This window comes from Paracoccus sp. MC1862 (genome assembly GCF_016617715.1).
In the GTDB taxonomy this organism is placed as follows: Bacteria; Pseudomonadota; Alphaproteobacteria; order Rhodobacterales; family Rhodobacteraceae; genus Paracoccus.
This window is the reverse complement of the sequence record NZ_CP067225.1, coordinates 3165425-3220643: the sequence shown is the minus strand read 5'-3', so window position 1 is coordinate 3220643 and position 55219 is coordinate 3165425. Positions and strand designations below refer to the sequence as shown.

Sequence of the window (55219 nt, the reverse complement as noted above, 5' to 3'; positions counted from 1 at the left end):
TGGAGAGGTTCATGGCTGCGCCCCCGCGGGCGCCGCCGTTCCTGCCTCGGCGTCAGGTGCGACGGCCACGGCCAGCGCCACGCTGGGCGGCGCATCGAGACTGTCGGTCGTGACATTCACCCGGTCGCCGGTGGTGAAGAAGGCGCCTGCGCGGGCGATCACCGTTTCGCCGGCCGCAACGCCCGCGCGGATCTCGCGCCTGTCCTGCCACAGAAGGCCCGCGTCGATGGCGCGGGTTTCCACGGTCCCGTCGGTGACGACCTGAACCCGCTCGCCCGAGGCATCGGCAAGGATGGCCGAGGCAGGCACCGTCACCGCCTCGCGCCGTTCGGTGATGATGTCGCCGCTGGCGAAAAGGCCGGTCAGCAGCCGGTCGTCATAATCCAGCCCCACCCGGACAAGGCCCAGCCGCGTTGTCGCATCGACCGCTGCCGGCAACTGGCGCACCCGGCCCTCGACGCGGCCCACGCCCGCGACCTCAAGCTCGACCGGCTGGCCGGGTTGCAGCAAGGGCAGGTCGGTTTCGATCACCTCGCCCTGAAACTCGATCGAGCCATCCGCGATCAGGATGAACATCGGCCCCGCCGCCGCCGAGGCGATGGTGCCCAGTTCGGCGTTGCGGCTGGCCACCCGGCCCTCGACGGGCGAGGTGATGCGGGTGCGGTCCAGGTTCAACTGTGCGATCTCGCGCGCAGCCCGCGCCTGCGCCTCGACCGCCTGCGCAACGGCCAGACCTTCGCGGACGCTCGCCGCCGCCGCGCGGGCCGAAGCTTCCGCCACCACTGCCTGATCCAGAGAGGCCTGCGTGCCGCTGCCGCTTTGCCGCAGCGATTGCGCGCGTTCCAGCGCAGTCACCGCCTGCGTCAGCGCCGCCTCGGCCGAGGAAATCTGGCTTTGCGCTTGGGCGACGCTGGCCACCGCCCGCTGCAATTCGGCGTCGGCCTGCGCCAGTTGCGCCCGCAGGGTAGTGTCGGACAGCCGAACGAGTTCCTGCCCGGCCTCGACCCGGTCGCCCGGCTCGGCGCCGAGCGCGACGATTTCCAGCCCCTCGACCTGCGGATAGACCTGCACCTGCGCCCGCGCGACCAGGGTGCCGGACAGCGGCACCCGGCGCTGCACCTCGGCCGGGGCCGCCGCCGCGATCGTCACCGTCGGCAATGCAGCCTGCACCTGGCCCGCAGCGGGCTGTTCGGGCGGCGCGCCCCCCATCGGCAAGGCTGCGGCAGGAGCCAGCAGGAACAGGGCTGCGATAAGGGAAAGGCGCCGCATGGGTGATGTCTCTCTGGTGCCGGTGGCACATAGGCGCGAGCATATCCTGCGGCAATGGCGGCGTCTGCGGCTGCGGGGGGCAGTGTCTAGATGTTGACCTTGACGCCGGGCAGCCGCAGTTCCGTCAGCAGGTCGCGCAGTTCCTGCCTGGCGGCGATGTTCGACATCGACAGGGCTTGGGTTCCGACGTCGCGCAGATCCAGCAGTGTCAGCCCGCGCGGGAACAGTTCGCGGAAAATCACCCGCTCGGCAAAACCCGCGGCGACGCGGAAGCCGATGCGGCGCGACAGCCGGGTCAGCGCCTCGCCGACCTTGCGCTTGTTGTGCATTTCCGTGGTGCCGAGGCGGTTGCGCAGCACCACCCAGTCGATCGCCCCCGCCCCCGCCTGCCCGCGCAACTGGCGCGCGGACCAGACCATCTCGGCATAGATCGACGGTCCCAGCACCTCGCCCTGCGGCGAGATGCGGGCCAGCAGATCGAAGTCGATGAAGCTGTCGTTCATCGGCGTGACCAGCGTGTCGGCCAGCGTATGCGCCATCTGGCTCAGCTTCGTATGCGAGCCGGGGCAGTCGATCACGATGAAATCATGCTCGGCGTCCAGAGCGGCCACGGCCGGGGAGAGCGGGTCCGTGCCCTCGTCGCGCGACAACTCGCCCAGCATAGGGCCGGGCAGGTCCAACCCCTCGCCTTCGACAAAGGCCCTGCGGTTTTCCAGATAGCGGGCGAAGCTGCGCTGGCGAACGTCAAGATCCAGCGCGCCGACCCGATGCCCCATCCGCGCCAGCGCGGTTGCGACATGCATCGAGGTCGTGGACTTGCCCGAACCGCCCTTCTCGTTGCCTACGACGATGATATGCGCCACGAATCGCCCCGCTTCAAACCAGCCGCAAGGTAACGGGAGAGCCGCCGCAAGTCATGGTGGCTGGCAGGGGCGGCAGAGCCCGGCCCCCCAAGTCAGCAGCGCACCGCCCATCGGATGAGCCAACGAAACAAATGCAGCCTTGACGGGAACGCCTTTGTGACACGAAGGTTAATAACCGGTTAACGATTTGTGTTTGCGAGTAAGCCGATGTTGCAATCCGTCAAGAACAAGGTTTCTGCACAGTACTGTTCTGTCGCAGCGGTTTCGCTGGGCAGCGGTGGCACTGTCCAGGGCAGGATCGTCGCCGTCTCGCCGGATGGGCGGGTGACACTGGACACGCCGCAGGGCAGCGTGACGGGCCGTCCGGTGGTCCCCGAGACGACGCGGGGCCAAGGGCTTCTTGCCACGATCTTCCGTCTCTGACCTGCGAACGAGAACGCCGCCCCTCGGGGCGGCGTTTTCGTCATTCCGACACGCGGGATCAGAAGCCCAGGCCGGCGTATTTGTTCTTGAACCGGGACACGCGCCCCCCGGTGTCCATCAGCTTGGCCGAGCCGCCGGTCCACGCGGGATGCGAGGTCGGGTCGATGTCCAGGGACATCGTGTCGCCCTCTTTCCCCCAGGTGGAACGGGTCTGGTAGGTCGTGCCATCCGTCATCTTGACGGTGATCATGTGGTATTCGGGATGGGTATCGGCTTTCATGGCGCGCGACCTCAGACGTTCTGGTTGGCGTCGGCCTTGGCGGCCTTCGGCTTGTAGTTGGAGACTTCGGCGATGCGGGCGGATTTGCCGCGGCGATCGCGCAGGTAATACAGCTTGGCGCGGCGGACGCGGCCACGGCGCACGACCTCGATCGAATCGACGTTGGTCGAATACAGCGGGAAGACGCGCTCGACGCCCTCGCCGAAGGAGATCTTGCGGACGGTGAAGGACGCGGCCAGCGTGTCGCCGCCCCTGCGGCTGATGCAGACGCCTTCGTACATCTGCACGCGGGTGCGGGTGCCTTCCGTCACCTTGTAGCCGACGCGGACGGTGTCGCCGGCCTTGAAGTCGGGAATGGTCTTGGCCAGAGCGGCGATCTGCTCGGCTTCCAGTTGGGCGATCAGGTTCATCGCGGGTTCCTTGTCATGGCTCGCGGTGGTCCCGCGATTGGTCTGATGCGCCCGAGAGCTGCGTCCTTTGGTCCGGGTCCATACCGTCACGGTATGCCCGCCACAGGTCGGGGCGGCGTTGCTTTGTCAGCCTTTCGGCCTCGTCCTGCCGCCAACGCGAAATTGCCGCGTGATTTCCCGACAGAAGAACATCTGGAATCGCACGGGCTTCCCATTCGGCGGGCTTCGTATACTGCGGATGCTCAAGCAGGCCGTGGGAAAAGGACTCCTCGGCCAGAGATTCCTGATTCCCCAGCACGCGGGGTATAAGGCGGATCGTCGCGTCGATCAAGACCTGAGCGGCGATCTCTCCGCCGGTCAGGACGTAATCGCCGATGCTGATTTCCGTGACGTCGAAGGCGTCCAGAACGCGCTGGTCCACGCCCTCGAAGCGCCCGCAGATGAGGGTGACGCCGGGGCCTTGCGCCAGACGGCGAGCGATAGCCTGGGTCAGCGGGCGGCCTCGGGGGGAAAGATAGACCACCGGCAGATCAGGAGCGGCGGCCCTGGCCTCGCGCAGCGCGGCGGCCATGACATCGGCGCGAATGACCATGCCTGCGCCGCCGCCCGCCGGCGTGTCGTCCACGTTGCGGTGCCGCCCGATGCCATGGTCGCGCAACTGGATCGTGCGCAGCGACCACAAGCCCTCGGTCAGCGCGCGGCCGGTCAGCGACAGGCCCAGCGTGCCGGGGAAGGCCTCGGGGAACAGGGTGATGACCTGCGCGGTCCAGGCGCCCGCGAGTTCGGGCGGCGCCATCAGGTCGCGCGGCCGCAGCGAGGGGCGCACCGCGACCCGGCCGTGGGAGCGGGAGGGTGGCTCAGCCATCGCCGCCTCTGACCGGGAACCAGCCGGTTCCCGCCAGCACCGCGCCCGCGGCCGACAACGCCAGAGGGCCGAGGCCGCCCCAGTTGCCCGACCAGCCGAGGCTGCGGCTGACGGCATCGGCGCCGACATACAAAGCCACGCAGCCCAAGGCGGCCAGCGCCGTGACCGCTGCGAGATGAAAGGGCGAGCGCCAGCTTTCCGCAGGCGCGGCCAGCACCAGCCCAAAGACGGCGAGCAGCGCGAACAGCCCCACCGTCCAGCCTCCTCGACTACCCAAACCCGCCAGCACCGGCCCGGTGACGATCAGCGCCCGGCCGATCCACAGACGCAACGAGGCCCTATTCATCCGAACCCGGCGGGTCCGCGACAATGCGCCTTGCGGCCAGATCGACGGTCGGCACCGCCGCTTGCGTGAATGGAATCAGCAGCACGCCCGAGGGGCCGTAAACCTCAAGGATGTCGCCCGCACCGTGGTCGTAGATGGCGCGGACGCGGCCGAGGCTCGCGCCGCCCGTGTCCATCACCTCCAGCCCGATCAGGTCGGCGTGGTAGAACTCGTCGTCCGGCAGCGAGGGCAGCGCCGCGCGGTCAGCCCAGAGCGTCACGCCCTTCAGCGCGTCGGCCTGCTCCTTGGTTTCCACCCCTGACAGACGCGCGCCCAGCCCGCCATTGACAGGCCGGGTCAGCTTGACCGTGAAGCGGCGCCCGCCGTCCTCGCTGGTCAATTCGCCATAGGTGGCGATGTCCTCGGCGACAGTGCAGAAGCTTTTCAGCCGCACCTCGCCGCGCACGCCGAAGGCGCCGGCGATGGCGCCGACGCAGATGCGGTTGGACGGTTCAGCCATGCGGGTGCCCCTTGCCGAACGTCGGACGGGCGGGCGCAAACGCGCGCCCGCCGGTGATCCGTGGATCAGGGCGACTCGGTGCCGCTGGTCGATTCCGAGGCGTCCAGCGCGGTCTCGTCGGTCGCGGCGGGCGCATTTGCAGCCTCGGCGGCGGCGGCTTCGCGGGCGGCGCGCTTCTCGGCGCGGTCCTTGGCGGCCTTGCCCGGCTCGCCCTTCTTGAGGTTGGCGCGCTCGGTCTTTTCCTTCACGCCGGCGGCTTCCAGGAAGCGGGCCACGCGGTCGGTCGGCTGGGCGCCCTGGGACAGCCAGTGCTGCACGCGCTCGACATCCATCTTGATCCGGTCTTCCGAATCCTTGGGCAGCAGCGGGTTGTAGGTGCCCAGCTTCTCCAGGAAGCGGCCGTCGCGCGGCATGCGCGAGTCGGTGGCGACGATGGCATAATGGGGACGCTTCTTGGACCCGCCGCGGGCGAGCCGGATCTTCATGGCCATAGGTTCATCTCCTTGATATGGCGTTTTATTTCTGGAACTGCTCGTGATGCCGGATGACCTCCGAGATCACGAAATTGAGGAACTTGCGGGCGAAGGCGGGGTCCAGATCCGCCTCGGCCGCCAGCCGTTCGAGCCGGGCGATCTGGGCGGCCTCGCGCGCGGGGTCCGAGGGCGGCAGGTCGTGCTGCGCCTTCAGCCGCCCGACGGACTGGGTGTGCTTGAACCGCTCGGCCAGGGTGAAGACCAGCACGGCGTCCAGCCGGTCGATGCTGGCGCGATGGTCGGCCAGCAGCTCGGCGGCGCGGGCGGAAAGGTCGGTCATGGGGCAAAACCGGGCAGTGCATCCGATGCACGGACCATGCACAGGCGATGCACGGACGGTATGAACCGCCCGGTCCCAGTCACCGGGATGCCGGTCAGCGCCGTCATTTCTTGCCGAACAGCCCCGAAAGCCCGCCGGGCAGGTTCATCCCGCCCAACTGGCCGCCAAGGCCCTTCTGGTCCTGCAGCATCTTCGTGGCCTCGGCCATCTTGGCCGGATCGACGTCGCCCAGATCGGGCAGCCCGCCGCCCTTGCCGGACATGGCGCGCATGGCCTGCTTCATCATCGCGCCCTTGCCCATCTTGCTGACCTTCTTCATCGTGTCGGCCATCTGGCGCTGCATCTTCAGCAGCTTGTTCAGTTCCGCCACCTCCATCCCCGCGCCCGCGGCGATCCGCTTCTTGCGGCTGGCCTGCAGCAGATCGGGGTTGGCGCGTTCCTTCTTGGTCATCGAATTGATCAGCGCGACCTGGCGGCGCAGCATGGTGTCGTCGATGCCCGCGGTTTCGGCCTGCTTCGCCATCTTCCCCATGCCCGGCATCATGCCCATGATGGACTGCATCCCGCCCATCTTCTGCATCTGCTCAAGCTGGTTCCTCAGGTCGTTCATGTTGAACAGGCCCTTGGCAAAGCGCTTCATCATGCGCTCTGCCTGCTCGACCTCCAGCACCTGCTGGGCCTTCTCGACCAGGGCCACGATGTCGCCCATGCCGAGGATGCGGCCCGCGACACGTTCCGCGTCGAAGCTTTCCAGCGCGTCCATCTTTTCGCCGACGCCGACGAAGCGGATGGGCTTGCCGGTGATCTGGCGCATCGACAGCGCAGCACCGCCGCGCCCGTCGCCGTCCATCCGGGTCAGGACCACGCCCGAGACGCCGAGCTTGGCGTCGAACTCGGTCGCGACGTTCACGGCGTCCTGGCCGGTCAGGCCATCGACGACCAGCAGCGTCTCGCGCGGGTTCGCCACGTCGCGGACGGCCTGCACCTCGTCCATCAGCACGTCGTCGATGTGCAGGCGGCCCGCGGTGTCGAGCATGTAGACGTCATAGCCGCCCAGCGTCGCCTGCTGTTTCGCGCGCTTGGCGATCTGGACCGCGTTCTCGCCCTTGATGATCGGCAGGGTATCGACGCCGACCTGGCTGCCGAGGATCGCCAACTGCTCCATCGCCGCGGGTCGGTTGGTGTCCAGCGAAGCCATCAGGACGCGCTTCTTCTCGCGGTCCTTGAGCCGTTTCGCCAGCTTGGCAGTGGTGGTGGTCTTGCCGGACCCCTGCAAGCCGACCATCAGGATCGGCGCAGGGGGCACGTCGATCTTCAGCGTCTCGGGCGCATCCTCGCCCTGCAGGGTGCGGATCAGCTCGTCATGGACGATCTTGACGACCTGCTGGCCGGGGCTGACCGACTTGGTGACATTGGCGCCCGTGGCCTTCTGCGTGACAGCGCGGACGAAGCTGCGCACCACCGGCAGCGAGACGTCGGCGTCCAGCAGCGCCTGGCGTACCTCGCGCATGGCGGCGGTGACGTCATCCTCGGACAGCGCGCCCTGCCTGGTCAGGCGGTCGAAGACTCCGCCGAGGCGGTCTGACAGGCTCTCGAACATCGGCGGCCTCCGTGGCAGCGACGAAAACAGGACGGCCCCCGTGGGCGCAACGCGCTGACGGGGGTCGATCCCCGCGCAAGATCGGGGACCGGAAGGCAGAGCTTCCGGGTGTGGAACCCCGTTACGCCAGACAAGCGCCCGAGTCAACCGCCGGGCTGGAAAGCCGACCGGCAGCACCTTGCCGATGCGGCGCTTCCTCGTGCGACAGAATCATGACAATCTGTTAACGATAAAATGTTTGTTCTGTTAACGATGGGATCGGGTTTGCACATGGCGTGGCCGAATGTGACTGTGAATGGCGCGGCGGCTTGGGGGGCCGGTTCGTCGCGGCTCCATGCGCCCCTGCTGACGGCGGCCTATGGGATCTGGGCGGTGCTTCTGTGCCTGCACCTGCTGCAGACGCTGTCCGGACCCTGGCCTGCGCCCCTGCCCCGCCTTCTGGACCCGAACGAGGAAAGCAGCCTTTACACCTGGTTCTCGGTGCTGGCGCTGGGGGTTGCGGGGCTTCTGATGCTGGACCTCGGGCTTCGCACCCCGCCGTCCGACCGCATCCTGCGCTGGGGCTGGATCGGCGTCGGGCTGGCGGTGCTGGCGGTGTCGGCCGACGAGCTGCTGATGATCCACGAGGCCGTCGCCGTGCGGCTGCATGACCATTTCCAATGGGGCGGTTTTCTCAGGTTCGCCTGGGTGGTCCCGGCGATCGCGGTGGTCGCGCTGGGCGGGTTGCTGGTGCTGCCGTTCCTTGGACGGCTGCCCGCATCGACCCGCCGGTGGATGATCGCCGCAGGCGTCGTCTTTGTCGCGGGCGCGGTCGGGATCGAGATGATCGGCGGCAAGCTGTGGGACGACGGGCTTGAGGACAGCATCTCCTACGCGCTGGTCAGCGGCGCCGAGGAGGCTTTCGAGGGTCTGGGCGTCCTGATCCTGCTGGGCGGGATTCTGCGATATCGGCAGATGACCGGGGTCTCCTGACCCGCGGCTTTTGCCGAAGGGGGCGGTCATGGTAAGCCCGGACGAACATCAAGGGACCGACCATGACCCAAGCCATCAGCCGCTTCGACATTCCCAACCTGCGCAGCCTTCCGCCCGACATTCAGGAGATGATCCGCGCCGTGCAGGAGAAGTCGGGCTTCGTGCCCAACATCTTCCTTGCGCTGGCCCATCGCCCGGCCGAGTTCCGCGCCTTCTTCGCCTATCACGACGCGCTGATGGAAAAGGACGAGGGGCTGTCGAAGGCCGAGCGCGAGATGATCGTGGTTGCCACCTCGGGGCTGAACCGCTGCCAGTATTGCGTGGTGGCCCATGGGGCGATCCTGCGCATCCGGGCGCGTGACCCGATGATCGCGGACAAGGTTGCGATCAACTGGCGCAAGGCGGGCCTGAGCGAGCGGCACTATGCCATGCTGTATTACGCTGAACTTGTGGCGACGGATGCCGACAATATCACCCAGGACGATTACGAGGACATGATCGAGGCGGGCTTCACCCCCGACGAGATCTGGGACATCGGCGCGATCACCGCCTTCTTCGGGATGTCGAACCGGCTGGTGAACATGGCCGACATCCCCCCGAACGACGAGTTCTTCCTGCTGGGGCGGCTGCCGAAGCAGGGCTGAATCTTACGGCTTCAGCGCCAGCCCGCGCGCGGCCGCATCGCGGATCGCGGTGGCATAGGTGGTGACGTCGATGGCGGTCGCGACAAAGCGGGCGCCGTCGGCCACGGCGTTCCGCGCATTCGCCTCGTCGGTCCAGAGGATGCCGGGCGCCTTGCCCGAAGCAGCGATCACCCGGAGCGCGGCGCGGACCGCCTGCTGCACCTCGGGGTGGTCCAACTGGCCCGGAAAGCCCATGTCGGCGGCAAGGTCCGAGGGGCCGATAAAGACGCCGTCCACGCCCTCGACTGTCAGGATCCCGTCCAGGGCGGCAAGGCCCGCGCGGGTTTCCACCTGCACCCCCAGCCAGATCTGCGCATCCGCCGTGGCAAGGTAGTCCGGGATCGCGGAAAAGCCCGAGGCCCGCGCCAGCGCCGCCCCCACCCCGCGGTTGCCGTTCGGCGCATAACGGGTGGCGCGGACCAGTTGCACGGCCTGCGCGGCGCTTTCGACCATGGGGATCAGCAGCGACTGAGCGCCGATGTCGAGCGCCTGCTTGATCGCCCAGGTCTCTCCCATCGGCAGGCGCACCACGGGGGCGCTGCCGGACGCCTCGACCACCCGCAGTTGCGCGAGGATCGAGCGGAGGTCGTTCGGCGCGTGTTCCCCGTCGATCAGCAGCCAGTCGAAGCCGGCGGTGGCGGTGATCTCGGCGGCATAGGCGTCGGCCAGCCCGACCCAGGCGCCGATCAGGGTCTCTCCGGCCGCAAGGCGGGATTTGAAGCGGTTCTCGGGGGCGGGCATGTGCAGGCTCCGGTCTGTGCGGGGGCAGAGTGGGGAAGGCGCGGCGCTTGTGCAAGCGGGTGGCCGGGGCGGCCGGGCGGCGCGGGGTTCACGCGCAAGTGATGGCAACAAATGTGAGCGTGCAGAGTTGGTCGGCACTATCCTGTAACACCTGTAACAATCCATCCCAGGAGACAGCCCGATGACCTTCGCAAGAACTTCCGCCGCTGCCGCCCTTTTCGCCCTTGGTGCAAGCGTGGCCTTTGCCCAGACCGCCCCGGCGACCGTTGTCGATGTCGCGGTAGGGTCGCCCGATCACACCACGCTGGTGCAGGCCGTGACCGCTGCCGGACTTGCCGAGACGCTGCAGGGCGCCGGTCCCTTCACCGTCTTCGCGCCGACGAACGCGGCCTTCGCGGCGCTGCCCGCGGGCGCGCTGGATGACCTGCTCAAGCCCGAGAACAAGGACCAGCTTGTTGCCGTGCTGGGCTGCCACGTCGTCGAGGCCAAGGCCATGGCCGCCGACGTGGCGCAGATGATCGCCAACGGGAACGGCACGGCCACGGTCCCCGCGCTGGGCGGCTGCAGCCTGACGGCCACGGAATCGGGCGGCACCGTGACGATTGCCAGCCCCGGCGGCACTTCGGCCACCGTGGCGACGGCCGACCTTGAGGCCGGGAACGGCGTCGTCCATGTCATCGACGGGGTGCTGCTGCCGGCCTCGTGACCGGAACTTCCGCTGTCCGGGAAGCCTGCCGACCCGGCAACTCAGGGGGCGCCTCTCGCGCCCCCTTTTTTCATGGCGGTCAGGCCGCCTGCGCCTCAGGGTCGACCAGCGCGACCAGGTCCATCATGATCCGGTTCAGCTCGAAGTCCTTGGGGGTGTAGACGCGGGTCACGCCCATCTCGGCCAGCCGCTTGGCGTCGTCGTCGGGGATGATGCCGCCGACGATCACCGGGATGTGGCCCAGACCCGCCGCCCGCATCCGGTCCATCACGTCGCGGACCAGCGGCAGGTGGCTGCCCGAGAGGATCGAGAGGCCGACCACATGGGCGTCCTGTTCGCGGGCGGCGGCCACGATCTGTTCCGGCGTCAGGCGGATGCCGTCATAGGTGATGTCGATGCCGCAGTCCCTTGCACGGAAGGCGATCTGCTCGGCCCCGTTGGAATGGCCGTCGAGACCGGGCTTGCCGACCACGAACTTCATCCGGCGTCCGAGGCGGGTGCTGACGGCGTCCACCGCCTCGCGGATCGGCTCCAGCCCCTCGGTGCGGTTGGAGGGGTTCGGGGATACGCCGGTCGGGCCGCGGTATTCGCCGTGGACCTGCCGCATGACGCCTGCCCATTCGCCGGTTGTCGCGCCTGCCTTCGCCGCGGCGATGGAGGCGGGCATGACGTTGCGGCCGGCCTGCGCGTCTTCGCGCAGGCGCGACAGGGCGGCCTCGACGGCCGCAGTGTCGCGATCCTGCCGCCATTGGTTCAGCCGGGCGATCTGGTCCTGTTCCACCGCCGGATCGACGACCATGATGCCGCCGTCGCCTGCGGTCAGCGGCGAGGGCTCGCCCTGCTGCCAGCGGTTCACGCCGACCACGACCGTCTCGCCGTCCTCGACCCGGTTCAGCCGCGCGGCGTTCGATTCGACCAGCCGCCCCTTCATGTAGTCGATGGCGGCGATGGCGCCGCCCATTTCGTCCAGCAGCTTCAGTTCCGCGCGGGCTCCGTCCTTGAGTTCCTCGACCTTGGCCGCGACGGCCGGATTGCCGTCGAAGAGATCGCCGTATTCCAGCAGGTCGGTTTCATAGGCCATGATCTGCTGCATCCTCAGCGACCATTGCTGGTCCCAGGGGCGCGGCAGGCCCAGCGCCTCGTTCCACGCCGGAAGCTGGACCGCGCGGGCGCGGGCGTTCTTGGACAGCGTGACGGCCAGCATCTCGATCAGGATGCGGTAGACGTTGTTTTCCGGCTGCTGTTCCGTCAGGCCGAGGCTATTCACCTGCACGCCATAGCGGAAGCGGCGGTATTTCTCCTCCTCGATGCCGTAGCGGTCGCGGCAGATCTCGTCCCAAAGCTCGGTGAAGGCGCGCATCTTGCAGAGTTCGGTGACAAAGCGGATGCCCGCGTTCACGAAGAAGCTGATGCGGCCGACCATCGCCGGGAAATCCGCGGGCGCGACCTTGCCCTTGAGGTCGTCCAGCACCGCGATCCCCGTCGCCAGCGCATAGGCGAGTTCCTGTTCCGGCGTCGCCCCGGCTTCCTGCAGGTGATAGGAACAGACGTTCATCGGGTTCCACTTGGGCAGGTGCTGCGCCGTATAGGCCGCAACATCCGTGATCATCCGCAGCGACGGCTTGGGCGGGCAGATATAGGTGCCGCGCGACAGGTATTCCTTGATGATGTCGTTCTGGACGGTCCCCTGAAGCTTGGACACGTCCGCCCCCTGTTCCTCGGCAACCGCGACATAGAGCGACAGCAGCCACGGGGCGGTGGCGTTGATCGTCATCGAGGTGTTCATCTGTTCCAGCGGAATGGCGTCGAACAGCGCCCGCATGTCCCCCAGATGGCCGACGGGGACGCCGACCTTGCCGACCTCGCCCCGCGCCAGCACGTGGTCGCTGTCATAGCCCGTCTGGGTGGGCAGGTCGAAGGCCACCGACAGGCCGGTCTGCCCCTTGGACAGGTTGTTGCGGTATAGCTCGTTCGACTTGGCGGCGGTGGAATGGCCGGCATAGGTGCGGAACAGCCAGGGTTTGTCCTTCTGGGCCATGCGGCGCCCCTTATGAAAGAATCTGTCGCTTGGGGCGAGTTAAGGGACAGGATGCTGCGCCGTCAACTCGCCGCAGTGCGGCACAAGGCCAACGCAGGCCCTGAAAGATTGTTTCGCCTGCCAGACATATTGTTGCGTCACTTTCCGCTGCATCTATTGCAATGTTGCTTGGCCGCGCATAGCACTCGACTCGCAAGCCCGGCTTCTGCGCTGCGGCATGAACGCGAGGAGATCATGATGGCCCTGGACGCCCCGTCCGCGATCGCCCCCTACGACGCGCCGATCAAGGACCTGTACGAAATCGGCGAGATGCCGCCCCTCGGCCATGCGCCGAAACAGATGTATGCCTGGGCGATCCGTCGCGAACGCCAGGGCGAACCAGACCAGGCCATGCAGCTTGAGGTCGTCGACACCCCCACCATCGACAGCAACGAGGTGCTGGTCCTGGTGATGGCGGCAGGCGTCAACTACAACGGCATCTGGGCTGGTCTTGGCGTTCCGATCAGCATGTTCGACGTCCACAAGCAGCCTTATCACATCGCGGGGTCCGACGCCTCGGGGATCGTCTGGGCGGTCGGCGACAAGGTCCGCAACTGGAAGGTGGGCGACGAGGTCGTCATCCATTGCAACCAGGACGACGGCAACGACGAGGAATGCAACGGCGGCGACCCGATGTATTCCCCCACCCAGCGCATCTGGGGCTACGAGACGCCGGACGGCAGCTTCGCCCAGTTCACCCGCGTCCAGGCCCAGCAACTGATGCCGCGCCCCAAGCACCTGACCTGGGAGGAATCGGCCTGCTACACCCTGACGCTGGCCACGGCCTACCGGATGCTGTTCGGGCACGAGCCGCATGAGTTGAAGCCCGGCATGAACGTGCTGGTCTGGGGGGCTTCGGGCGGCCTCGGGTCCTATGCGATCCAGTTGATCAACGCAGCGGGGGCGAATGCCATCGGCGTGATCTCGGACGAGGACAAGCGCGAGTTCGTCATGGGCCTCGGGGCCAAGGGCGTCCTGAATCGCAAGGACTTCAACTGCTGGGGGGCGCTGCCGAAGGTCGGATCCGACGAATACAAGGACTGGTTCAACGAGGTCCGCAAGTTCGGCAAGGCCATCTGGGACATCACCGGCAAGGGCCAGAACGTCGACATCGTCTTTGAACATCCCGGCGAATCGACCTTCCCGGTGTCGGTCTTCGTCTGCAAGAAGGGCGGCATGGTGGTGATCTGCGCCGGCACCACCGGCTTCAACTGCACCTTCGACGTGCGCTACATGTGGATGCACCAGAAGCGCCTGCAGGGATCGCACTTCGCCCATCTGAAGCAGGCGGCGGCGGCCAACAGGCTGATGCTGGAACGCCGGCTCGACCCCTGCATGTCCGAGGTCTTCCCCTGGGCCGAGATCCCGCAGGCGCATGTGAAGATGCTGCGCAACGAACACAAGCCGGGCAACATGGCGGTGCTGGTGCAGGCCCCGCGCACGGGCCTGCGGACCTTCGAGGACGCGCTGGAAGCAAGGGAAAATGGTTGACTCCGAAACGGTCCCCAAGGGCCGGCAGATCAGCAGCGTTGGCGACCTTATCGCTTGGGTCAAGGACGTGAAAGGCTGTCCCCTGTTTGAAAAGGCAGGGGAGGTTTGCTATCGCGGCCATGAGGACGCCGCATTTTCGCTGCTGCCGTCCGTCCAGCGCAGCCTGCGCGCTGACGCGGAACAGAACATCATCAGCGAACTGCTGCTGTATTCAAGCGATGCGTTCCTGTCGGACCGCACCATGTTCGAAAAACTGGTACGTGCGCAGCATTACGCGCTGCCGACACGATTGCTGGATGTGACCATGAATCCGCTTGTCGGGGCCTATTTCAGCCTTGGGACCGACGACCGGACGGATGGCCAATTGTATATGTTCGGCTTCGCCCCGGACAGGATCAAATATCCCGACAGCGACTCGGTTGCGCTGATCTGCAACATCGCCCGTCTCACCAGCAAGGAACGAGAGGATCTGCGCAATGCCTGTAGTCAGGTCAAAAGCGACGATCCGGCGGAGGTAGAGAAGTTCCGCAGTCACAAGTCCATGCGCCGGCTGCTTCATTTCGTGCGCGATGAAAAGCCGGCGTTTGAGGATCGCGTCGAACCAAAGGATCTGACGACCTATTACTTGGTCAGGGCCAAGCAGAGCAATCGCCGCATCATTGCACAAAGCGGGGCGTTCATCGCGTCGGGGCTCAATTCCTACCAAAGGGTCGGCGGCAGTTCGACATTCCCAAGGGCCGAAGCCATCATCTCAAAGGAGGCCAAGCCGGACCTTCGCCGCGAACTAGAACTGTTTGCCATAAACCACCGGACCATGTTCCCTGACCTAGAAGACGTGGCTAGGCATATCGCGCGCAAGTGGAAGGTCGAAAGCATCTGATCCGATAACCGCAAGATAAGGATCGGCGCCAGCGAATCTTGGCGCCGATCTTGGGCATTGCAGCCTTCTCCCGTGAAGGATTACTGGCCGGGCTGGTAGCTCTGCGGCGGCTGCGCGGTGTCGGTCAGTTGCGACACGTCGAGGCCCGTTTCAGCCAGCGCCGCCTCGGCCTGCTGGCGGGTCTCGGCGTCGATCTGCGGCTCACGCGCGAGAATCCAGCCGATCGGGCCTTCGGGCGACTGGACGGCCGCCCATTGGTATTGCCCGTCCTCGATGTCGCTGGCGGCGGCCACGACATAGTTCACGCCCTGGCTTTCCTCACCGACCGAGAACGAGACGTTCAGGGTGTTGAAGTTGTTGTTCACCACCTCGGCCTCGCCGGTGATGCCCTGAGTCTCGCCACCCTCGGCATCACAGCGGTTCGTGACCTTGACGGTGGCCTCATCGATCAGCTCGTAGGTCGCGGTCACGCCGCCCGCGCACATCTCTTGGAAGGGGGCGGGGGTGCGGGCGATCTCGTACCATGTGCCGACATAGGCCTGCGGGTCGATCTCGGTCGCGGCGGTGGTGCCGGCGTCCTGCGCGAAGGCGGGTGCGGTCATCAGCAGCGATGCGGCAAGGCCGAGGGTGAATCTCATCTGGGATCTCCTGTGTGGTGTGGCGGGACAACGCGGGCAGTCCCGCATCGTTCAGACACGCGGTCTCACGATCAGTAGTTGCCGGGCGGGTCGCTGGCGGGGAAGGATTCGTCCGCCTGCTCGTCCACGCGGTCCCAGCCGCGGCGCGGGCGGTCGCGCATCGATTCTGGTCCCGCATCGCGGACGAATCCGGGGGCGCAGAGTTCATCGGTGCCTTCCGCCACCTTGGGGTGGATGGCCGCCATGCCATCGGGGACGCGCCTGGACGACGAACTGCGCGGCCGGGTGTCGCGCAGGAACGAGAACGCCAGCGCGGCGATCCCCGCCAGCGCCAGCAGCGGCAGCAGCGGGTCGGGGCGGTGATGATGCCGGTATCTCATGGAATATCCTTTCCTGTTGGTGGCGGCGCGCGGGGGCGTCTTCAGCCGCTCAACGCCCTGACCCGGCGCTGGGTCCGTCGCGGCGAAAATTGCCGCCGGGCGTGGCGGTGCGCCGCCGGTGCCGCTAGGATGCGGCATGGAACTTTCCCCGGCCTCCCCCACCCTGCCCGCCTTCTCGCCTGATCAGGCTGAGGCATGGGATGCGCTGTCCGGGGCGCTGACGAGCGCGGGCATCGACCTTCTGTCCGAGGAACTGGCGCCCGCTCAGGGGGGCAAGGGCCGGGTGATGGCGGTGCTGGGCAAGGCGGGATCGGGCAAGACGCTGCTGCTGGCGGAGCTGACCCGCGCGCTGGCGGCGCTGGGCGTGCAGATAGTCAGCGGGGATTACGAGGGCAAGCGGAAGAAGGACGCCCGCACCGTCGCAGTGCTGGCGCCGACGAACAAGGCGGCCTTCGTGCTGCGCACGCGCGGGGTGCCCGCGACGACGATCCACCGCATCCTTTACACGCCCGTCTATGACCCGGAATACGAGCGGCTGGCCGAGTGGCTGACCGGCACCGGCGAGCGTCCCCGGATCGAGGGGCTGACCGACGAGGCGCTGGACCGGGCGCTGCTGTTCTTCCAGCAGCACGGGTCCATCCCCGGCGCTCTGGCGACGGCGGGTCTGCGCGGGTCGGATTTCATCCAGGGCTGGAAGCGGCGCGAGGACCCGCTGGACGTCGGGCTGATCGACGAGGCGTCCATGCTGGACGAGCGCCAGTTCGACGACCTGCGCGAAATCTTTCCCCTGCTGGTCCTGTTCGGGGACCCGGCGCAGTTGGCCCCGGTGGGCCAGTCGGGCGAGATGGTGTTCGACCGGCTGGCGGCGTCGCAGAAGCTGGTGCTGCACCGCATCCACCGGCAGGCGGACGACAGCCCGATCCTTGATCTGGCACACGCGCTGTCCGATCCAGCCGTCGATTTCCCGGCCTTCGAGCGGCTGGTGCGCGAGGCTGCCGCCAGCGATCCGCGCGTGGTCTGGGCGGAACGGATGGACGCCGACCTGATGGCCCGCAGCCCGGCGCTGGTCTGGCGCAACGCGACGCGGGTGCGGCTGATCACCGCCTTCCGCGCCGCCCACGGCGCGCCCGGCGATCTGCTGCTGCCGGGGGAACCCCTGGTCTGTGACGGGCTTGAACTGCCGCTGAAGCACCGCAAGAAGCGCATCGACCTTGAGGCGCGCGGCCTCATCAAGGGCGCGCAGGTGATCTATCTGGGACCGGGCAAGAAGCCCGGCTTTTCGCGCCTGCACGTCATCGGCACGCCCGAGCCGCGGCTTTCGGCGGCCAGCATCGTCAAGATCGAGACGCCGGATGTCGAGGAGCCCTTCATCCCCTTCGCCGCCCGCATGGGCGCGACCTTCCTGCATGGCGCGGCGGTGACGATCCACAAGGCGCAGGGGTCGCAATGGCCCGAGGTGCAGGTCTTCGGCCCCGATCTCTCCGCCGCCGCCTGGTCGAACCGGATCGAGGCCGGGCTGCCGCTGTGGAAGCGGCTGGCCTATGTGGCGATCACGCGGGCGCAGGAGCGGCTGTTCTGGGTCACGCGGGCGGCCTTGGCGCGTCCCAGGGTGGGGCTGTCGGTGGATGACCTGACGGTCGAGGCGGCGCCTTTGGAACTGGCGGCCCCAGAGTCCGAGGCGGAGTGAAGGGTTGCACCGCCGGAGCCTCCGGTGGGGATATTTAGGGCCGAAAGATGCGGCTTGGCGTCAGGCCTTGCGGGTCTTGGCGCCCCGGTCTGCCTGAAGCTGCTCGATGCGGTCGCGCAAACGCTCGGTCAGCGCCTCGCGGGGCAGGCCGGTTTCCTGCGCAAGACGCAGGACGCCGAAATGGACGCGGGCCACTTCCTGATAGTAGCCGGCGAAGGCGAAGTTGATCGAGGCGCCGGCCATTGCGCCGAAGACGGGCGTGGCCTGCGCCGCGAGCTTCTGGCCGAGCACCAGCGACAGGCGCGGCGCGATGCGGGCGATGAGGCCCTGCACGGTCTGGCCGGTGATCGAGAGCTTGGCGGCCAGCAGGCCGAGGTCGGTGCCGTCGTCCTCGGACATGGGACCGGCGGCGGCGAAGACGCGCAGCGCCTCCATCCGCACCTCGTCGCTGTCGGGATCGAGGCCATGCTCGGCGGCGATCTCGAGGATCGCGCGCAAGAGCATCGTCACCGTCAGCGGCAGTTCGACCACCGCGCCCGGCAGGCCCGCCATGCCGCCCGCTGCCCCCGAGACGGTCGAGGCCAGCCGGTTGAACCAGTCGCCCCGGTCGCGGACATAGCGGCGCGATTGCGTGGCCGCGTCAAAGGCGCGGTTCAGCGCCGCCAGCGTGATCCGGTCCATCCGCTTGCGGACAAAGCCCGGCAGCCGGTCGATCAGTCCCTGCGCGCTGCCCCCGACCGAGGCGAGCATCTCCATGACCAAGCCGCCCGCCTCGACATAGCGGCGAGCGAGCTTGTCGATCTGGACATGGACGGACGGATCATCGATCGGCGGCAGAATGGCTTGGCGCGAGGTGATGCTGGTCGCGGGCATGGGGATCGTCCTTCGTAACCTCAACCTCGGAACAGGAGGAGAGCAGATCGGGGTCGTCGATTTCGGCAAGGCCGGCCAGCACCTCGGGCCGGGTCTCGCGCGTCACCGCGCCCCGCACACCAACCCATGCGCCGGGGCGGAGTTCCAGACCCAGCACCCGGTCGGGGTTGGTGGGGGGCGGCATTTCCACATGATCGAGTTTCGAGAAGCCGAAGCGGCCGTAATAGGGCGCGTCGCCGACCAGCATCGCGCGTTCCCAGCCCATGGCAGCGGCGCGGGACAGGCTTTCACGCATCAGGAACGCGCCCAGCCCCTCGCCCTGCGCGGTCGGATGGACGGCGACGGGGCCGAGCAGCAGGACGGGGCGGCCGCCTACTCGGACGGGCCAGTAGCGGATGGCGGCGACCATCGATTCGTCCGGGTCGCCTGCCCGCATGGTCAGGCAAAGCTCGGGCACCGGGGGCACGCCGTCGCGCAGTCGGTAGGAGGACAGCGCCGTGCGGCCGGGCCCAAAACACAGGTCCAGCAGCGTCTCGACCTCGGGGGTGTCGGCGGCGGTTTCGGGGCACAGCGTGTACATCGGACCTCATCGCCGCCAGTCGCCGCGGCCTTAGCATCGACCCACGGGGGGTGAAAGAAACAAAGCCGTGCAAGCGGTTGCCCATGGCGGCGGGCGTGTTCATATGGCCGCGCCACAGCAGCAAGGGCCCGGCCATGTTCTATCGACCCGAGGCGGGCCACGGCCTGCCGCACAACCCCTTCAACGCCATCATCGCGCCGCGGCCCATCGGCTGGATTTCAACCCGCGGGCGGCAGGGGGATAACCTCGCGCCCTATTCCTTCTTCAACGCCACGGCCTACGTTCCGCCGCAGGTGATGTTCGCCTCGACCGGCGCCAAGGGGGACCGACCCGGCACCAAGGACAGCGTGGCGCAGATCGCCGAAAGCCGCGTCTTCTGCGTCAACATCGCCGACGCGCCGCTGAAAGAAGCGATGAACGCGAGTTCGGCCCACCTGCCCGCCGGGACAAGCGAGTTCAAGGCGGCGGGCCTGACCGCCGTCCCCTGCGAGACCATCGAGTGCCCGCGCGTGGCGGAAGCGGCGGCGAGCCTTGAATGCCGGGCGACCCGGATCATCCGGCTGGCGGGCGAGTCGAACCACATGGTGCTGGGCGTCGTCACCGGCATCCACCTGCGCGACGACTGCCTGGTGGACGGGCGGTTCGACCTGACCCGCTCGGGCTGGCTTTCGCGAATGGGCTACCGCGATTACGCGGTCGTCACCGAGTTGTTCGAGATGGAGCGTCCGGCATGAACCGGCAGAAAAGCGTCAAGGATTACATCCGCACCATCGTGGATTTCCCGCACGAGGGGATCCTGTTCCGCGACGTGACGACGCTGTTCGCCGACGCCCGCGGCTTCCGCATCTGCGTGGACCAGTTGCTGTCCCCTTACGCGGGCATCCCCATCGACAAGGTCGTGGGGCTTGAGGCGCGCGGCTTCATCCTCGGCGGGGCGGTGGCGCATCAACTGACCACCGGCTTCGTGCCGATCAGGAAAAAGGGCAAGCTGCCCGGCGCGGTCATCAGCCAGGCCTATGCGCTGGAATACGGCGAGGCGGTGATGGAGATCCACGACGACGCGCTGCGTGCAGGCGAGCGGGTGCTGATCGTGGACGACCTGCTGGCCACCGGCGGCACCGCCAGCGCCGCCATCGAGCTGTGCCGCCGCTTAGGGGCCGAGGTCGTGGGTGCGGCCTTCGTCATCGACCTGCCCGAATTGGGCGGACGGCAGGTGATCGAGGCCATGGGCGTCGAGGTTCACGCTCTTTGCGAGTTCGAGGGGGTCTGAGCCGCGCGCATCTCGGGCAAGGGGAAGATCCGGTCATAGGCCCAGTTGAAGGCGTAGCCGTAGATCAGGTAGAAGATCACGATCCCGATGTCGAACAGGAATGCCTGCCACAGCGTCCCCCCCAGCATCCAGGCGATGAAGGGCAGCAGGATGACCAGCAGGCCCAGTTCAAACAGCAGCGCGTGCAGCGCCCGGATCGGATGGGTCTTCACCACGCTGCCGCGCAGCCGCAGCATCGCGCGGTCGAACATCCAGTTGTAGACGAAGACCCAAGCCGTCGCCACCAGCGACGAGACAACGCCGATCACGCCAAGGGCCTGGACGTCGAAGCCGGTCAGCAGCGCGCCGCCTCCGATCAGAAAGATGAGGCCGATCACTTCGAACAGGATGGCGTGGCGGATACGGTCGGCGGTGGTGCGCATGGGGATCGGTTCCTTTGCGGGCCGTCCCGAGCGCTGCCCATGATGGGGAAGGTCGTCCTTCGCCGTCCGATATAGGCCGGGCGGTGATGGGGATCAACTCAGCACCGCGCCGGGGTTCATGATGCCCTGCGGGTCCAGCGCGGCCTTGATCGCCCGCATGGACGACAGCTTCACCGGGTCGCCCCAGCGTTCGAGATCCGCGACCTTCAGCCGCCCGACCCCGTGTTCCGCCGAGAAGGAGCCGCCGCGTTCCACGACCATCCCGTAGATCGCCTCGGGCAGCCGGAAGCGCAGGTCGGCGTAATCGGCGCGGGTGCGGCCGGGACCGGGGAAGACGTTGTAATGCAGGTTGCCGTCGCCCAGGTGCCCGAAGCAGTTGATCCTGAGATCGCCCATCCCCGCGATCATCGCGCCCGCGTCCGCGATGAAGCGCGGGATTTCCGACAGGGGCAGGCTGATGTCATGCGAGGAAATCGCGCCGATGCGGCGGTTCGCCTCGGGCAAATGCTCGCGCAGGTTCCAGAACTCGGCGGCCTGCTGGCCGGACTGGGCAATGGCGCCGTCAAGGACAAGGCCTTCCTCCATCGCCCGGCCCAGCAGGTCTTCCACCGCCGCCTCGGGGTCCATTCCCTTGGGAAGCGACAGTTCCAGCAGCACCGACCAGGGGGCGCCGGGCAGGGGCTGGCGGATTTCGGGCAGCGTCTCGGCCACGAAGGCGAGGCTCTGACCCGAGATCAGTTCAAAGGTGGTCACGCAGCCCGCCATCATCTCCTGCGCCAGCGACAGCAGTTGCAGCGCGGCCTGCGGGTCGGGCACTTCCAGCATCGCGGTCGCCATCGCCGCCGGACGCGGCGCGAGCTTCAGCGCCGCCGCCGTGATGATCCCCAGCGTGCCCTCGGCCCCGATCAGCAGATCCCGCAGGGAATAGCCGGTGTTGTCCTTCCGCAGCCGCTTGAGGTCGCGCAGGATGGACCCGTCCGGCATCACCGCCTCGATCCCGAGGCAGAGCGCACGCGCATTGCCCCAGCGCAGGACACCCGTGCCGCCTGCGTTCGCGGCCAACACGCCGCCGATCTGCGCCGTGCCCTGGCTTGCCAGCGACAGCGGGAACTGACGGCCCGCAGCCGCTGCGGCCTCCTGCACCTGCTGCAGAGTGACGCCCGCCTCCGCCACCAGCGCATCCTCGTCCGGCCAGACATCGCGGATCGTGGTCATGCGTTCCAGCGACAAAACCAGCGGTGGAACCCCGTCGGGCATCACCGCGCCCGCGACCAGCCCGGTCCCGCCCCCGCGCGGCAGCACCGCCACCCGTGCCTCCGCGCAGGCGCGGACGATGGCCGCGACCTCCTCGACGGTGCGCGGCGCCGCCAGCAGCCCGCCCTGCCCGGCGAAATAGCCGCGCGGCTCGTCCAGATGCCGCGGCTCCAGCGGGCGGACGACGCCTGCCGGCAGGGCGGCGACCAGGCGATCATCGGCGGGGTTCAGCATGCAGTTCTCCTTTGCCCAAATATCCCGGGGGGTGAATGGGGGTGGGGCCCCATTCACACTCGCAGAGTGGCGGGGGCAGCGCCCCCATGCGCCCTATCCCGCCTCGGTCCGCCCGCGCCGGTCGGGGCGCAGATAGGAATAAAGGACGTGGTTCCGCCAGCGCCCGTTGATCTGCAGATAGGACTGCGCGACCCCTTCATACTTGAAGCCGCATTGCTCCAGCACGCCCCGGCTGGCGGTGTTCTCGGGCAGGCAGGCGGCCTCGATCCGGCTGAGGTCCATCGAACTGAAGGCATGGCCGACGACCGCCCCGATCGCCTCGCGCATGTAGCCCTGCCGGGCAAAGGGGGCGCCGATCCAATAGCCCAGCGTTCCCATCTGCGCCGGGCCGCGGCGGATGCCGTCCAGCGTGATCGCGCCCAGCAGTTCCCCGTCGTCGCGGCGCGTCAGGAACAGCGGCACCGAGGTGCCGCTGCGGCTTGCCCGCGCGGCCCAATAGACGCGGTTGGTGAAGGCGCGGCGCGACAGGTGGTCGGCGTGCCAGACGGGCTCCCACGGGGTCAGGAAGGCGCGGCTTTCGGCCCGCAGGCCGGTCCAGGCGGAGAAATCGCCATGCGCCGGCAGGCGCAGCACCATGCGCTCGGTTTCCAGCCGGGGCGCATGGCGCCGCCAGAACATCAGGCGGCGAGCCGAAGGGCCAAGGCCTCTCGCGCGGGGGCCTTGCGGACGGGACCATACAGCGCCAGCGCCGGCTGCGCCCGCGCGATCATCCGCTGCGCGTGGTCGCGCACGTCACCGGCGGTCACGGCGTCGATGCGCCGTGCGACCTCCTCGGCATCGGGCACCCGGCCCCAGATCGACAGTGCCCGGGCAATGCGTTCCGCCTGCCCCGAGGGGCTTTCCAGACCCATCAGCAGCCCGGCCTTGAGCTGCGCCTTGGCGCGCGCGACCTCGGCTTCGCCCAGATCCCCGGCGGAGCGGCGGATCTCGTCCACCGTCAGATGCGCAAGGTCAGCCACCTGATCGCCCGAGGTGCCCGCATAGATCGTCACCATCCCGGTGTCGTCGTGGAAGCCCGACTGCGCGAAGATGGAATAACACAGCCCCCGCTCCTCGCGGATCTTCTGGAACAGGCGCGAGGACATCCCGCCCCCCAGCGCATTGGTCCAAATCTGCGCGGCGTAGAAGTCGGGGTCCCGGAAGCCCGGCCCCTCGAAGGCCAGGGCGAAATGCGCCTGTTCCAGCTTCTTGACGCGGCGGGCCTCGCTGCCCTGCCAGACAGCGCCTTCGCGGGTGACGCCGACAAGCGGCTTGAGATGACCGAAGATGTCCTCGGCCTGCCGCACCAGCGCCTCGTGATCGACCGCGCCGGCAGCGGCCACGATCATCTGGCCGGGACCGTAATGCTCGCCCACGAAGCCCGCGAGGTCGTCGCGGGAGAAGGCCGAGACACGCTCGGCAGGACCAAGGATCGTGCGGCCCATGGGCTGGGCCGGATAGGCCGCTTCCTGTAGCCAGTCGAAGATCACGTCGTCGGGCGTATCGAGGCTTTGGCCGATTTCTGACAGGATCACGCCACGCTCGACCTCGATCTCGCGCGGGTCGAAGGTCGGGTTCAGAACGATGTCGCCGATCACGTCCAAGGCCAAGCCCACGTCGCCCGACAGCACGCGGGCGTAATAGGCGGTCACGTCGCGCGAGGTATAGGCGTTGATATAGCCGCCCACGTCCTCAATGGCCTCGGCGATCTGCAGGGCCGACCGGCGGGCAGTGCCCTTGAAGGCCATGTGTTCCAAGAAATGCGCGATGCCGTTCTGCTCGGCGCGTTCGTCGCGCCCGCCGGCGTTGACCCAGATGCCGACGCTGGCGGAATGCAGGCCCGGCATCAGGCGGGTGGCGACCCGCAGGCCGTTCGGAAGGGTGGTGATCTGGACGTCGTTCAAGCCATTCTCCGTTCTAGGATCAAGGACTTAAGCGCCTCGTTGTCGTTTTCAACCCGAGTGACACGCTCGGGCAGGTCGAAGAGGCGGGCCATGTGCGGCGGCAGCGGGGGCCGGATGCCGACGGCCTGTTCCACGGCATCGGGGAACTTGGCCGGATGGGCGGTCGCCAGCGTGATCATCGGGACGCCGGGCTTGCGGTGGTCATCCGCGACCCTGATGCCGACGGCGGTGTGGGGGCAGACGACCTCGCCCGTCTCGGCGCGGACGCGGGCGATGGTGGCGAGCGTCTCGGGTTCCGACACCCGGCCCGAGTTGTAGATCTCGCGCAGGTGCTGCAGCGCGCCCTGGGGGATGCCGAAGGAGCCGCCCTTCAGTTCCTGCATCAGTTGGGCCACGGCTGCACCATCGCCATTCAGCGCATAGAACAGCGCGCGCTCGAAGTTGGAACTCACCTGAATGTCCATCGAGGGCGACACGGACGGCTCGACCCGGCCGACCTCGTAGATGCCGCTCCGCATGGCGCGGTCGAGGATGTCGTTCTGGTTGGTGGCGATCACCAGCCGGTCCAGCGGCAGGCCCATCGCCTTGGCGATGGTGCCCGCGAAGATGTCACCGAAGTTGCCGGTCGGAACGGTGAAGCTGACCGGGCGGTGCGGCGCCCCCAGGCTGACCGCGCTGGTGAAGAAATAGACCACCTGCGCCAGCACCCGCGCCCAGTTGATCGAGTTGACGCCCGCCAGCCCCACGCCGTCGCGGAAGTCGTGGTCGTTGAACAGGTCCTTCAACCGCGCCTGCGCGTCGTCGAAGGTGCCGTCGATCGCCAGCGCATGGACATTGGCCTCGTCGGGCGTGGTCATCTGACGCCGCTGCACCTCGCTGACCCGGCCATGCGGGTAGAGGATGAAGACATCCACGTTGAGCAGGCCACGGAACGCCTCGATGGCGGCCGAGCCGGTGTCGCCAGAGGTCGCGCCGACGATGGTGATGCGGCGGCCTTCGCGGGCCAGCGCGATCTGGAACAACTGCCCGATCAACTGCATGGCGAAGTCCTTGAAGGCCAGCGTAGGCCCGTGGAACAGTTCCAGCAGGTGATGGCCCGGCGCAAGCTGGACCAGCGGCGCGCGGGCGGCGTGGCCAAAGCCCTGATAGGCGCGGCGAATGGCCTGGCGCAACTCGTCCTCGGAAAAGCTTTCCGCCACGAAGGGCCGCATGACGCGGAAGGCGGCTTCCTCGTAGCTGACCCCTTCCAGCGCCTTGATCTCCGCCGCGTCCATCTGCGGGATGGTCTCGGGGACATACAGCCCGCCGTCACGGGCGAGGCCGGTCATCATCGCCTCGGCAAAGGGCAGCACGGGCGCCTGCCCGCGGGTCGAGATATAGCGCATCGTCTTCCCTTCAGTCGGTCCGTCGCCGGATACGCCAGGCCAGCGCCATTGTCATCCCGAAGCAGATCAGGGCGAACAGAAACCACTGCACCGCATAGGAGAGGTGGTTGTTCGGGATGCCGCCGATGTCGAGCGGGATCGGCATTACTCCCTGCGCGTCGCCCTGCACGGCGCTGGCGACGACCAGCACCGGCTCGGTCCCCAGATGCGCGGCCATCCGCGGCACTTCGCGGGCGAACCAGATGTTGGCGGCAACGTCGGGTTCGGGAGTCGATCCGCCTTTCTCGTCCGGCCAGTGCAGGTTGCCTGCGACCGTCAACGGCACAGGCGGGCGTGCGGCATGGCGGTCGTCCTGCGGAACATAGCCACGGTCCACCATGATCCGGCGGCCGTCCGCGGTCTCGAAGGCCGAGACGATGTTGTAGCCCCCGCCTTGCTCTTTCGTGTGCGAAAGGACGAGGATCTCCTCGCCAGTGGTGCGGCCCTCTACCACCACCGGCAGGTAGCGCAGCGACGGGTCAATGGTGGCAGGCAAAGGAACCGGCGGCTGCTCGATCCCGGTCTGGATGGCGGCGAGCTGCTGGGCCTTCCATTCCATCCGCTGCAACTGCCAGACGCCCAGCGAGGCCAGCACGGCGGTCAGGGCGATCCCCGGAATCAGCAGCAGAAGCAGGCGGCGCAGCATCGAAGGTGCCCTGAGCGGATGGGGCATCAGCCCCCTGAACGGCAAAGGCGCGCGGGACCTGCCCGCGCGCCTGCTTGGCTGTGAATGGGGATCAGCGGCCCCAGACGTAGATGGCGGCGAACAGGAACAACCAGACCACGTCAACGAAGTGCCAGTACCAGGCGGCAGCCTCGAAGCCGACATGCTGGTGCTGGGTCATGTCGCCGCGGATGAAGCGGATCAGGCAGACGAAGAGGAAGATCGTCCCGATGACGACGTGGAAGCCGTGGAAGCCGGTCGCCATGTAGAAGACGCCGCCATAGGCCGTGTCCGCCAGGCCGAAGGCCGCATGGCTGTATTCATAGGCCTGCAGGGCGGTGAAGGCGACGCCCAGGATCACCGCCACGATCAGGCCTCGGATCACCGTCTTGCGGTCGTTGTCATGGACCAGCGCATGGTGCGCCCAGGTCACGGCGCAGCCCGACAGCAGCAGGATCAGCGTGTTGATGAAGGGCAGATGCCAGGGGTCGAAGGTCTGGATGCCTTCGGGCGGCCAGACGCCGTCCACAATCGGGCTCATCTCGCCCATCGGGTAAAGCGCGTGCTTGAAGAAGGCCCAGAACCAAGCGACGAAGAACATCACCTCGGAGATGATGAACAGGATGATGCCGTAGCGCAGGCCGATCTGCACGACGGGGGTATGGTCGCCGGTGTTGCCCTCATGCGTGACGTCCGCCCACCAGCCGTACATGGTGTAGATCACCAGCAGGAAGCCGACGGCGAAGACCGCCCATTCGGGCAGGCCCAGCACGCCCATGCCCTTCATCCAGAAGACGCCGCCGGTCAGCATGATGAACGCGCCGACCGCGGACAGGAACGGCCACAGGGATGGCGGCAGGATGTGATAATCGTGGTTCTTGGCGTGGGCCATGATGGCGGGCTCTCTCTGCGTCGTCATGTGCGGTCAGTTCAGGGCGGTCGCCAAGGCGCCGGTCTCGGCCCGGGCCGATTTCTGCGCGTCCTGGCGGAAGAAGGTGTAGCTGAGCGTGATGTCGCGGATATGGGCCGCGTCGCGGTTGTCCAGCATGTCGGGGCTGACGAAGAAGGTCAGCGGCATCTCGATCCGCTCGCCGGGGGCAAGCGTCTGCTCGGTGAAGCAGAAGCATTCGATCTTCTCGAAGTAGTATCCGGCGTCCGAGGGGGCGACGTTGTAGGTGGCGCTGCCCGTGACGGTTTCGTCCGAGGTGTTGACGGCCTCGTAATAGGCCATGGCCGTCTCGCCCAGACGCACCGTCATCTCGGTCTGCATCGGGCGGAAGGTCCAGCCGAGGTCCGACATGACATTGGCGTCGAAGCGCACGCGGATGGTGCGGTCCAGCACCCGGTCGGATTCCTGCGTGGCCACCTGCGTGGTGCCGGCGAAGCCCGTCACCTGGCAGAACCAGGAATAGAACGGCACCGCCACCCAGGCCAGCGCACCCATGGTCACGACGACCGCCAGCAGCCGCCAGACCACCCGCTTGTTGGCGTCGGGATGCGTGCTCATGGCCGCACCGGCGCGGGTTGCGCGTTAGGCAGGTCCGCCCCCGGCGTGCCGGGCACGGCAACGGGGTTCGCGGCAGGTCCGGGCAGCGAGGTCGGCGCAGGTGCAGCGGGGCGATGGTCGAAGCCCTGGATCATGCCGCCCTGCTGCACCTTGACGATGGACAGGGCAAAAACCAGCGTCACGAACAGCACCAGCACGATGCCAAGGCCAAGATTGCGCCCGCTGCGGCGGCGGTGCAGTTCATGTTCCGCACGAATTCCCATCACCATGTCCCCACCGTGGCCTGCAGCGCCAGCGCGGCGAAATGCAGTGCAAGATAGTACAGCGACAGCCGGAAGAAGCTCTTCTCGACGCGATAGCCGTCGGCCTGCGCCCTTTCCTCGCTCCGGCGCAGGATCTGCCAGCCGCCGTGGATGAACAGGGCGTTCAGCACCAGCGCCACCGCCATGTAGACCGGCCCGCCGATGGAGGTCAGCCCCAGCGCGACGGCGAAGGGCGCCAGCACCAGCGTATAGCCGAAGATGTGGCGGCGCGTGGCCGCGCGGCCATGCGTCACTGTCAGCATCGGCACGCCGGCCTTGTGGTAGTCCTCCTTCATGAACAGCGCCAGCGCCCAGAAATGCGGCGGTGTCCAGAAGAAGATCAGCGCGAACATCAGAACCGATTCGACCGCGATCCCGCCCGTGGCGCAGGCCCAGCCGATCATCGGCGGGAAGGCCCCCGCCGCACCGCCGATCACGATGTTCTGCGGCGTCGAGCGCTTGAGGAACACCGTGTAGATCACGGCATAGAAGAAGATCGTGAAGGCCAGGAAGGCGGCCGCGAACCAGTTGGCCGCAAGCCCCAGCATCAGCACCGCAAGGCCCGACAGGAACAGCCCGAGGCTCAACGCCTCGCCCGCCGTCACGCGGCCCGCGGGGACCGGGCGCTTGCGGGTGCGGTTCATCACCGCGTCGATGTCGGCGTCATACCACATGTTCAGCGCGCCGGACGCGCCGCCCCCCAGCGCGATGAACAGGATCGAGGCGAAAGCCACGACCGGGTTCACCGACACCGGCGCCACGTAAAGCCCGACAAAGGCGGTGAAGACCACCAGCGACATGACGCGGGGCTTCAGCAGGGCGACATAGTCGCCGAACTCGCCCTCGCCCCCTGCGGACAGGCCATGGGCCTCGTATGAACGGATGTCCGTCACGCCGATCAGTTCGCCGAAGCCAGCCGCACCGGCGCGGCAGGCAGGTGGTCAGAGGCATCGGCGGCAAAGGTCGTCTGCGCCTCGGCCAGCCAGGCGTCATAGGTTTCCTGGCTCACCGCCTTGACCACGATGGGCATGTAGGCGTGGTTGATGCCGCAGAGTTCCGAGCACTGGCCGAAATAGACGCCTTCCTGCGTCGCCTCGAACCACAGTTGCGCGATGCGGCCGGGCACGGCGTCCTGCTTCACGGCAAAGGCGGGGATGGTCCAGGAATGGATCACGTCGGTCGCCGTCACCTGCATCAGCACCGTGGCGCCGACCGGGACCACCACGGCGGTATCGGTGGCCAGCAGGTATTCATCCTCGGAATAGCCGTAATCCGCCAGTTCCTCGCGCGTCAGCATCAGCGAATCGAAGGCGATGCCGTCGTTCGGATATTCATAGGACCAGTACCACTGATGACCGACGGCCTTGATGACCACATCGGGGTCCGCCGGCATTTCCTGCGACCGGAACAGCGCCGGAAGCGAGAAGATGCCGATGGTCAGCAGAATCAGCACCGGAATCACGGTCCACAGCACCTCGACCGGGGTGTTGTGGGTGAAGCGCGCCGGCACCGGGTTCGCGCGCCGGTTGAATCGGACGATGCACCACAGAATCAGCAGGCAGACGATGGCCGTGATCACCGCGATGATCCACAGCACGAAATGATCCAGCCATTGCTGATCGGCCGCCAGCGGGCTGGAGGCCGGCTGGAAGCCGATTCCGCCCGGCTCGGGCTTGCCGATCACCGGCAGTTCGCCCAGCACGTCCTGCGCCATCGCCGCACCGCTTGCCACCAGGTTCGTTGCGGCAAAACCCGCCGCCATCAGCCCTGCCGTCATGCGGCCCCTTGCCCAGTTCGCCATTCGTCGTTTCCCGTCTTGGTCCCTGCGTCTTCCGTGGGGGTCCGGTTCATGCAACCGCGGGCGGCACCCCTTGCCGCCCCGTCGCGTCATCTTGTCACAACCACATCTACCGCCACCCGGCAAGCCATTGCTATCGACTTCATCCTAAAAAACCCCTATCTCCCGGCTGTCATGACCGATCGCTTCGACCCTTTCGCCGCCCTGATCGACCCCGACCGCGCCCTTGCCATCCTGCGCGAGGCGGTCTCGGGCGCCGACGATGGCGAGCTTTTCCTGGAACGCGCCCGCAGCGAGAGCCTCGTCTTCGACGACGGGCGGCTGCGCAGCGCGGGCTATGACGCCTCGCAGGGCTTCGGCCTGCGCGCGGTCCGGGGCGAGGTCACGGGTTACGGCCATTCCACCGACATCACCGAACCCGCCCTGCGCGACGCCGCCGCCATGGCGCGGCTTGCGGTCGGCAACGGCGGCGGCGTAATGGCGCCGCCCCCCGCCGGTCCCGGACCGCGGCTTTACACCGACGCCGATCCCGTCGGCGGGATCGAGTTCGCCGCCCGCATCGCCACCCTGCGCGACATCGACGCCTTCGCCCGCGACCTCGACCCCCGGGTGGTGCAGGTGACGGCCTCGATGGCGACCTCGTTGCAGGAGGTCGTGATCCTGCGCCCCGAGGGCGGCATCGTCACCGACACGCGCCCGATGGCGCGGCTGAACGTCTCGGTCATCGTGGAATCGAACGCCCGGCGGGAAACCGGCACGGCTGGCGGCGGCGGGCGATTCGGGCTGGCGGCGCTGATGCAGCCCGACCACTGGCAGGGGCTGGTGCGCGAGGCGCTGCGGATCGCCCAGGTCAACCTGCGATCGGTCCCCGCGCCTGCGGGCGTCATGGACGTGGTGCTGGGGCCGGGCTGGCCGGGAATCCTTCTGCACGAGGCAGTGGGCCATGGGCTGGAAGGCGACTTCAACCGCAAGAAGGCCTCGGCCTTTTCGGGACTGATGGGCCAGCGGATCGCCGCGCCCGGCGTGACTGTGGTGGACGACGGCACCCTGCCCGACCGGCGCGGGTCCATCACCGTGGATGACGAGGGCACCCCGCCCCAGCGCAACGTTCTGATCGAGGACGGGATCCTCGTGGGCTACCTGCAGGACCGGCAGAACGCCCGGCTGATGGGCGTCGCGCCGACCGGCAACGGCAGGCGGGAAAGCCATGCCCATGCGCCGATGCCGCGGATGACCAACACCATGATGGACCCTGGCAGCGATGACCCTGCCACGATCCTGTCGGGCCTGAAGGACGGCATCCATGCCGTGGGCTTCGGCGGCGGGCAGGTGGACATCACCAACGGCAAGTTCGTCTTTTCCTGCACCGAGGCCTATCGCGTCAGGAACGGCGAGGTGGGCGAACCCATCCGCGGCGCCACCCTGATCGGCGACGGGGCGACCGCCCTGCGCCAGATCCGGGCGGTCGGCAACGATCTCGCGCTTGATCCCGGCGTCGGCAACTGCGGCAAGCAGGGCCAGTGGGTGCCGGTGGGCGTGGGCCAGCCCACGCTGCTGATCGGCGGGCTGACGGTCGGCGGCTCGGCCGCCTGACGTTAACGCTTTCTTAACACCCCCATGCGATGAGTTCCCTGCGGATGAGGCAGGGACCGGTATTGCAGGCGCAATCGCTTTCTTTCAGCAACTCCTTTTCTCCGCGCGCCGCTCGGGACGATGACCTGACGGTTCTTCGCCTCATCCGTTCCCGCCGCGTCGGACCGGCGACATTCCACCGGCTTCTGGCCGAACACGGCAGCGCCGCCGCGGCGCTTGACGCCCTGCCCCGGATCGCTGCCGAGGCCGGGATCGAGGGCTACGAGATCTGCCCCGCGGGCGTGGCCCATGGCGAGCTTGTGGCGGGTGCCCGCGCGGGCGCACGGCTGATCCGCTTCGACGATCCGCTTTATCCCGCACTTCTTGCCACGATTCCCGATGCGCCGCCCGTCCTGTGGCTGAAGGGCCGTACCGAGGCGCTGGATCGCGCCTCCATCGCCGTCATCGGCGCCCGCAACGCCTCGTCGCTGGGCCTGCGGATGGCGCGCGGACTTGCGCGCGGGCTGGCCGAGGCGGGACTGACAGTGGCCGCCGGCCTGGCCCGGGGCATCGACACCGCCGCCCATGAGGCAAGCTGCGAGGCCGGCACCCTGGCCGTCATGGCGGGCGGCATCGACGTCATCTACCCGGCCGAGAATCGCGCCCTTGCCGACCGCATCCGCGAGAACGGCTGCCTGCTGACCGAGCAGCCGCCGGGGGTCGAGCCGGTCGCCCGCCATTTCCCGGCCCGCAACCGCATCGTCTCGGGCCTGTCGGCGGGCGTGGTGGTGATCGAGGCCGCGCATCGGTCTGGCAGCCTCATCACCGCCCGCTGCGGGGCCGAGCAGGGGCGCGAGATCATGGCCGTTCCGGGCCATCCGCTCGACGCCCGCGCGGCGGGTTGCAACGCCCTGATCCGCGACGGCGCGACACTGGTGCGCAATTCCGACGACGTGCTCGCGGCCCTGGCGGGCGCGGGCGGGCTGGCGGGGCTTTCCTGCGGTAAGCCGGAAGATGCAGATGGCCCTGTGCGTCGGAAAGGTCGCGCGGGGTCCGAAGGGCAAGCGCGCCGGATGGCGGGTGAGAGCGGCAGCCCTGATCAGGCAGTGGTCCGTGACGGGCCTGACCAGGGTGGCAGGGCGAATGTCACGTCCGACAGCGGCGACATTCCGCCTCGTGCCAAATCTCTGCGGAAGCCGGAAGGTAACGACTCGGATGTGGTGCAAGGTCCATCCGGGATGGCGTCCAGCGATGCTGATCGGTCATCGGACCTGCGCCATCGGCTGCTGACCCTTCTCGGCCCTTCTCCATCCGACGAGGACAGCGTCATCCGGGACATCGGCGTTTCGCCGGCGCATCTCGCCCCCACGATCCTCGACCTGGAACTGGAGGGCCGCGTCATCCGCCTGCCCGGTGGCCGCATCGCGCTGGCGACGTAAGTCTGTTGACGGAAGCCGGCCATGAATCCTGTCACCCGCGCAGTCTGACAACCGCCCGGCACGGCACGGCACGGCACGGCACGGCACGGATGAATGCCGCTTCGGTGAATAGTGGCGCAATTCACTCCCGCCTGTGGGACTCAGGGCAGCCTTCATGCGCGGTCTCGGTAGTGAGCCTGTCCCGACATTCTGTGTCCCGCGACGGGTCTTCGGGCCGGGTGTCCAAGTCGGTTATCTCGGGTGGGTGCGAATGAACAGCGCCGGATGAAGAGAACGCGCACGCGGCCCGAACAATGGTCGGGCGAGATCGGCCCGGATGGTTTTCCGGTCAGACAAGGACTGTTCGGCGATCCTTGAAAAAACCGAAAAGGAGAAGCAGCAAGTCCGCCGCAGCGGTCGCAATCCCCCGATCCCATGATCCCGGCCGGCAGCAACGACAGGATGTTTCCGGCATTCTGCCAAACCTGAAGACATTTGAATTCTCGCATTCCCCCCAGCATGAAAGCACCTGAAGCAGGAGCGTGCGAACGCTCCTGATTACTCCTGCTGACCCAAGTGCACCGGGGAACGCGGTGGCGCCAGACCCGTGCGCCGACAGCGTGGGACGGATCAGCCGGCTTTCAGGGGCAGCGATGCCATGTCGCCGTGCCGGAACTCGTCGGGCGCGTCCAGGTCGGCGATCGGCGGCTCACCAGCATCCCGGTGGATCGGCCCGGTCAATGCGCCGGCACCCTGATCCCTGGCGGCTGGTTCGGGGACGGCCGGTTTCTCTGCATCGCGTGTCAGGCGCAGGGCGTGTCGGCCTGCAAGCTCGCCCAGCTTGCCGCGGAACAGCACCTGGCCCGTTGCCGTCTCAAGACTGGCATTCGCCAGCACATGCGGCGGCAGGGCGATCATGTCGCCCGGCATCAGCCCTCGCAGTTCCCCCAGCGAGATCATGCGGCGGCAGAGAATCCCCGCAAGGTCGATCGGAGCCGCGCGGACCGCCTCGGACAAGGTCGCCGCGGCGGAAGCTCCTGCGGGGGCCAGTGCGGGTTTGTCCACTGCCATGGCAGTCGCGGGACGCGCGGCGGGTTCTGGCCGCGCCGGCAGCGCGATGAGGATGCGGCCGTCGCGCTGGCCGGTCTCGCCGGCGCGAAGCCGGGCCTGCACAAGATGGAAGCTGCCGTCCTCCAGCATCAACTCAAGCGGGCGGGGGTCCTCAAGGAAGCTCGCGTAGCGGAAACCGCGCAGTCCCTCTCCATCGGGCGGCAGGACAAGTTCCTCGCCCAGTTCGGAAAGACAGGCGTTGATGAGATCGGCGCAGATCAGGCCATCGGCCCGTGTCGGCCGCCGCACCGAGGGCGCACGGGCCGAGATGCGGCCTGTGGCCTGCATCTCGATCACCGCGCCGAGAAGGCCGGGGCAGATTGCGACGACCCCCAGGGCTTCGCCCGGCCCCTCGACGACAGAAATCAGCGCCCGTTCGGGGAAAAGCTCGGCCAGTTCGGCCAGGGCGGCCCGGTCATAGTCCAGCCGATCGAAGAACAGGCGCAGTCCGTGGACCCGATCCGCCGCCCGACCGATCGCCCCGGCGACGATCCGGTCCAGCCCGCGTCCCGTGGAAATTGGCAGGGCGGCCGCTTCGGATGCGGCACCTGCAGCGGCCCGGCGCGCCCCCGCGGCCGCAACATGGCGGCGCAGAGCCGATCCGCCCGCCGGCGCTTTCCCGTTTTCTGCCGCGGCCTGCATCGCCTGCCCGAATCGCCAATGTCCTGCGGCGAATCTGGCGGAAAATCCTTTCCGGCAGGTTAGCGTCGCCCCGTCAGAACCTAAAAATCGGCTTGCACCGGAAAGACAGGCAAAGCCCCCGGCTTAGAGCGACAGCCCCCTGCGCCCCGCCAGATCGGTGAAGAATTGCCAGGCAACCCGGCCAGAGCGCGCCCCGCGCGTGGCCTGCCACTCGATGGCCTCCGCCCGCAGGGTGGCGGGATCGACCTTGAGCCCGTAGGCGGCGCAATAGCCCTGGATCATCGCCAGGTATTCGTCCTGCCCGCAGGTGTGGAACCCAAGCCACAGGCCGAAGCGGTCGGACAGCGAGACTTTTTCCTCGACCGCCTCGCCGGGGTGGATGGCGGTCGCGCGTTCATTGTCGATCATGTCGCGCGGCATCAGGTGACGCCGGTTCGAGGTCGCATAAAGCACCACGTTCGGCGGGCGCCCGGCAAGGCCGCCATCCAGCACCGCCTTCAGGGACTTGTATTGCGCGTCGTCGCCGGAAAACGACAGGTCATCCGCAAACAGGACGAAACGCCGGTCGCTGTCGGCCAGGATCGCCAGCAGCCGCCCGACCGAATCGAGGTCGTCGCGGGCGATTTCCACCAGCACCAGCGGCAGGCCCTGCGCCACCGCCTCGGCATGGACGGCCTTGACCAGCGAGGATTTTCCCATCCCCCGCGCACCCCACAGAAGCGCGTTGTTCGCCGCATGGCCGCGGGCGAATTGCAGCGTGTTGGCCAGAAGGGTGTCGCGGGCGCGGTCAATGCCGACCAGTTGATCCAGCGGCACCCGGTTCACGCGGCGAACGGGGTCAAGCCGGTCAGGGCCGGTGTGCCAGACATAGGCCTCGGCCTCGGTGAAGCTGGGGGACGGTGCAGGCGGCGGCGACAGGCGGTCCAGCGCATCGGCGATCCGCGTCAGCGCGGGATCAGTCGTCATCAACATCGACCCACAGCCCTTCCGCGCGCAACTGCGCCTCTCGTTTCGCTTCGATGCGTTTCACAAGCTGGATAGCGACCTCGTAAAGCGCGTAGATCACCGTGAACAGCACAAGCTGGCTGATGACATCCGGCGGCGTGACCATGGCGGCCAGTATGAGGATCAGCACCACCGCATAGCGCCGCATGGAGGCAAGCCCCGCTGCCGACACCAGCCCCGCCTTGCCCATCAGCGTCAGCGCCACCGGCAGTTGGAACGACAGGCCGAAAGCCAGCACGAACTTGGTCGTCAGCGACAGGTATTCGCTGATCGAGCCTTGGAAGACGATGCCCGCCATCCGGTCGTCGGTGGCGACCGGGACGGTTGGATCGTCGGGCAGGTCCAGCGGGCCGCTCTGGAAGCCCAGGAAGAAATCGAAGGCCCAAGGCAGGATGATGTAATAGGCGAAGGCGCCGCCGATCATGAACATCACCGGCGAGGCGACCAGGAAGGGCAGGAAGGCGTTCTTTTCCGAACGATAAAGCCCCGGCGCGATGAAGCGCCACAGTTGATAGGCGATCACCGGGAAGGCGAGAATGAAGCCACCGAACATGGCGATCTGCATGGCCAGGAAGAAGCCTTCCTGCACCTTCAGCATGATCAGCCCGCATTCCTGCCCGCGCTTGGCCAGCGCCCCGCAGATCGGATGGGTCAGGAAGTCGAAGATCGGCTTCCAGACGAAATAGCACAGGATGGCGGCACCGACAAAAGCCATCACCGACCAGATCAGGCGGGTGCGAAGCTCGGCCAGATGCTCGATCAGCGGGGCGGAACTGTCGTCGATGTCGTCAGGACGTTGGGCCAAGCCTCAGCTCCGGTCGGTGCGGCGGACGGCGTGCAGCCGGCGGGCGCCGGGTTGTGGCGCCTCGGCCGAGGGTGCGCCGGTGGCGGGCGGCGCGGCGGGGGCCACGACCTTCTCCTCCCCCCCGGGGGCGGAAGCTGCGGGGGCGGGGTCCGCCTTGGCCTCAGGCTTCGGGGGCTTCGGCGCGGAAGGATCGGGTATGGCGGACTTGCCCTCCTTCCCCTCGCGCACCGGCTGCAGCGGGTCCCATTTCTCGAACTTGTCGGCGGCGCGGCCCAGCGCGTCCAGGCCCATCGACTTGGTGCTGGTCAGCTTCTGCAGGTCGCGCAATTCCTTGGTGGCCTCCTGCACGCCCGAGGCTCTTGCCGCGTCCTCCATCGCCGAGGAGAATTCGCGCGCCATGCCACGGGCACGCGACAGGATGCGGCCAAGCGTGTGAAACATCACCGGCAGATCCTTGGGGCCGATGACGATAAGCGCCACCACCCCGATCAGCAGAAGCTCGGTCCAGCCGACATCCAGCATGACTTTCCCGTGTGCTCGTTCGACTTACAGGCGGTCGGTGTCGCGCGGGGTCACGTCGCGCAGCGCCTCGGTGCGGCTGGCGCGGGCAGCATCGGCTTCGGCCTGGATGCGCTCGGCCTCGGCGCGGGCCTTGGCGGCGGCGCGTTCCAGATCGTCGGCGGTGCGTTCAGCGGTAACGGCGCGCTCGGTCGTGGCGTCGGCGGTGCGCTCGATTTCCTCGCTGCCGTCGCGCACGCCGCGCTTGAAGGCGGTGATCCCCTTGCCGACCTCGCCCATCAGGGACGAGACCTTGCCCCGGCCGAACAGGACCAGGACGACGATGGCGATCAGCAGAAGCGCCATGGGTGAAGGTGCGTGCATCGTCTCTCTCCGTTGTCGGGCCGCGGGGCCCGGCGCGGACGCTCGGGCATGAGCGGCCGTTTCACTGCATATAAGGACATGGGGGCCGGGCCGAAAGACCCTTTGCGGTCACAGGTCAGAGCGTCGCAGGCCCCTTTCTTTCCCCCGGAATCCGGCCCGAGGCTGGCGCTTTGCCGCTGCCGACCCCAGATCGGCGCCATCCGCCCGACAAGGAGCCCGCCGCATGAGCGTCGATCCCGCCCGACTGATGTTCCTGCTGCTGCTGGTCTTCGCGCTGGGTGGGTTCGTGGTGGTCGAGTTCCGCCGCAACGCCGGCTCGACCTCGCGCGCGGTGATGGCCTGGACGCTGATCTTCGTCGCAGTGATCGCGGCGGCCGGCCTGTGGGAGGACATCCGCCGGCAGGTCCTGCCCCGCCAGGCGATGGTCAGCCCGACCCGGATCGAGGTGCCCATCGGGCCGGACGGCCATTTCCACCTGACGGCCGAGCTGAACGGCGTGCCCGTGCGCTTTGTCGTGGATACCGGAGCGTCGTCCATGGCGCTCAGCCCGCGCGATGCGGAACGGGTGGGCATCGACCTTGACCGGCTGGCCTTCGCCGGTCAGGCGCGCACCGCGAACGGGCTGGTGCCGACCGCCACGGTGCGGCTGGACAGCGTGGCCATCGGCGACATCGTGGACCAGAACGTCCCCGCCATCGTGATCCGGGGCGAGGTGGATCGCTCGCTTCTGGGGATGGACTACCTCGGCAGATTCGCCCGCGTGGGCTTCGAGGGCGGCACGCTGGTGCTGGAACGCTGAGGCCGCCTCAAGGCACCGTCGCTTGTGCGACCGAGGTCCACCCGGGGGCCAACCCCATCATCGTATACGACCATCCCGGATATCTTGCCGAAGAAAAAAGGCTGCTCGCCTGCTTCAGGCGCATTCTTCTTTGCCCAAATATCCCGGGGTCCGGGGCAGAGCCCCGGTCCGAGGATCCAGCCGGAGGCGCGGCATCCCGGTCCGGCGTCCTGTCACCGCTTCTTCTCCCACCGCCCAGCGGCCTCGGACCAGTATTCCGCGGCAACCCTTGCGCCCGTCAGGTTTCGCCACTGATCCCGCGCGCGCTCTACTGCCGCGGGGTCGTTGCCGTCGAAGACCACGCAGACCCGTTGTGCCCGAATACATTCGGCCGGGTCGATGGCCGCGCCGTCGATTGCGATCAGGCAATCGGCGCCCGGCGGCTCGTCCTGCCCGGCCACGGTCAGCAGCACCGGCTGCAACGCGTCATGCGGCCCGCCCGCAAGGCCGTGGGGCAGGAAGCCGTCGCCCTGCCACAGAAGCTCGTCCAGCCGCGCCATGCGGGCGGATTCGGTGCCGCGCAGTTCCACCCGCCAGCCGGCCTGCCGCGACTTGGCCGCCAGCGACGGCACCAGCGCCTCGGCCGTCGAGCGGGTCAGGTGATAGAACAGCGCGTTGCCCAAGAATCGGCCTTATTCCGCCTCGAACCGGTCGCGGATCAGCCGGTCGAGCGTCATCACCCCCCAGCCCGTCGGTCCCTTGGGCGCCAGCGTGGTTTCCCCCGGCGGCAGCGCCACCCCCGCGATGTCCAGATGCGCCCAAGGGGTGCCCTTGCGGATGAAGCGCTGCAGGAACTGCGCCGCGGTGATGGACCCCGCGGGCCGCCCGCCCGAGTTCTTCATGTCCGCCAGCCGCGACTTGATGAGATCGTCGTAAGCCGGCCCCAGCGGCATCCGCCACAGCCCCTCGCCCGTGGCATCCGCCGCCCTCAGCAGATCCCCCGCCAGCGCGTCGTCGTTGGAAAACAGTCCGGCCTTCTCATGCCCCAGCGCCACGATGATCGCGCCCGTCAGGGTGGCGAGGTTCACCACCGCCGCAGGCTGGAAGCGGTCCTGCGCGTACCAGAGGACATCGGCCAGCACCATCCGCCCCTCGGCGTCGGTGTTCACGACCTCGATGCTGTTGCCCTTCATCGAGCGCACGATGTCGCCCGGCCGCTGAGCGCGGCCGTCGGGCATGTTCTCGACCAGCCCGACCAAGCCCACGACGTTGGCTTTCGCCCGGCGCAGCGCCAGCGTCCGCATGACGCCTGCGACGACGCCCGCGCCGCCCATGTCCATGGTCATCTCCTCCATCCCCTGAGCGGGCTTGATGGAGATGCCGCCGGTGTCGAAGACCACGCCCTTGCCGACGATCGCGAAGGGAGCTTCCTCCCCGCCGCCCTGCCAGCGCATGACGACGACCTTGGTGGGGCTTTCCGACCCCTGCCCCACCGCCAGCAGCGCCCGCATGCCGAGGCGCGCGAGTTCGTCCTCGTCCAGCACCTCGACCTCAAGGCCAAGCTCGCGCATCGCCAGCAGGCGGTCAGCGAAATCGGTGGTGGTCAGGACGTTCGCGGGCTCGTTCACCAGATCGCGGGTGAAGAACACGCCCTCGGCCAGCGCCGCCCCCGCCTGTGCCTCGCGCGCCGCCGCCTCGGGGTCGGCGCAGAGGACGGTGACGCGGGCCTTTTCCGGCTGCGGCGGCTCGGCGGTTTTTCCGGTCGTGCCCGGCTCGGGTTCGGCACCCGCGGCGTCATTCAGCCGCGCGTCGGGCGCGGCGCCGTGGGTGGTGCTTTGCGGCGCGGCGGCGGGCAGGTCGCCGGCGGTCTCCTCGGCCCCGGCCTCGGCCTGCGGCGCGGACTTGTAGGCCGGAAAGTCATAGCCGCGCAGCGCGATCCCCAGCGTCAGGTCGGCCACCGGCGTGCGCGGATCGCAGACCACCGTGACCTCGCCCTTGCCCATGCGGGCGCCGATGGCGGCCCCGGCCTTGCGCGCCAGCGCCGCATCGGCGCGGCGGGGCAGGCGGACAAGCTGCACCGCATCGGCGGCAAGGCCCGCCGGAAAGGCGATCTCCATTGCGCCGCCCGGCTTGACCTCGGCCCATGCCTTCGACCCCAGCGCGCGGGACAGGCTCTTGCGGACAGGGCCCGGCAGCCCCTTGGGCAACTGGTCGCGCTCGCCGACGATCAGGGCAAGCCGCCCCTCGCGTTCCGAAAGATCGGCGTCGGCGGCGGGCATGAAACGGATTTCGACGGGATGGGTCATCGGGAAGCCTTCGGTTGCGCGAGCGTGGCAGAGCCTAAGCCCCACCCGCCGCCTTGACCAGACCGGCCAGGCAGCGGCCCGAAGGGCTTTCGCCGGACCCCTCGCCCGGCTAATCAGGACGGGCCCGCAGCCAGGATGGGACATGACCCGGATCGACCGATACATGCTGTCGCAATTCCTGACCCAGTTCGGGTTCTTCGCGCTGGTGCTGGTGTCGGTCTACTGGATCAACCGCGCCGTGCGGCTGTTCGAGCAACTGATCCAGGATGGCCAGACCGCGCTGGTGGTGCTGGAATTCACGGCCCTGACCCTGCCCGTCGTGATCGCGCTGGTGCTGCCGGTGGCGGCCTTTGCGGCCACGGCCTACGGAACCAACCGGCTGGCGTCGGAATCCGAGCTGACGGTGATGCAGGCGGCAGGGCTGTCGCCCTGGCGGCTGGCGCGCCCGGCGCTGGTCTTCGGGCTTCTGGTCGGGCTGATGGTCGCGATCCTCGCCCATGGGCTGGTGCCCATGGCCCGCGCCCGGCTGGCCGAGCGGCAGGCCGACATCGCAGAAAACGTTTCCGCCCGCTTCCTGCGCGCAGGCGCCTTCCAGCATCCCGGCGACGGCGTGACCCTGTTCATCGGCGAGATCGCGCCCGACGGCCGCCTGATCGACCTGTTCCTGGAAGACGCGCGCAACCCAGGCAGCCAGACCATCTACACCGCCGAGGAGGCGCTGGTCCTGCGCGGCGAGACCGGCCCCCGGCTGGTGATGGCGCGGGGCATGGTCCAGACGCTGCGCAGCGCGCCGGGGGCCGAGCCGCGCCTGTCCACCACGCGCTTTGCCGACCTGACCTATGACATCGGCGCGCTGTTTTCCGTCACGGCGCGGCGCGGGCGCGACCTGCGCGACTATTCGACGCCCCGGCTGCTGAATCCAGACCCCGAGATCCTGTCCGCGACCGGCGCCTCGGCCGAGCGCGCGCGGGCGGAAGGGCACGAGCGGCTGGCGCAGCCTCTGCTCGCCCCGGTGGGGGCGCTGCTGGGCTTTTCCATGCTGCTTCTGGGCGGCTTCTCGCGTTTTGGCGTCTGGCGGCAGGTGATCTGGGCGGTGGTGGCGCTGCTCTTCGTGCATTTCCTGTCCACTGCCGCCGCCAGCCGCGCGGCGAAGGCGCCGGAAAGCTGGCCGCTGCTCTATGTGCCCGCGATTGCGGGCGCGGCTATGGTCATGGCGGCGCTGTGGGTGGCGGCCCGGCCGCGGCGGCTGCGCGGGGCGGACCAAGCCGAGGTCGGGCCATGATCCTGCAACGCTATGTCGCCCAACGCTTCCTGCGGCAATTTCTGCTGGTGACGGCAGTCTTCGTGGCGATCCTCTTCCTCATCGACATCGTCGAGCAGATCCGCCGCTTCGGCGGCGACGACATCGGCCTTGCGGGGGCGGCTGGCCTGTCGGCGCTGAACATCACCGAAGGCGTTTATGCGATCCTGCCGCTGATCGCCCTGCTTGCGGGCATCGCGCTGTTTCTGGGGCTGTCGCGCAGTTCGGAAATGGTGGCGATCCGCGCCGCCGGGCGGTCCGGGCTGCGCATCGTGGCCGCGCCCGTCATCACGGCGGTCGTCCTGGGCGCCATTCTCGTCAGCGTGATGAACCCGATGGTGGCAGCCACCACCAAGCGCTACGACGAGGCCGCCGCGCGGGCGAACGGAGAGGTGCCGCAGGCCGTCTCGCTGGGACGGGGCGCGGTCTGGCTGCGGCAGGGTGTGCCGGCGGGCTCGGCCGGGACCGGGCCCGAGGGCGGCCAGATCGTGATCCGCGCGAGCCGCGCCAGCGCCGACGCGACCACGCTTTACAACGCGACCTTTCTGGTCTTCGACGCGACCCAAGGCCCGGTCCGCCGCATCGTCGCGCAGTCGGCGCGGCTCATCAACGGCGCCTGGGCGCTGACCGGGGTGAAGGAATGGCGGCTCGGCAGCGCCAATCCCGAAAGCGCGGCGCTGGCCCTGCCCGGCATGACGCTGCCCACGGAACTGACCGCCGCGCGCATCCGCGACGGCTTCGGCGCACCCGAGGCGATCCCCTTCTGGCAGTTGCCCGATTTCATCGAAGGGCTGGAACGCGCGGGCTTTTCCGCCCTGCGCCACAAGGTCTGGCTGATGATGGAAATCGCCCGGCCCTTCCTGATGGGGGCGATGGTGATGGTCGCGGCCGTCTTCACCATGCGGCCGATGCGAGGGCGGCGCAGCGGGATGCTGGTGCTGACCGCCTTCATCACCGGCGTGGGGCTGTTCTTCCTGCGCAACCTGACGCAGGTTCTGGGAGAGGCCGGCGAGGTGCCGCCCGCCTTCGCCGCCTTCGCGCCCCCGCTGATCGCGGCGCTGCTGGCACTGACCGCCCTTCTGCGGCTGGAGGAATGATGACCGCGCCTGCCCGCATCCTCCGCCGCGGCACGGCCGCCCTGGCCATCGGCCTTGCGCTGGCGACCGCCGCCTCGGCGCAGACTGACCTGACCGCGCCCTCGGTTCCTTTCGTGGGCAGAGGCGGGCCGGCACTTGCGCCGACGGAATCGAACCGGCGCGGCGACCGGCTGGCCGACGGAACCAGCTTCACCGCGCTGCCTGTGGTGATCGCGCCCCGGCGGCCGCCCGCGCGGGTCGAAACGCCGCCCGAGCCGGATGACGCGGCCACGCTTCTTGCCGATCACGTCGATCTGTCGGGCGACCGGGTGCTGACCGCATCGGGCGGGGTCGTGATCTGGTTCCGCGGCGCGCGGCTGATCGCCGAGCGGGTGATCTATGACGGCAATGCGGGCACGCTGGCGATCGAGGGGCCGATCCACCTGACCGAGCCGGGCAGCGAGAGCACCCAATCGGAAGTCATCCTGATCGCCGACGCCGCGCAACTGGACGAGGACCTGCAGGACGGGCTGCTGACCGGCGCCCGGATGGTGCTGGCGCGCGAACTGCAGTTCGCCGCAGCCGAGGTCCGCCGCACCGGCCAGGGCCGGATGACCACGCTGACCCATGTGGTCGCTTCCTCCTGCCAGGTCTGCGCTTCGGACCCCACGCCCTTGTGGGAGATCCGCGCCCGCCGCATCACCCATGACGCCGAAACCCGGCGCATCCATTTCGACCGCCCGCAGTTCCGCGCCTTCGGCCTGCCTGTCGCGACCCTGCCCGTGCTGTCCGCCCCCGATCCCACGGTCGAGCGGATGACCGGCTTCCTCGCGCCCCGCTTCCGCACGACCTCGGGGCTGGGGTTCGGGGTGATGCTGCCCTATTTCATCACCTTGGGCGACAGCGCCGACCTGACGTTGACGCCCTATGTCTCGGCCAGCCGCACCTCCACGCTGGGGCTGCGCTACCGGCAGGCCTTCGTGAACGGCGCCGCCGAGATCAACGGCGCGATCTCGGACGACGACCTGGCCTCGGGGACGCGCGGCTATCTGTTCGCGAACGCCGCCTTCCGGCTTCCCCGCGATTACCTGCTGGGGCTGCAGCTTCAGACCGCCTCGGACCGCGCCTACCTGCTGGATTACGACATCACCGACGCCGACCGGCTGTGGAGCGGGGTGACGCTGGACCGCGTCGCCCGCGACCGGCTGGTGACTGCCCGCGTCGGCCGCTACGAGGCCCTTCGCGACGAGGAGGACAACGCGGCATTCCCCGACCTTGTCGCCGACGCGCTGTGGGAACGGCGGTTCCGCCCTGCGCTGATCGGCGGCGAGGGCGGGGTGCAACTGTCCGTCCACGCCCATCGGCGCCGCTCGGGCGAGGACATCGAGGGCCGCGACATGGCCCGCGGCTCGGCCCGGCTGGACTGGCAGCGCAACGAGATCCTGCCCCTTGGGATCGTCGCGGCGATGCAGGGGCGGCTGGACGCGGACCTTTACCGCATCCGCGACGACAGCCGCTTCGACGCGACCGAGGCCCGCGCGACCCCGGTCGGCGCCATTGAGCTGCGCTGGCCGCTGTTGTCGCGGGGCGGCCCGGCCGCGAACCTGCTGGAACCCGTGCTGCAGGCCGTCTGGTCGCCGGAACTGGACAACGAGGACGAGGTGCCGAACGAGGATTCCCGCCTGATCGAGTTCGACGAGGGGAACCTGTTTTCTCTGGACCGCCTGCCCGGCCGCGATGCGGTGGAAGGGGGTCTGCGGGCGAACCTCGGGCTGACATGGACGCGGATCGACCCGGCGGGCTGGTCCTTGGGGGTGACGGCGGGCCGGGTGCTGCGCAACGACCCGGACCCCGCCTTTGAACGCGGCGGCGAGGTGCTGTCCGGCCGCCAGTCCGACTGGCTGCTGTCCGCGACCTATTCCGATTCCAGCGGCCTTGCCGTCGCCAACCGGGCGCTGTTCGACAGCGACCTGTCGATCCACCGCGACGAGCTGCGCGTGGGCTGGCTGCGCCCCGGCCTCGAACTCTCCGCGGGCTATCTGTGGATCGACGCCCGGACCGAGGAAGGCCGCCCGCGCGACGTGTCCGAACTGACCGCCACCACCGGCTGGCAGGTGGCCCAAGGCTGGCGCGCGACGGCCGAGACCCGCTACGACTTTGCCGCCGACCGGGCGCAGAAGGCGGAACTGGGGCTGGAATACCGCAACGAATGCGTGACGGTGGACCTGTCGGTGTCGCGCCGCTTCACCTCGTCGGACACGGTTCGGGCCGACACGGACGTAGGGCTGTCGGTGCGGCTGGGCGGCTTCGGGCGCTCGCGCGCCGATGGCGTGGCGACGGTGGCGCGGCGGTCCTGCCTGCGCTAGGTTGGCCTGCAAGAACAGAACGGCAAGACCTGAGGACGGGGCGACGATGCGGCGGATTCTTCACGCGACGACCATGGCGGTGGCTCTGGGGGCGACGGCCCTGCCCGCGCTGGCCCAGACGGAGCCGCTGTCGCCCGTGGTGTATGTCAACAACTCGGCCGTGACGCAGTATGAGCTGGACCAGCGCATCCGCTTCATGCAGATCCTGCGCGCCCCCGGCGCCGACCGCGAGGGCGCGCTGCAGGCGCTGATCGACGACCGGCTGAAGATGGACATCGCCAGGCAACTCGGCATCGCCGTCACCGACGAGGGGCTGGAAGCGGGGCTGGCCGAGTTCGCAGGCCGCGCCGGGCTCGGCATCGAGGAATTCGCCGCCGCGCTTGGCCGCGAGGGGGTCGAGCGGCAGGCTTACCGCGATTTCGTCCGCACCGGCGTCGCCTGGCGCGAGGTCATCCGCCAGCGCATCGTGCCCACCATCGATGTCAGCGACCGCGAGGTCGAGCAGGAGCTGACCCGCGAGATCGAGACACCGATTATTACCCAGGTCCTGCTGTCGGAACTGGTGCTCCCCGCCCCGCCCGGGCAGGAGCAATCCGCGCTGGCGCTGGCGCAGCAACTGTCGGGGTCGGTGACGACCGAGGCCCAGTTCGCCGCCGCCGCCCGCCAGTATTCGGCGGTGCCGACCGCGCCGCAGGGCGGGCAGCTTCCCTGGACGCCGCTGGCGAACCTCGCGCCCGGCCTGCGCGACATCATCCTGCAGTTGCCACCCGGCTCGATCAGCCAGCCGCTTCCGGTGCAGGGCGCGGTGGTCCTGTTCTTCCTGCGCCAGACGCAGGGCCGCCTTCGGGCAGGGGCCGAGTCGCAGACCGTCGATTACGTCGAGCTTGCCCTGCCCTCGGCGGCCGAAGGTGCCCGCATCCTGTCCGTTGCCGACAGTTGCGAGCAGGTCTTCGTCGAGGCCAACCGTTTCGCCGGCGACGTGATCCGGCGGCAGACGCAGCCCCTGTCGGCGGTGCCGCTGGACGTGGCGCAGCGGATCGCCTCGCTGGACCGCAACGAAGGCACGGTGATCGACTATGGCGGGGGTGCGCGGCTGGTGATGCTCTGCAGCCGCACGCCCGCGCTGATCGCCGACACGGCCGAGCCCACCACCCTGCCCGGCCTGCCGGTGCCCCCGCGGCGCGAGGCGCCCCCTCCCAGCGCCGCCGAAGCGCCCAATGCCGCGAACGCCGCCGCCGATGCAGCCGCCGCGGCAGGCGTCGCCACGCCCGGCGACCCGCCGCTGCGGACGCGCGAGGAGGTGCGGGCGGTGATCTTCAACCGCAAGGTCAACGCGGCCGCCGACGCCTACCTGGCCGAGTTGCGCGCCGACGCGCTGATGCGCCGCCCGTGAGCCGGCGCCCGTGACCCCGCCGCTGATCCTGACCTGCGGCGAACCCGCGGGCATCGGCCCGGAACTCGCCCCTCTGGCGCTGGTTGCGGGCGTGCCCTTCGTCTGGCTTGGCGACCCCCGGCATCTGCCGGAGGGCACGGTCTGGGCCGGGGTCACGGCGCCCGGCGATCCCGTCGCATCCGGTACGCTGCCCGTCTTGCGCCACGACTTCGCTGCCCCTGCGACTCCCGGCCGCTCCGATCCAGCCAATGCGCAAGGCATCATCGACGTAATCGCCCGCGCCGTGGCGCTGGCAATGGAAGGGAAAGCGGGTGGCATCTGCACCCTGCCCATCAGCAAGCAGGCCCTGAAGGAAGGCGCAGGCTTCGCCTTTCCCGGCCATACCGAATACCTCGCCCACCTCTCTGGCGGGGCCGAGGTGGCGATGATGCTCGCCTCGACCACGGTGCATCCGCCCTGCCGTGTCGTCCCCGCCACGATCCATATCGCGCTCGAACAGGTCCCGCATGCCCTGACGCCCGAGCTGATGGAGCGCACCATCCGCATCACCCATGCGGGCCTGATCCGCGACTTCGGTATCGCGGCCCCCCGCATCGCCGTCGCCGGCCTCAACCCCCACGCGGGCGAGGGCGGCGCCATGGGCCGGCAGGAACTCGACTGGGTTGCCCCCCTCTGCCAGCGCCTTGCGGCCGAGGGAATGCAGGTCACCGGCCCTCTGCCCGCCGACACGATGTTCCACGCCCCCGCTCGCGCCCGCTATGACGCGGCGATCGCCTGCTACCACGACCAGGGACTGATCCCGATCAAGACGCTGGACTTCGCAGGGGGCGTGAACGTCACCCTTGGCCTGCCCTTTGTCCGCACCTCGCCCGACCACGGCACCGCCTTCGACATCGCGGGCCGGGGCCGGGCCGATCCCTCCAGCACCATCGCCGCGCTGCGCATGGCCTGGGATATGGCGCAGAAGCGGTCAGCGGCATGACCGATCTTTCGGCCGCAAATATCCTGCGGGGGTGCGGGGGCGCAAAGCCCCCGCTTGCCGCCCGTTGAGCGCGATCGACGGCCTGCCGCCCCTGCGCGATGTCATTGCCCGCCACGATCTGCGGGCGAAGAAGCAGCTTGGCCAGAACTTCCTTCTGGACCTGAACCTGACCGCCCGCATCGCCCGCGCGGCAGGCGACCTCACCCGATGCGACGTGATCGAGGTCGGCCCCGGCCCCGGTGGCCTGACACGCGGCCTTCTGGCCGAGGGCGCGCGCCACGTGCTGGCCATCGAAAAGGATGCCCGCGCAATTCCCGCGCTGGAGGAAATCGCCGCCGCTTATCCCGGCCGGCTGACGGTGATCCACGGAGACGCGCTGGAGATCGACCCGCTCGCCCATGTCACGCCCCCGGTCCGCATCGCCGCGAACCTGCCCTACAACATCGGGACGGAACTGCTGGTCGGCTGGCTGACCCCACCCGAATGGCCGCCCTTCTGGCAATCACTGACGCTGATGTTCCAGAAGGAGGTCGCGCAGCGCATCGTGGCGAGGCCGGGCGGCAAGGACTATGGCCGCCTTGCGATCCTCGCCCAATGGCGCTGCGAGGCGCGGATCGTCCTGACCCTGCCGCCGCAGGCCTTCGTGCCCGCGCCCAAGGTCGAGTCTGCGGTCGTCCACCTGACCGCCCTGCCCGCGCCGCGCTTTCCGGCCGATCCGCGTGTGCTGGAAGAGATCACCCGCGCCGCCTTCAACCAGCGCCGCAAGATGCTGCGCGCTTCGCTGCGCGGGCTGAATCCGCAGATCGAAACGCTTCTGGCCGAGGCTGGCATCCCGCCGACCGCCCGTGCGGAAGAAATCGACCTGGAACGCTTCTGCATCCTTGCCCGTGCGCTGGCGGCTGCGCGCAGCACGGGCTGACCCCGGCGCTCACCGGACGATCACGGGCAGGAAAGCTGGCAAAGACCCGGCTGCGGCGGCGATCCTGCACGCAGCCATGCAGGAAAGCCGTTGACGTTGTTTGACGAGTTCCCGCCTGAACGATGGGGAGACAGGCACAAGGACATTGTACAAGACAACCTCGCGGGCCAGCAGTCCCAAGGCATTAGACCGTCAGCACGACATGAGCTTCTGCTGGAATCCGTGCCTGCAGCGCAGGACCACCAAACCGCGGAACTTTCCGGGCGGCATTGCAGGAGGCGCGTCCTACGCGCCCCTGCAGTCCTGATGCCTTATTCTTCCCCGGCAGCTTCGGGGGTGGCAACCACAGCCTCGCCGTCCTCAGTGCGGCGGCGACGCTGGGGGGCACGGCGCGGCGTCGTCGCGCGCGGCTTGCGGGTGCGCGGAGGTGCCGCCTGCAGATCGACCGCAGCTTCGTCGCGGCTTTCGGGCGTTTCCACCGGCACCGCATTGTCGTCACCCTGCGCTTCGGGCAGGCCGGGAAGGTCGGGCTGCGAAAGCTCGGGCAGCGCGGCATCCTCGCTGGGCACCGGGTCCGCCTGCGCCTTGACAGCGGGCGCCTCGGCGGCAGGCGTCTCGACGGCGGGGGCCAGCGGCAGGATCTCGGCGGCGGCTTCGGCGGGGGCCTCGGTCACGGGTCCGACGGTCGGGCGTTCGTCGCGGCGGTTGTCCTCGCGCTCGTCACGCCGGTCATTACGATCATCGCGGCGAGGCTGGCGGTTGTCGCTGCGGTCGTCCCGGCGGGTGTCACGCGGCTCGTTGCGGCCGTCGCCGCGATCATCGCGCCGCTCGCCCTGCGGCTGGTTGCCCTGGTAAGGGTAGCCGTTGCGCTGCTCCTCGCGCCCGTCGACGCCGGGCTGCTGGCCGCCGAACTGGGCCTGACGCTCGGCCTGCTCGCGCTGGGCCTCGCCCAGCATCCGCGTGTAATGCTCGGCATGCTGCAGGAAGCTCTGCTCGGCCACGCGGTCGTGGGACAACTGCGCGTCGCGGGCAAGCGCAAGGTATTTCTCGATGATCTGCTGGGGAGTGCCGCGGACTTTCCCTTCGGGGCCGGAGCTGTCGAAGACGCGGTTGACGACGTTGCCCAAAGACCGCGGATTGCTGCGGGACTTGTTGCGCGAGCGGGACTTGGAAGATCTCATCGTGCCAATGTTCTTGGTCCGGCGCGGAACGCCTGGATGCGGTTGGGGTCACGGTGCTGCGGCATGGGCCGGGACAGTGGCCCGGCAATTCGCGGAACTCTCCGGCAACGGTGTGTGCGGATGACCCGTGCGGGGCATCATGCCCCTGTCACGCCGCCTGCTAACCATGCAAGATGATCCATGGCAAGTGAAATCGCCCTGAAACACGGGTCGTTTATTTAAAAATGCATCCGATCAGCCCGGATTGCGCGCCATAATCACCCGGTCGCGCCCGTCAAGATCGTGGCGGAGGCCGATCTGCTGCAACCCGCAGGCCGCGAAAATCGCGCTGACAGCCGCGGCCTGCGTCGGCCCGATCTCGACCGCAAGCCAGCCGCCGGGCGACAGATGCGGCCCTGCCCCCGCGGCGATGGCGCAATAGGCGGAAAGCCCGTCGCCCTCGTCGGTCAGGGCGACGCGGGGTTCCCACTCGCGCACCTCGGGCGACAGGGCGGGCATCTCGTCGGCGGCGATATAGGGAGGGTTCGAAACGATGAGGTCGAAATGGCCTCCGGCCGCCGAGAACCAGTCCGAGCGCCGGAAATCAGCGGCAATGCCCAGTGCGGCGGCATTGCCACGCGCAACCTCCAGCGCCGCTTCGGACAGATCGACCCCAAGGCCCCGTGCGCCGGGACGGTCGGCCAGCAGCGACAGAAGGATTGCCCCGGTTCCGGTGCCGAGATCCAGCACCGAGCGCCATGGCAGTTCCAGCGCGGCGGCCACCAGCGTTTCCGTATCGGGGCGGGGATCGAGGGTGTCGCGGGTGACGCGGAAGCGGTGTTTCCAGAAGTCGCGATAGCCGATGATCTGGCTGACCGGCTGGCGTTCCAGCCGCGCGGCGATGGCCTCCTCGAAGCGTGGGACCGCATCCGGCGGCATCGGCTGCGCCAGCGCATCGCGCAGGGCATGGCGGGGAAGGCCCAGCGCGTGCCCCATCAGCACCAGCGCGTCGCCGGCCGCAGTGTCGATCCCGGCTGCGGCCAGCCGGGCGGTCGCCTCGGCCAGCGCCGCGTGACCGTCCCTCACCCTTCGGCCTCGGCCAGCCGGGCAGCCTGGTCGTGGGCGGTCAGCGCGTCGATGATCTCGGTCAGGTCGCCGCCCATCACCCGGTCCAGCGCATAGATCGTCAGGTTGATCCGGTGGTCCGTCACCCGTCCCTGCGGGAAGTTGTAGGTGCGGATGCGCTCGCTGCGGTCGCCCGAGCCGACCTGTGACCTGCGGTCGGCGGCGCGTTCGGCATCGGCGCGGGACCGTTCCATGTCGTAAAGCCGCGCCCGCAGCACTGCCATCGCGTTGGCGCGGTTCTGGTGCTGCGACTTTTCCGAGCTTGTCACCACGATCCCGGTCGGCAGGTGGGTGATCCGCACCGCTGAGTCCGTCGTGTTGACGTGCTGGCCCCCCGCCCCTGACGAGCGCATGGTGTCGATGCGGATGTCGGCGGCGGGGACGTCGATGTCCACGTCCTCGGCCTCGGGCAGGACCGCCACGGTCGCGGCCGAGGTGTGGATGCGCCCGCCCGATTCCGTTTCCGGCACCCGCTGGACCCGGTGGACGCCGGATTCGTATTTCAGCCGGGCGAAGACCCCCTCGCCCGCGATATGGGCCACGGCCTCCTTGACCCCGCCCAGTTCGGATTCTGCCAGTTCCAGCAGGCGGAAGTCCCAGCCCTGCTGTTCCGCATGGCGCTGATACATCCGCAGCAGGTCGCCCGCGAAAAGCGCGGCCTCGTCGCCCCCGGTGCCGGGGCGGATTTCCAGGATCGCGGGCCGGGCATCCGCCGCGTCCTTCGGCAGCAGCGCCAGCCGCAGCGCCTGTTCCAGTTCCGGCAGAAGCGCGCGCAGGCGGGCGATCTCGTCCTCGGCCAGTTCGCGCATGCCGGGATCGGCCAGCATCGCCTGCGCCTCGGCAAGACCTGCCCGCGCCGCGCGCCATTCGGCGACTTGGGCGACCACCGGCCCGAGCTCGGCATATTCGCGGCTGACGCGCGCAATCTCGTCGGCCTGCGGTCCCGCATTCAGCCGCGCTTCGAGATACTCGAAGCGGCTGACGATCTGGTCGAGGCGGTCGGCGGGCAGCATCCCTGCCGCTTAGACCCCATGACCGGGGGCGGCAAGGGCGCATGAAAGGCGAAAGCTTTGATCTGCATCATGGAACCGTCACTGCCCCGGTGCGATAGTCCGTTGACGCGCGGAAACCGCATCAAGCGAATGGAGCCATGATGACCTACCGTCCCCTTATGTATCTTACCACGGCCCTTGTCCTTGTGGCGCCCGTTGCCTTTGCACAGCCGGCGACCGCCCCCGCCGCCGTTGTCGAACAGGCGCAGGGGGTGCAGGTCCCCGCGGCGGGCGACCCGGCGCAGGAAGCGACCGCCGCGGGCGACGCCGCCCTGGCCCAGGGGTCGACCGAGGAAATCGCCGCCGAAACCGCCGTGACCCCGCCCGAGGGCGGTGCCGTGTCAGACCCCCAAGCCACGCCCGAGGCTGCCGCAGTCGAATCGCCCGATGCCGAACTGCGGGCCGAAGCCGCGGACTGGTTCGAGCCGATCCCCCGCGCCGCCGAACTGCCCAGCGGCCGCCCGATCACGCGCGCGCGGGCGGATCTGGGACGGATGCTGTTCTTCGATCCCCGGATGTCGCTGTCGGGCGTCTTTTCCTGCCACTCGTGCCACAACCTCGGCCTGGGCGGGACGGACCAGCTTGAAGCCTCGGTCGGCCATGGCTGGCAACAGGGGCCGCGCAACTCGCCCACCATGCTGAACGCGGTCTTCAACGCTGCCCAGTTCTGGGACGGCCGCGCCGAGGATCTGGCCGAGCAGGCCAAGGGTCCGGTGCAGGCGGGCGTCGAGATGAACAACACGCCCGAGAACCTGATCGCGACCATCAGTTCGATGCCCGGCTATGTCGAGGCCTTCGAGACGGCCTTCCCCGGCGAGGATGACCCGATCACCTTCGACAACTTCGCCTTGGCGCTTGAAGCGTTCCAGACCACGCTCATCACCCCGAACTCGCGCTTCGACCAGTGGCTCATGGGCGTGGACGGCGCCATGAACGAACAGGAAAAGCGGGGCCTGCAGGCCTATATGGACGCGGGCTGCACGACCTGCCACGCGGGCGTGAACTTCGGCGGGCAGGAATATTTCCCCTTCGGCCTGGTCGAGGCGCCCGACGCCGAGGTGCGCCCCGAGGGCGACGTCGGCCGCTATGAGGTCACCCAGACCGAGGAGGACCAGTATGTCTTCCGCGCCTCGCCGCTGCGCAACGTCGCCCTGACCGCGCCCTATTTCCATTCCGGCAAGGTCTGGAGCCTGGAGGAAGCAGTGAAGATCATGGCGACCGCCCAGCTCGGCACCGAGCTGACCGAGGAACAGGCCGGGGACATCACCGCCTTCCTGATCACGCTGGACGGCGAGCAGCCGCAGGTCGTTCACCCGACCCTGCCCGTCCGCACCGACGAGACGCCGCCCCCCTCGCCGATCGACGCAGCCCCCGGCGCAAATGCCGCGGCGAACTGATCGCGGCTGAAAAGCATCAGGGCCGCCCAAGGGCGGCCCTTTCTTCTGCCAGGTTCGGCCGGATCAGCCCTTGATCGCCTCGACCGAGATCCGGAGCTCCATCTCGTCCGACACCGCCGGCGCGAGCATCCCGAGGTTGAAGTCGCTGCGCTTGATCTCGCCCTCGGCCACGAAGCCGACGGCCGGCTTCTGGGTCATCGGATGCGCGGCCGCCTTGCGAAGATCGACATCCAGCGTCACCGGGGCGGTCACGCCGTTCAGCGTCAGCTCGCCCGTGACCTTGGCCTCGTCGTCATCCTCCAGCTCGACCGAGGTCGAGCGGAAGGTCACCTGCGTGTCGGGCGAGGCGCCGTTCAGCATCTGGTCGCCATACATATGCTGGTCGAGATCCGCGTCGATGGTGCTGATCGACGACAAGGGGAAGCTGGCCTCGACGCTGGAGTTCGCGGGATTCGCCGCGTCCAGGGTGATCGTCCCGGTGACGCCGTTGATCATGCCGTGGCTGATGGAAAAACCCAGGTGATCATACGAGAACACGATCTGGCTGTGGCCCGGGTCGATCACATAGGCGCCGCTGATGTCGCCGCTCTCGGCGGGGGCTGCCGCGGCCTGGGCTGCAGGCTCGGGGGCGGCGGGGGCCTGCTGCGCGTCGGTGGCGGTCTGCGCAAGGGCGGGGGCCGCCAGCAGGGTGGAAAGGGCAAGAACGGAGAGGGTGCGGGTCATGAAGGCTCCTGTCGTTGATGTGGCTATGCAGGGATAGGTAGTGTGAGGAACATCGAACCGCCATTCTTGTTCCGGAAGCAGTCTTCTTCCATCGGTTTGCGCCGAATCCGCTTGCCTGGGGCGGCGCGTCCCCTATAAGGCCCCATTCCTTTCCGCAGTTTTGCGAAACCGGCGCAGCCTCTCGTGGCGGGGCGCGGAAGGGATCTTACCCGCCTATGAAGCGCGCCCGAGACGAGAAGGGATTGCCATGCCGCTTTACGAGCATGTGCTGATCGCCCGCCAGGACCTGTCGAACGCGCAGGCCGAAGGGCTGATCGAACATTTCTCGACCGTGCTGGCCGACAACGGTGGCACCGTCAGGGAAAGCGAATACTGGGGCGTTCGCACGCTTGCCTACAAGATCAACAAGAACCGCAAGGGCCATTACGCCTTCCTGCGTTCGGACGCGCCCTCGGCCGCCGTGCAGGAGATGGAGCGTCTCGCCCGCCTGCATGACGACGTGATGCGTGTGCTGACCGTCCGCGTGGACGAGCATGCGGAAGGCCCCTCGGTCCAGATGCAGCGCCGCGACGACCGCGAGCGTGGTGATCGTGGGGACCGTGGTGATCGTGGCGAGCGCCGTGACGGTGACCGCCGGGACGGCGACCGTGGCGAGCGCCGCGAATCGCGCGGCGAGGATCGTGGGGATCGCGAGCGCGCCCCCCGCGGCGACCGTTTCTGATCGTAAAGGAGCGACATCATGGCGACCAAACCGTTTTTCCGCCGCCGCAAGGTCGATCCGTTCGGGAGCGACAACGCGCCCGCGATCGACTACAAGGACACCCGCCTGCTGCAGCGCTATATCAGCGAACGCGGCAAGATCGTGCCGTCGCGGATCACCGCCGTCTCGGCCAAGAACCAGCGCAAGCTGGCGCAGGCGATCAAGCGCGCGCGCTTCCTTGCGCTGCTGCCTTACGCCGTGAAGTGAGGATCTGACCGATGCAAGTCATTCTTCTGGAACGCGTGGCCAAGCTGGGCCAAATGGGCGAGGTGGTGCGGGTCAAGGAAGGCTTCGCCCGCAATTATCTGCTGCCGCAGGGCAAGGCGATGCGCGCGTCCGACGCCAACATCGCTGCCTTTGAAGTCCGCAAGGCCGAACTGGCCAGCCGCAACGACGAGACCCGCGCGGAAGCGCAGCGCATCGCCGAAAAGCTGGACGGGGCGAGTTTTGTCGTCATCCGTTCGGCCTCGGACGCCGGCGCTCTCTATGGCTCGGTCACGCCGCGTGACATCGCCGAGGCAGCCGCCGCCGATGGGTTCCAGGTCGAGCGCCGC

The 55219-nt window shown here is 68.5% G+C and carries 57 protein-coding genes and 3 pseudogenes (2 of these 60 cut by a window edge); 21 read left to right on the top strand and 39 right to left on the bottom strand.

Annotation, left to right across the window (positions count from 1 at the left end):
- The 11 genes from JGR78_RS15955 to ffh form a co-directional block, all read right to left on the bottom strand.
- Positions 1-13, bottom strand: partial view of an efflux RND transporter permease subunit gene (locus JGR78_RS15955; RefSeq protein ID WP_182803419.1) — the beginning only. The gene continues 3044 nt to the left of window position 1, outside the view; the window shows 13 of its 3057 coding nt (coding positions 1-13); its start codon is at positions 11-13; its stop codon lies beyond the left edge, outside the window.
- Positions 10-1269 carry an efflux RND transporter periplasmic adaptor subunit gene (locus JGR78_RS15950; RefSeq protein WP_182790931.1) on the bottom strand — a complete coding sequence of 420 codons (1260 nt, stop codon included), beginning with the start codon at positions 1267-1269 and terminating at the stop codon, positions 10-12. Before JGR78_RS15950 ends, JGR78_RS15955 begins: the two co-directional genes overlap by 4 nt.
- 86 nt (positions 1270-1355) lie before the next feature.
- Entirely contained in the window at positions 1356-2132 is a 777-nt protein-coding gene (locus JGR78_RS15945) for a division plane positioning ATPase MipZ (protein WP_182803421.1), read from the bottom strand.
- 481 nt (positions 2133-2613) lie between these two features.
- Positions 2614-2835, bottom strand: a complete 222-nt coding sequence (gene rpmE / locus JGR78_RS15940; RefSeq protein ID WP_090752488.1) for a 50S ribosomal protein L31 — start codon at positions 2833-2835, stop codon at positions 2614-2616.
- Between the two features lie 11 nt (positions 2836-2846).
- A complete protein-coding gene (rplS, locus tag JGR78_RS15935) occupies positions 2847-3245 on the bottom strand; it encodes a 50S ribosomal protein L19 (protein ID WP_182790933.1) in 399 nt (132 codons plus the stop codon).
- A 13-nt stretch (positions 3246-3258) separates the two neighbouring features.
- Positions 3259-4110 carry a tRNA (guanosine(37)-N1)-methyltransferase TrmD gene (gene trmD / locus JGR78_RS15930; RefSeq protein WP_182790934.1) on the bottom strand — a complete coding sequence of 284 codons (852 nt, stop codon included), beginning with the start codon at positions 4108-4110 and terminating at the stop codon, positions 3259-3261.
- The gene (locus JGR78_RS15925; RefSeq protein ID WP_200559364.1) at positions 4103-4441 is read right to left on the bottom strand and encodes a hypothetical protein; all 339 of its coding nucleotides are present in this window, start codon (positions 4439-4441) and stop codon (positions 4103-4105) included. The genes trmD and JGR78_RS15925 overlap by 8 nt, the downstream gene beginning before the upstream one ends.
- A 7-nt stretch (positions 4442-4448) precedes the next feature.
- Positions 4449-4955, bottom strand: coding sequence for a ribosome maturation factor RimM (gene rimM / locus JGR78_RS15920; RefSeq protein ID WP_182790936.1), 507 nt, complete (start codon positions 4953-4955; stop codon positions 4449-4451).
- 65 nt (positions 4956-5020) lie between these two features.
- Entirely contained in the window at positions 5021-5446 is a 426-nt protein-coding gene (gene rpsP, locus JGR78_RS15915) for a 30S ribosomal protein S16 (RefSeq protein WP_182790937.1), read from the bottom strand.
- A gap of 25 nt (positions 5447-5471) precedes the next feature.
- On the bottom strand, positions 5472-5768 hold the full coding sequence (locus JGR78_RS15910) for a chorismate mutase (RefSeq protein ID WP_182790938.1): 297 nt from the start codon (positions 5766-5768) through the stop codon (positions 5472-5474).
- A gap of 103 nt (positions 5769-5871) precedes the next feature.
- Complete coding sequence (gene ffh / locus JGR78_RS15905) at positions 5872-7368, bottom strand: signal recognition particle protein (protein ID WP_182790939.1); 1497 nt, start codon at positions 7366-7368, stop codon at positions 5872-5874.
- Positions 7369-7638: 270 nt separating this feature from the next.
- On the opposite strand from ffh, the gene JGR78_RS15900 reads away from it, so the two are divergent.
- Positions 7639-8340: a hypothetical protein gene (locus JGR78_RS15900; protein WP_182790940.1), complete on the top strand. Its 702-nt coding sequence runs from the start codon at positions 7639-7641 to the stop codon at positions 8338-8340.
- A gap of 62 nt (positions 8341-8402) precedes the next feature.
- On the top strand, positions 8403-8984 hold the full coding sequence (locus JGR78_RS15895; RefSeq protein ID WP_182790941.1) for a peroxidase-related enzyme: 582 nt from the start codon (positions 8403-8405) through the stop codon (positions 8982-8984).
- A gap of 3 nt (positions 8985-8987) precedes the next feature.
- On the opposite strand, the gene JGR78_RS15890 is transcribed toward JGR78_RS15895, so the two are convergent.
- Positions 8988-9764, bottom strand: coding sequence for an HpcH/HpaI aldolase/citrate lyase family protein (locus tag JGR78_RS15890; RefSeq protein WP_182790942.1), 777 nt, complete (start codon positions 9762-9764; stop codon positions 8988-8990).
- A gap of 181 nt (positions 9765-9945) precedes the next feature.
- Here JGR78_RS15890 and JGR78_RS15885 point away from each other — a divergent pair, with 181 nt between their 5' ends.
- Positions 9946-10470 carry a fasciclin domain-containing protein gene (locus tag JGR78_RS15885; RefSeq protein WP_182790943.1) on the top strand — a complete coding sequence of 175 codons (525 nt, stop codon included), beginning with the start codon at positions 9946-9948 and terminating at the stop codon, positions 10468-10470.
- A 79-nt stretch (positions 10471-10549) separates the two neighbouring features.
- Here JGR78_RS15885 and JGR78_RS15880 read toward each other — a convergent pair.
- Positions 10550-12514, bottom strand: a pseudogene (locus JGR78_RS15880) (methylmalonyl-CoA mutase family protein); the annotation flags it as partial.
- 231 nt (positions 12515-12745) lie between these two features.
- Between JGR78_RS15880 and ccrA the strand changes: the two are divergent.
- Together ccrA and JGR78_RS15870 are read left to right on the top strand one after the other, a co-directional pair.
- A complete protein-coding gene (gene ccrA / locus JGR78_RS15875) occupies positions 12746-14038 on the top strand; it encodes a crotonyl-CoA carboxylase/reductase (protein ID WP_182803511.1) in 1293 nt (430 codons plus the stop codon).
- Complete coding sequence (locus tag JGR78_RS15870; protein ID WP_182803426.1) at positions 14031-14918, top strand: FRG domain-containing protein; 888 nt, start codon at positions 14031-14033, stop codon at positions 14916-14918. Before ccrA ends, JGR78_RS15870 begins: the two co-directional genes overlap by 8 nt.
- 80 nt (positions 14919-14998) lie before the next feature.
- Here JGR78_RS15870 and JGR78_RS15865 read toward each other — a convergent pair whose 3' ends face one another.
- Entirely contained in the window at positions 14999-15556 is a 558-nt protein-coding gene (locus JGR78_RS15865; RefSeq protein ID WP_182803428.1) for a lipocalin family protein, read from the bottom strand.
- Between the two features lie 71 nt (positions 15557-15627).
- Positions 15628-15936, bottom strand: a complete 309-nt coding sequence (locus tag JGR78_RS15860; RefSeq protein ID WP_182803527.1) for a hypothetical protein — start codon at positions 15934-15936, stop codon at positions 15628-15630.
- A 136-nt stretch (positions 15937-16072) separates the two neighbouring features.
- Between JGR78_RS15860 and JGR78_RS15855 the strand changes: the two genes are divergently transcribed.
- On the top strand, positions 16073-17623 hold the full coding sequence (locus tag JGR78_RS15855) for an ATP-dependent RecD-like DNA helicase (protein WP_182803430.1): 1551 nt from the start codon (positions 16073-16075) through the stop codon (positions 17621-17623).
- Between the two features lie 60 nt (positions 17624-17683).
- Here the strand turns inward: JGR78_RS15855 and JGR78_RS15850 are convergent, their stop codons facing one another.
- Together JGR78_RS15850 and JGR78_RS15845 are read right to left on the bottom strand one after the other, a co-directional pair.
- On the bottom strand, positions 17684-18496 hold the full coding sequence (locus JGR78_RS15850; RefSeq protein ID WP_182803432.1) for an EcsC family protein: 813 nt from the start codon (positions 18494-18496) through the stop codon (positions 17684-17686).
- Positions 18497-18593: 97 nt separating this feature from the next.
- Positions 18594-19076 (bottom strand): annotated as a pseudogene (locus JGR78_RS15845) (GNAT family N-acetyltransferase); the annotation flags it as partial.
- A gap of 134 nt (positions 19077-19210) precedes the next feature.
- Between JGR78_RS15845 and JGR78_RS15840 the strand changes: the two are divergent.
- Both JGR78_RS15840 and JGR78_RS15835 read left to right on the top strand, forming a co-directional pair.
- Complete coding sequence (locus tag JGR78_RS15840; RefSeq protein ID WP_182790951.1) at positions 19211-19810, top strand: flavin reductase family protein; 600 nt, start codon at positions 19211-19213, stop codon at positions 19808-19810.
- On the top strand, positions 19807-20346 hold the full coding sequence (locus tag JGR78_RS15835; RefSeq protein ID WP_182790952.1) for an adenine phosphoribosyltransferase: 540 nt from the start codon (positions 19807-19809) through the stop codon (positions 20344-20346). The genes JGR78_RS15840 and JGR78_RS15835 overlap by 4 nt, the downstream gene beginning before the upstream one ends.
- On the opposite strand, the gene JGR78_RS15830 is transcribed toward JGR78_RS15835, so the two are convergent.
- The 11 genes from JGR78_RS15830 to coxB form a co-directional block, all read right to left on the bottom strand.
- Positions 20316-20768 carry a PACE efflux transporter gene (locus JGR78_RS15830; protein ID WP_182790953.1) on the bottom strand — a complete coding sequence of 151 codons (453 nt, stop codon included), beginning with the start codon at positions 20766-20768 and terminating at the stop codon, positions 20316-20318. The genes JGR78_RS15835 and JGR78_RS15830 overlap by 31 nt on opposite strands.
- A gap of 93 nt (positions 20769-20861) precedes the next feature.
- Positions 20862-22256: an FAD-binding oxidoreductase gene (locus JGR78_RS15825; protein ID WP_182803437.1), complete on the bottom strand. Its 1395-nt coding sequence runs from the start codon at positions 22254-22256 to the stop codon at positions 20862-20864.
- Between the two features lie 93 nt (positions 22257-22349).
- Positions 22350-22934: a GNAT family N-acetyltransferase gene (locus JGR78_RS15820; protein WP_182803439.1), complete on the bottom strand. Its 585-nt coding sequence runs from the start codon at positions 22932-22934 to the stop codon at positions 22350-22352.
- Positions 22934-24199, bottom strand: a complete 1266-nt coding sequence (locus JGR78_RS15815; protein ID WP_182803441.1) for a pitrilysin family protein — start codon at positions 24197-24199, stop codon at positions 22934-22936. Before JGR78_RS15815 ends, JGR78_RS15820 begins: the two co-directional genes overlap by 1 nt.
- Entirely contained in the window at positions 24196-25584 is a 1389-nt protein-coding gene (gene thrC / locus JGR78_RS15810; protein ID WP_182803443.1) for a threonine synthase, read from the bottom strand. Before thrC ends, JGR78_RS15815 begins: the two co-directional genes overlap by 4 nt.
- Before the next feature lie 10 nt (positions 25585-25594).
- A complete protein-coding gene (locus JGR78_RS15805; RefSeq protein WP_182790958.1) occupies positions 25595-26269 on the bottom strand; it encodes an SURF1 family protein in 675 nt (224 codons plus the stop codon).
- A gap of 91 nt (positions 26270-26360) precedes the next feature.
- The gene (locus JGR78_RS15800) at positions 26361-27179 is read right to left on the bottom strand and encodes a cytochrome c oxidase subunit 3 (RefSeq protein ID WP_182791103.1); all 819 of its coding nucleotides are present in this window, start codon (positions 27177-27179) and stop codon (positions 26361-26363) included.
- A 33-nt stretch (positions 27180-27212) separates the two neighbouring features.
- The gene (locus JGR78_RS15795; RefSeq protein WP_182803445.1) at positions 27213-27794 is read right to left on the bottom strand and encodes a cytochrome c oxidase assembly protein; all 582 of its coding nucleotides are present in this window, start codon (positions 27792-27794) and stop codon (positions 27213-27215) included.
- The gene (locus tag JGR78_RS15790; RefSeq protein WP_182790960.1) at positions 27791-28057 is read right to left on the bottom strand and encodes a hypothetical protein; all 267 of its coding nucleotides are present in this window, start codon (positions 28055-28057) and stop codon (positions 27791-27793) included. The genes JGR78_RS15795 and JGR78_RS15790 overlap by 4 nt, the downstream gene beginning before the upstream one ends.
- Positions 28057-28989 carry a heme o synthase gene (cyoE, locus tag JGR78_RS15785; protein ID WP_234450787.1) on the bottom strand — a complete coding sequence of 311 codons (933 nt, stop codon included), beginning with the start codon at positions 28987-28989 and terminating at the stop codon, positions 28057-28059. Before cyoE ends, JGR78_RS15790 begins: the two co-directional genes overlap by 1 nt.
- Positions 28990-28994: 5 nt before the next feature.
- Positions 28995-29873 carry a cytochrome c oxidase subunit II gene (coxB, locus tag JGR78_RS15780; RefSeq protein WP_370576360.1) on the bottom strand — a complete coding sequence of 293 codons (879 nt, stop codon included), beginning with the start codon at positions 29871-29873 and terminating at the stop codon, positions 28995-28997.
- 195 nt (positions 29874-30068) lie between these two features.
- On the opposite strand from coxB, the gene tldD reads away from it, so the two are divergent.
- Both tldD and dprA read left to right on the top strand, forming a co-directional pair.
- Positions 30069-31487, top strand: coding sequence for a metalloprotease TldD (gene tldD / locus JGR78_RS15775; protein WP_182790961.1), 1419 nt, complete (start codon positions 30069-30071; stop codon positions 31485-31487).
- A gap of 62 nt (positions 31488-31549) precedes the next feature.
- Complete coding sequence (gene dprA / locus JGR78_RS15770; protein ID WP_234450786.1) at positions 31550-32905, top strand: DNA-processing protein DprA; 1356 nt, start codon at positions 31550-31552, stop codon at positions 32903-32905.
- Between the two features lie 609 nt (positions 32906-33514).
- On the opposite strand, the gene JGR78_RS15765 is transcribed toward dprA, so the two are convergent.
- The 5 genes and pseudogenes from JGR78_RS15765 to JGR78_RS18655 form a co-directional block, all read right to left on the bottom strand.
- The gene (locus JGR78_RS15765) at positions 33515-34636 is read right to left on the bottom strand and encodes a FliM/FliN family flagellar motor switch protein (RefSeq protein WP_182803447.1); all 1122 of its coding nucleotides are present in this window, start codon (positions 34634-34636) and stop codon (positions 33515-33517) included.
- A gap of 123 nt (positions 34637-34759) precedes the next feature.
- Entirely contained in the window at positions 34760-35602 is an 843-nt protein-coding gene (locus JGR78_RS15760; RefSeq protein ID WP_182790964.1) for an ATP-binding protein, read from the bottom strand.
- Positions 35592-36446 carry a twin-arginine translocase subunit TatC gene (tatC, locus tag JGR78_RS15755; protein ID WP_182790965.1) on the bottom strand — a complete coding sequence of 285 codons (855 nt, stop codon included), beginning with the start codon at positions 36444-36446 and terminating at the stop codon, positions 35592-35594. The genes JGR78_RS15760 and tatC overlap by 11 nt, the downstream gene beginning before the upstream one ends.
- 3 nt (positions 36447-36449) lie before the next feature.
- Entirely contained in the window at positions 36450-36968 is a 519-nt protein-coding gene (gene tatB, locus JGR78_RS15750; protein WP_182790966.1) for a Sec-independent protein translocase protein TatB, read from the bottom strand.
- Between the two features lie 153 nt (positions 36969-37121).
- A pseudogene (locus JGR78_RS18655) lies at positions 37122-37328 on the bottom strand (twin-arginine translocase TatA/TatE family subunit); the annotation flags it as partial.
- 223 nt (positions 37329-37551) lie between these two features.
- Between JGR78_RS18655 and JGR78_RS15740 the strand changes: the two are divergent.
- Positions 37552-38127 (top strand): TIGR02281 family clan AA aspartic protease, encoded by a 576-nt coding sequence (locus JGR78_RS15740; RefSeq protein ID WP_182790968.1) that lies wholly within the window; start codon positions 37552-37554, stop codon positions 38125-38127.
- Between the two features lie 212 nt (positions 38128-38339).
- Here the strand turns inward: JGR78_RS15740 and JGR78_RS15735 are convergent, their stop codons facing one another.
- On the bottom strand, positions 38340-38789 hold the full coding sequence (locus JGR78_RS15735) for a DNA polymerase III subunit chi (protein WP_182790969.1): 450 nt from the start codon (positions 38787-38789) through the stop codon (positions 38340-38342).
- Positions 38790-38798: 9 nt separating this feature from the next.
- A complete protein-coding gene (locus tag JGR78_RS15730; protein ID WP_182790970.1) occupies positions 38799-40412 on the bottom strand; it encodes a leucyl aminopeptidase in 1614 nt (537 codons plus the stop codon).
- A 142-nt stretch (positions 40413-40554) separates the two neighbouring features.
- Here JGR78_RS15730 and lptF point away from each other — a divergent pair, with 142 nt between their 5' ends.
- The 6 genes from lptF (at position 40555) to rsmA (ending at position 48448) form a co-directional block, all read left to right on the top strand.
- A complete protein-coding gene (gene lptF / locus JGR78_RS15725; protein ID WP_182790971.1) occupies positions 40555-41694 on the top strand; it encodes an LPS export ABC transporter permease LptF in 1140 nt (379 codons plus the stop codon).
- Positions 41691-42809, top strand: a complete 1119-nt coding sequence (gene lptG / locus JGR78_RS15720) for an LPS export ABC transporter permease LptG (protein ID WP_182790972.1) — start codon at positions 41691-41693, stop codon at positions 42807-42809. The genes lptF and lptG overlap by 4 nt, the downstream gene beginning before the upstream one ends.
- Positions 42806-45154 (top strand): LPS-assembly protein LptD, encoded by a 2349-nt coding sequence (locus JGR78_RS15715; protein ID WP_182803449.1) that lies wholly within the window; start codon positions 42806-42808, stop codon positions 45152-45154. The genes lptG and JGR78_RS15715 overlap by 4 nt, the downstream gene beginning before the upstream one ends.
- Before the next feature lie 46 nt (positions 45155-45200).
- Positions 45201-46547 (top strand): peptidylprolyl isomerase, encoded by a 1347-nt coding sequence (locus JGR78_RS15710; RefSeq protein WP_182803451.1) that lies wholly within the window; start codon positions 45201-45203, stop codon positions 46545-46547.
- A gap of 10 nt (positions 46548-46557) precedes the next feature.
- Complete coding sequence (gene pdxA, locus JGR78_RS15705) at positions 46558-47529, top strand: 4-hydroxythreonine-4-phosphate dehydrogenase PdxA (RefSeq protein WP_182803453.1); 972 nt, start codon at positions 46558-46560, stop codon at positions 47527-47529.
- 64 nt (positions 47530-47593) lie between these two features.
- Complete coding sequence (gene rsmA, locus JGR78_RS15700) at positions 47594-48448, top strand: 16S rRNA (adenine(1518)-N(6)/adenine(1519)-N(6))-dimethyltransferase RsmA (RefSeq protein ID WP_182803456.1); 855 nt, start codon at positions 47594-47596, stop codon at positions 48446-48448.
- 311 nt (positions 48449-48759) lie between these two features.
- On the opposite strand, the gene JGR78_RS15695 is transcribed toward rsmA, so the two are convergent.
- From JGR78_RS15695 to prfA, 3 genes are all read right to left on the bottom strand, one after another.
- Complete coding sequence (locus JGR78_RS15695; RefSeq protein WP_182790977.1) at positions 48760-49629, bottom strand: DUF4167 domain-containing protein; 870 nt, start codon at positions 49627-49629, stop codon at positions 48760-48762.
- Between the two features lie 234 nt (positions 49630-49863).
- On the bottom strand, positions 49864-50694 hold the full coding sequence (gene prmC / locus JGR78_RS15690) for a peptide chain release factor N(5)-glutamine methyltransferase (protein WP_234450785.1): 831 nt from the start codon (positions 50692-50694) through the stop codon (positions 49864-49866).
- A complete protein-coding gene (prfA, locus tag JGR78_RS15685) occupies positions 50691-51746 on the bottom strand; it encodes a peptide chain release factor 1 (protein WP_200559362.1) in 1056 nt (351 codons plus the stop codon). Before prfA ends, prmC begins: the two co-directional genes overlap by 4 nt.
- 137 nt (positions 51747-51883) lie before the next feature.
- Here prfA and JGR78_RS15680 point away from each other — a divergent pair, with 137 nt between their 5' ends.
- Positions 51884-53182 (top strand): cytochrome c peroxidase, encoded by a 1299-nt coding sequence (locus JGR78_RS15680; RefSeq protein ID WP_371816650.1) that lies wholly within the window; start codon positions 51884-51886, stop codon positions 53180-53182.
- Between the two features lie 63 nt (positions 53183-53245).
- Here the strand turns inward: JGR78_RS15680 and JGR78_RS15675 are convergent, their stop codons facing one another.
- Complete coding sequence (locus JGR78_RS15675) at positions 53246-53905, bottom strand: YceI family protein (protein WP_182803458.1); 660 nt, start codon at positions 53903-53905, stop codon at positions 53246-53248.
- Between the two features lie 247 nt (positions 53906-54152).
- On the opposite strand from JGR78_RS15675, the gene rpsF reads away from it, so the two are divergent.
- The 3 genes in view from rpsF to rplI are tightly spaced (at most 18 nt apart) and all read left to right on the top strand, a layout consistent with a single transcriptional unit that may run on beyond the window.
- Complete coding sequence (rpsF, locus tag JGR78_RS15670) at positions 54153-54626, top strand: 30S ribosomal protein S6 (RefSeq protein ID WP_182803460.1); 474 nt, start codon at positions 54153-54155, stop codon at positions 54624-54626.
- Positions 54627-54644: 18 nt separating this feature from the next.
- Positions 54645-54872, top strand: a complete 228-nt coding sequence (gene rpsR, locus JGR78_RS15665) for a 30S ribosomal protein S18 (RefSeq protein WP_182790980.1) — start codon at positions 54645-54647, stop codon at positions 54870-54872.
- 11 nt (positions 54873-54883) lie between these two features.
- Positions 54884-55219, top strand: partial view of a 50S ribosomal protein L9 gene (gene rplI / locus JGR78_RS15660; RefSeq protein ID WP_182790981.1) — the 5' portion only. Its footprint extends 252 nt past the window's final position; the window shows 336 of its 588 coding nt (coding positions 1-336); its start codon is at positions 54884-54886; the stop codon falls past the right edge of the window.

Excerpts from the sequence above, each read along its gene's own strand:
- JGR78_RS15950 (WP_182790931.1), bottom strand. The coding sequence starts at position 1,269 with ATGCGGCGCCTTTCCCTTATCGCAGCCCTGTTCCTGCTGGCTCCTGCC.
- rpmE (WP_090752488.1), bottom strand. The coding sequence starts at position 2,835 with ATGAAAGCCGATACCCATCCCGAATACCACATGATCACCGTCAAGATG.
- rplS (WP_182790933.1), bottom strand. The coding sequence starts at position 3,245 with ATGAACCTGATCGCCCAACTGGAAGCCGAGCAGATCGCCGCTCTGGCC.
- trmD (WP_182790934.1), bottom strand. The coding sequence starts at position 4,110 with ATGGCTGAGCCACCCTCCCGCTCCCACGGCCGGGTCGCGGTGCGCCCC.
- rimM (WP_182790936.1), bottom strand. The coding sequence starts at position 4,955 with ATGGCTGAACCGTCCAACCGCATCTGCGTCGGCGCCATCGCCGGCGCC.
- rpsP (WP_182790937.1), bottom strand. The coding sequence starts at position 5,446 with ATGGCCATGAAGATCCGGCTCGCCCGCGGCGGGTCCAAGAAGCGTCCC.
- JGR78_RS15910 (WP_182790938.1), bottom strand. The coding sequence starts at position 5,768 with ATGACCGACCTTTCCGCCCGCGCCGCCGAGCTGCTGGCCGACCATCGC.
- ffh (WP_182790939.1), bottom strand. The coding sequence starts at position 7,368 with ATGTTCGAGAGCCTGTCAGACCGCCTCGGCGGAGTCTTCGACCGCCTG.
- JGR78_RS15900 (WP_182790940.1), top strand. The coding sequence starts at position 7,639 with ATGGCGTGGCCGAATGTGACTGTGAATGGCGCGGCGGCTTGGGGGGCC.
- JGR78_RS15895 (WP_182790941.1), top strand. The coding sequence starts at position 8,403 with ATGACCCAAGCCATCAGCCGCTTCGACATTCCCAACCTGCGCAGCCTT.
- JGR78_RS15890 (WP_182790942.1), bottom strand. The coding sequence starts at position 9,764 with ATGCCCGCCCCCGAGAACCGCTTCAAATCCCGCCTTGCGGCCGGAGAG.
- JGR78_RS15885 (WP_182790943.1), top strand. The coding sequence starts at position 9,946 with ATGACCTTCGCAAGAACTTCCGCCGCTGCCGCCCTTTTCGCCCTTGGT.
- ccrA (WP_182803511.1), top strand. The coding sequence starts at position 12,746 with ATGGCCCTGGACGCCCCGTCCGCGATCGCCCCCTACGACGCGCCGATC.
- JGR78_RS15870 (WP_182803426.1), top strand. The coding sequence starts at position 14,031 with ATGGTTGACTCCGAAACGGTCCCCAAGGGCCGGCAGATCAGCAGCGTT.
- JGR78_RS15865 (WP_182803428.1), bottom strand. The coding sequence starts at position 15,556 with ATGAGATTCACCCTCGGCCTTGCCGCATCGCTGCTGATGACCGCACCC.
- JGR78_RS15860 (WP_182803527.1), bottom strand. The coding sequence starts at position 15,936 with ATGAGATACCGGCATCATCACCGCCCCGACCCGCTGCTGCCGCTGCTG.
- JGR78_RS15855 (WP_182803430.1), top strand. The coding sequence starts at position 16,073 with ATGGAACTTTCCCCGGCCTCCCCCACCCTGCCCGCCTTCTCGCCTGAT.
- JGR78_RS15850 (WP_182803432.1), bottom strand. The coding sequence starts at position 18,496 with ATGCCCGCGACCAGCATCACCTCGCGCCAAGCCATTCTGCCGCCGATC.
- JGR78_RS15840 (WP_182790951.1), top strand. The coding sequence starts at position 19,211 with ATGTTCTATCGACCCGAGGCGGGCCACGGCCTGCCGCACAACCCCTTC.
- JGR78_RS15835 (WP_182790952.1), top strand. The coding sequence starts at position 19,807 with ATGAACCGGCAGAAAAGCGTCAAGGATTACATCCGCACCATCGTGGAT.
- JGR78_RS15830 (WP_182790953.1), bottom strand. The coding sequence starts at position 20,768 with ATGCGCACCACCGCCGACCGTATCCGCCACGCCATCCTGTTCGAAGTG.
- JGR78_RS15825 (WP_182803437.1), bottom strand. The coding sequence starts at position 22,256 with ATGCTGAACCCCGCCGATGATCGCCTGGTCGCCGCCCTGCCGGCAGGC.
- JGR78_RS15820 (WP_182803439.1), bottom strand. The coding sequence starts at position 22,934 with ATGTTCTGGCGGCGCCATGCGCCCCGGCTGGAAACCGAGCGCATGGTG.
- thrC (WP_182803443.1), bottom strand. The coding sequence starts at position 25,584 with ATGCGCTATATCTCGACCCGCGGGCAGGCGCCCGTGCTGCCCTTTGCC.
- JGR78_RS15805 (WP_182790958.1), bottom strand. The coding sequence starts at position 26,269 with ATGCTGCGCCGCCTGCTTCTGCTGCTGATTCCGGGGATCGCCCTGACC.
- JGR78_RS15800 (WP_182791103.1), bottom strand. The coding sequence starts at position 27,179 with ATGGCCCACGCCAAGAACCACGATTATCACATCCTGCCGCCATCCCTG.
- JGR78_RS15795 (WP_182803445.1), bottom strand. The coding sequence starts at position 27,794 with ATGAGCACGCATCCCGACGCCAACAAGCGGGTGGTCTGGCGGCTGCTG.
- JGR78_RS15790 (WP_182790960.1), bottom strand. The coding sequence starts at position 28,057 with ATGGGAATTCGTGCGGAACATGAACTGCACCGCCGCCGCAGCGGGCGC.
- coxB (WP_370576360.1), bottom strand. The coding sequence starts at position 29,873 with ATGACGGCAGGGCTGATGGCGGCGGGTTTTGCCGCAACGAACCTGGTG.
- tldD (WP_182790961.1), top strand. The coding sequence starts at position 30,069 with ATGACCGATCGCTTCGACCCTTTCGCCGCCCTGATCGACCCCGACCGC.
- JGR78_RS15765 (WP_182803447.1), bottom strand. The coding sequence starts at position 34,636 with ATGCAGGCCGCGGCAGAAAACGGGAAAGCGCCGGCGGGCGGATCGGCT.
- JGR78_RS15760 (WP_182790964.1), bottom strand. The coding sequence starts at position 35,602 with ATGACGACTGATCCCGCGCTGACGCGGATCGCCGATGCGCTGGACCGC.
- tatB (WP_182790966.1), bottom strand. The coding sequence starts at position 36,968 with ATGCTGGATGTCGGCTGGACCGAGCTTCTGCTGATCGGGGTGGTGGCG.
- JGR78_RS15740 (WP_182790968.1), top strand. The coding sequence starts at position 37,552 with ATGAGCGTCGATCCCGCCCGACTGATGTTCCTGCTGCTGCTGGTCTTC.
- JGR78_RS15730 (WP_182790970.1), bottom strand. The coding sequence starts at position 40,412 with ATGACCCATCCCGTCGAAATCCGTTTCATGCCCGCCGCCGACGCCGAT.
- lptF (WP_182790971.1), top strand. The coding sequence starts at position 40,555 with ATGACCCGGATCGACCGATACATGCTGTCGCAATTCCTGACCCAGTTC.
- lptG (WP_182790972.1), top strand. The coding sequence starts at position 41,691 with ATGATCCTGCAACGCTATGTCGCCCAACGCTTCCTGCGGCAATTTCTG.
- JGR78_RS15715 (WP_182803449.1), top strand. The coding sequence starts at position 42,806 with ATGATGACCGCGCCTGCCCGCATCCTCCGCCGCGGCACGGCCGCCCTG.
- JGR78_RS15710 (WP_182803451.1), top strand. The coding sequence starts at position 45,201 with ATGCGGCGGATTCTTCACGCGACGACCATGGCGGTGGCTCTGGGGGCG.
- JGR78_RS15695 (WP_182790977.1), bottom strand. The coding sequence starts at position 49,629 with ATGAGATCTTCCAAGTCCCGCTCGCGCAACAAGTCCCGCAGCAATCCG.
- prfA (WP_200559362.1), bottom strand. The coding sequence starts at position 51,746 with ATGCTGCCCGCCGACCGCCTCGACCAGATCGTCAGCCGCTTCGAGTAT.
- JGR78_RS15680 (WP_371816650.1), top strand. The coding sequence starts at position 51,884 with ATGATGACCTACCGTCCCCTTATGTATCTTACCACGGCCCTTGTCCTT.
- JGR78_RS15675 (WP_182803458.1), bottom strand. The coding sequence starts at position 53,905 with ATGACCCGCACCCTCTCCGTTCTTGCCCTTTCCACCCTGCTGGCGGCC.
- rpsF (WP_182803460.1), top strand. The coding sequence starts at position 54,153 with ATGCCGCTTTACGAGCATGTGCTGATCGCCCGCCAGGACCTGTCGAAC.
- rpsR (WP_182790980.1), top strand. The coding sequence starts at position 54,645 with ATGGCGACCAAACCGTTTTTCCGCCGCCGCAAGGTCGATCCGTTCGGG.